Origin of the sequence: Pseudomonas sp. CFBP 8772, from assembly GCF_014841665.1 — a bacterium.
GTDB lineage: Bacteria > Pseudomonadota > Gammaproteobacteria > Pseudomonadales > Pseudomonadaceae > Aquipseudomonas > Aquipseudomonas graminis_B.
In genome coordinates this window covers 111786-169456 of the sequence record NZ_JACYUI010000005.1, presented here as the reverse complement: position 1 = coordinate 169456, position 57671 = coordinate 111786, and the positions used below count along the sequence as shown (strand labels likewise).

The following is a 57671-nucleotide window of genomic DNA, read 5'->3' as shown; positions in this document are numbered from 1 at the left end:
CAGCGCCTCGCGCCGCTGGCGGGCGTTGAAGGCAAGACCATCATGCTGCAACCGTGGCCGGTGGCGAATGAAGCGCGCATCGACGTCGCAGCAGAAGGCGACATCGAGTGGCTCAAGAGCCTGATGCTCGGCGTGCGCAATATCCGTGGCGAAATGAACATCGGCCCGGGCAAGCCGCTGCAGCTGTTCCTCAAGAACGTCAGCGCCGAAGACCAACGCCGCCTGAACGAGAACGAGCACCTGCTGAAGAAGCTGGCCAAGCTTGAATCGTTCACCGTGCTGGAAGCCGGCGCTGAGGCACCCCTGTCGGCGACCGCACTGGTCGGTGAGATGGAAGTGCTGGTGCCGATGGCCGGCCTGATCGACAAGGACGCCGAACTGGCGCGTCTGGACAAGGAAATCCAGCGTCTGCAGGGTGAAGTGCAGCGGGTGGGCGGCAAGCTGTCCAATGCCGCGTTCGTCGACAAGGCGCCGCCTGAGGTGATCGCCAAGGAACGCGCGAAGATGGCCGAAGCGGAACAGGCGCTGGGCAAACTGGCAGAGCAGCACGCGCGGATCGCGAGCCTGTAATCCGATCAGATCAGCCGGCCTGAATTGCAGGCCGGTTGACGACCATCACCCCTGTAGGCGTGAGCTTGCTCGCGATATCGGTCTATCAGCAACCCAACCGTTGACTGACACACGATGATCGCGAGCAAGCTCCCGCCTACAGGGGTTGTGCTTTCATGAGAATGCATCACCGATGACCAGCCCCGACGCCCCCAAACCGCCACGCAATCCCCCGCGCAAGAAAGCCAAACCTGCTCAGCAGGCCAAGCCTTCCACGCCACGCGAGAAAGCCACTCTGCACCCGCGCAACCGCCATCAAGGCCATTACGACTTTCCGCGCCTGATCAAAGGCAGCCCCGAACTGGGCACATTTGTGATCCTCAACCCCTATGGCAAAGAAAGCATCGATTTTGCCAACCCGGCAGCCGTGAGGGTGTTCAACCGCGCCTTGCTTAAAGCGTTCTACGGCATTGCCCATTGGGATATTCCGGCGGACTACCTTTGCCCGCCAATCCCGGGACGGGCGGACTACCTGCACTTTCTCGCGGATCTGCTGGCGGAACGCAACGACGGGGTCATCCCGCGCGGGGCGTCCGTCACTGCGCTGGACATTGGCACCGGCGCCAACTGCATCTACCCGCTGATCGGTCAAGGCGAGTATGGCTGGTCGTTCCTGGGCTCGGACATCGACAAGGTCGCCCTTGCCTCGGCAACGACCATCGTCAAAGCCAACGGCTTGAGCAAGAGCATCAGCTGTCGGCATCAGACTGACCAAAAGCACATCCTGACCCACTTGCTGCAGCCCGATGAGCGCTTCGACATCAGCGTGTGTAACCCGCCCTTCCACGCTTCCGCTGAGGAGGCGTTGAGCGGCAGCCAGCGCAAATGGCGAGCCCTTGGCAAGGCAGATCCCAAACGCAAATTGCCGGTGCTGAATTTCGGCGGTCAGGCGGCGGAGCTCTGGTGTGAAGGGGGCGAGGCGCGCTTTGTGACCCAGTTGATCAGCGAAAGTGCGCACGTCGCGAAACAGGTGCTGTGGTTCAGCACGCTGGTGTCCAAAGCGTCGAATCTGCCGCTGATTCAGAGCGCCCTGAAAAAAGCCGGTGCGGTTGAAAGCCAGACGGTCGAAATGGGGCAAGGGCAGAAACAGAGTCGCTTCGTTGCCTGGACCTTCCAGGACAAGCCGCAGCAAGCCGCCTGGCGGGCAACGCGTTGGGTTTCACCGCGCTAGGTCGCCGACGACCGAAGCGATAACCGAATCGCAGGCACAAAAAAACCGTGTCCGGATCGCTCCGTCACACGGTTTCCTCAACCAAGCAGCGTTTTCGCTTACTTGTTGACCGAGTCAGTCAGTACTTTGGCTGGTACGAACTTGACCACTTTCTTGGCGGCGATTTCGATGGCTGCGCCAGTCGAAGGGTTGCGGCCAGTGCGTGCTGGACGCTCGGTGACTTTCAGTTTGCCGATGCCTGGCAGAGTGATTTCACTACCGTTTTCCAGTTGGTCAGCGACGATTTGACCCAATTGGTCGAGAGCGTTGCGCGCGGTGGTTTTCGGCGCGTCGATTGCTTCTGCGATATCGGCGATCAATTGGTCTTTAGTCAGAGCCATGGTGGTGTTCCTTCCCTATCAAATTCGAATGGTTTGCAGAGTGTGGTACAGACGCGAAATGTAGATACTGTAAACGGCCTTTGGTTCGGCCGAACGCCCACAAACTGCACGCCTGGCGCGCTTGGGCGCTCAGGACCGGGCAAAACTAGCACAGCGCAACGCAAATATCCGCCCCTACCTACCCATTTGGTCAGCTTTATCGCCCGAGAGGCGTAAAAAAGTCATATTAATGGGCTCAGGTCAGCGTTTTCGGCCCTTCCAGAGCGTTCCGCACCCCGTCTGCGGTACACTTGCCGACTTTCGCACGGGCCTGGTCTGGTCCCGTTCAGTTCCACTTCAGCCGCCGAGAATTCCATGCCGATCCGTCACGCCATCGTCCACCTGATCGACAAAAAACCTGACGGCACGCCCGCCGTGCTCCATGCCCGGGACTCGGAACTCGCCGAATCGCAGGCCATCGAGAACATGCTGGCGGACCTTAACGAGAGCTATAACGCTAAACAGGGCAAGGCCTGGGGTTTATTCCATGCCGAATCCGGCGCGCACCCGTTCAGTGGCTGGCTGAAGGAATACCTGGATCAAGGCAAGGATTTCACCCAGTTCAGCCGCATCGCGGTCGAGCATCTGCAGAAGCTGATGGAAGAGTCGAACCTGTCGGTCGGCGGCCACGTACTGTTTGCGCACTATCAACAAGGCATGACCGAGTACCTGGCAATCGCGTTGCTGCACCACAGCGAAGGCGTGGCGGTAAACGAGGCGCTGGACGTGACGCCGTCCCGGCATCTGGAACTGGGTCAACTGCACCTTGCGGCCCGTATCAATATTTCCGAGTGGCAGAACAACAAAGCGTCCAAGCAGTACATCTCGTTTATCAAAGGCAAGAACGGCAAGAAGGTTTCCGAGTACTTCCGCGACTTCATCGGTTGTCAGGAAGGCGTCGACGGACCGGGCGAGACCCGCACACTGCTCAAGGCTTTCAGTGATTTTGTCGAGAGCGAAGACCTGCCGGAAGAATCGACCCGCGAGAAAACCAAGGCGCTGGTCGACTACGCGAGCAGCCAGAGCAAAATGGGCGAGCCCATCGCCCTGGAAGAGTTGTCTGGCCTGATCGACGAGGATCGCCCGCGGGCTTTCTACGATCACATCCGCAACAAGGATTACGGCCTGTCGCCCGAGATCCCGGCGGATAAGCGCACGCTGAACCAGTTCCGTCGCTTCACTGGCCGCGCCGAAGGTCTGTCGATCAGCTTTGAAGCGCACCTGCTGGGCGACAAGATCGAGTATGACGAAGAGAAAGGCACGCTGATCATCAAAGGGCTGCCCACTCAGTTGACCGATCAGCTCAAACGCCGCTGACCCCTGCCAAGGAGCCGAGACCCGCATGTTCGTTCGTACCCTGAAGAAGTGCTTGCTCGTCATGCTGGTGGTGGTCGTCTACCAGAACTGGGGCAAAATCGAAAACCTGGTTCACCCCTCCTCCGCGTTGTCGGAGCAGGCGCAGGCCAATGCGAAGGTGACGTTGTACGCCACGGACTGGTGTGGCTACTGCAAACAGACCCGGCGCTTTCTCGACAGCCAGGGCATTCGCTACACCGAGTACGATATCGAGAAAGACGCCGCAGGGCGCAAAGCCTATGAAGCACTGGGTGGCCGCGGCATTCCCCTGATCGACGTGAATGGCACGTTGATCAGGGGGTTTAGCGAAGAGCAGATTCTGGCGGCGTTGAAGTAGGCGCGCCAGGCTGAATCGGGCGTCTGCGCCAGTCTACTGATATCTCAGTCCTGAAAGACGTTGGGAAGCCGATACAGCGCCTCATTTTAATACGCTTCCCACATAGGCCCTCCAGCGACAGCGGCAATCGCCGTTCGCTATAACATTCAAGCTGAATACTCTCGCCAGCGCCGCAATCGTTAGTTTATTTCGCGATGTAAAGCCCACGCCTATAACCCTGCCGCTGCCACAAACACGCAACGTCGAAATCAACAACCTTACTTGTAATCGCCAATAGCGATTAAAAGGCAGCTCACGGAAACTCACCCTCCTGTCAGCGGGCATTCGGTCTTAAATGACAGATTTGACAAACATCCGGAAGATTACTTAATTCAAATAAATCTTACTCTGATGGATCAGACGTCATGAAGACTCTTCCCGGCGCACTCGCCTTGCTTTTATCTTTTTTAGTGGGTTGCAGTACCGCCGTGCGTCAAGCCGACCCCCCTGAAGCCAACGTCCCTCAAACCAACAGAAGTGTGGCGCCTCGTGTGGCTAGCACCTATATCTACAACCCCCCCCTTGCGCCATCGGTGGGCTTGCCTCTACTGAATAAAAACTACAATGACAACTCAACAGCGTGCAGCGGAAACCAGCCGTTATTTCGATGCTCAGGCGTGTTTTTAAGAACTGTCGATAACGGCAACTTCGACCCCTGGACTGCCAGCGCGAGTGCCAATGCGCTCGGTTCCTCATCCTTCACCTGGCTGAGGCACGACCTGAGTACCAAAACCCTTTATCACCGCGCCGGATACATCCGGATGAACCCCGACGACATCAATAAGTATTACTCCGACGGACAGGCCAACTGGTCCGGGGTCAATTGCCTTTATCCTTTTGACGCCTACACGGTCAGAAAACCCCGAAACTATAACGGGTGTGACTTTGAGCGCGCACCGGGTGCACCCGGCACCCCCAACCCAGCCCATTACATTGTATGGGGCTCATGCGACAACAAACTCGGCTATACCACCGCTGCCCAATGGAATGCTCACTATCAAAGCAACGGCCAAACTGAGTATTCGCAGTGTTCCTGGTCGTCCGGCAAAGCCAGCAACTGGATGGCGATGATTGCTTCCCATGAAAGCTTTCCGGCCAAAACATCGTGGAACGAGATTCTGGTGCCGACGGTTGGAGTCATCGAAGATGTTTTAGTGATGGCGTTTTTCTACGACGTCAATAAACCCGGTGCGCGCGATGACGCCCGGGCTTTCCAGTCCAAACTGGCAAGCAAAAAAGCCAGGCGTGTGCCCATCTACTCCATCAACTTTAATGCCGCACCCTCGAGTCGTTTCGGGTACTCGGCGAGTGACCAGATTGCTTATCCGTGAAGGCAATGACGTTATCGAACGCTGAGCAACTTCATGCACGGCGCTCATTCCACATACCAGGACTATCAACGCGCTAGAAGGATTCCGGCCATGATCCGTCAATTAACAAGTCGCTATGTGTTAATGCTCACGCTGATACTGAGCGCTTGCTCCAATCAGCCCCTTCCCCCGATGGAGCCACCACCGCCTGCGCCATCAACAACACAGGCGCCGGCCTATGCTCCCCGCGCACAGTTGCAGAAACCCGAGCAAGTTCTCGCCGACGTCAATAAAAACTACAAAGAAACCATCACGGATTGCCGTGAATACGGCACCAACAAACCACGTGGCCATTATTATTGCAGCGGCGTAACGTTGCGGACGGTGGACGACGGTAATTTCAATCCCTGGATGTACAGCTCAAACGCCCTGGCGATAGGCGCGACTTCTTATTCATGGCTACGCAGAGGCGTGATTCAGACCCGGTTGTACCATCCTGCAGGGTTTATCCTGCGCAACCGCATTGATGCCATTGCATACGGTCTGCCGGGGCTGGAATCCGGCTTTATCTGTCTGTATCCCTATGACGCGTCGACGTCGACCGCCAACGGCCATAAGGGCTGCGGCTACCGGGGCAAGCAGTACCCGCCCAGCGCACCAGCGAAGCCTGACGATGATAATTCTGCTTACGCGTGGGGTTCTTGCGAAGGCATGAACATCACCACCGCAACCCAATGGGATCAACACTTTCAAAGCGTTGGCCAACAGATGTACAGACAGTGTTCCTGGAACATCGACAGTCAGCACGGCTGGAACAACATGATTGCCTCCAGAGATGACTTCCCTCAACACCAGTCAGTCTGGAATGAAATTTTGCTCAACAACTTAGGTGGCGGCGAGCAGATGCCAAAGTACATCGCCGCCTATTTTTATGACGTGAGCAAGGCGGGAGGGCTGGCCGCCGCCCGAAACTTTCAGGTGAAGATGAATAACGCCGGCTATAACGTGCCAATCCTGCGGCTGAACTTCGCCAATGCCGGCGGGGATATCTTCAGCTACAGCGCTGCGGACCAGGCCGTTGCGCAGTAGCTGAAACACCCCGGCTCATGAATGACGAGCCGGGATCTGTTTTCAGGCGGCTTTGATTTGAAAACCAACGCGCGGGAAGTGCACATGCACGGTACCCGCGCGTTCATCTTCACGACGCAGGATGATCTCTTCGCGCCCGCTGAACACCAACTCTCCCGCCACCGCGTCAACGCCGTAATCCACGGCAGACACGGTGACCTGCTGGCCGACGGTAAAACCGTTGGGGTCGCTGAAATCTTCGTTGGGCACCGACGCCGGGGTCGCCGCGCGCGCGATTTCAACGGCATCGCCCGAACTCAACTCGCTCGGTGCACCATGGCCGAATCCAATAACGCGCTCGTACCAGCTCAACACCGCCGGGTAGGCGTCCACGAGCGGGGATGTGACAGGCGTTTGCTTCAGGAACCACAGGGTGTGGGCCACCGAGAAATCGGCAATCGAGGGCGCGCCCAAGAGGAAATCATCGTTGCGCTCCAGCTGGGTTTCCAGACGCGCCATCAGCGTCGGCCATTGATGCTGAGCCACTTCCAGCGGCACGCGATTGGCGCTGCCGCCATCGAACAGCGTGGCACGGTCGGCAACGAATGCCTTCACAGCCTCAGGCGGGACTTTGGCGAAACGCACAGCGAGGGAGGCCGGTTGAAACACCAGGCTGACAGCGTGCAGGAACAGCACCGAATCCGCCCACGCCGCCAGGCTCGCCGCAGTGAACTCCTGGCCTTCGGGATAAAAGGTCGGCGAAGACTTTTCCTGCTCCAGCCGGCGCGCGATCAACGCGGTGTCGCAGTAGATGTCGGCGCCCACTTGCAGGACCGGGGTTTTGCGATAGCCGCCGGTGAGGGGCATGAGGTCGGGCTTGGGCATGATCGACGGGATGATGACCGAGCGCCATGACAGGCCTTTGAAGCCCAGCATCAGTCGGGCTTTCTCGGCGAACAGGGACATTGGATAGTGATGAAGAATCAACTCAGACATGCTTCGGGCCATCCGCAGGGGGAAAGCCCCAGCTTAGCCTCCTGCACGCTTACGGCATACCCGCTCGGCCTGATGGCGCGGCATCACTCGGCTGGATATAGTTGGCAGCCAGGCATTCCTTGGCGCTTTTACGCAGCTTTTTGATCAGGCGCTCCTGCCGCAATGCGTCGCCTTTGTCGCGACAGGCCTCGACGTAAACCAGCGCCACCGCCGGGCTGGAGCTGAAGAAACGCGCGCCTTTGCCGCTCTGATGTTGAGCGAATCGGCGCTGCGGGTCGTTGCTGATACCGCAGTACAAAGAACCGTTGGCCGCGCGCACCAGGTACACGAACCAGGATTTGACCGGCACGGCTTCGGGCACAGGTGCGGTGGCGGTTTCGGCGTCAGACATGCAGGACCGTGGCGCATTAGCGAGGGGAGCGGATTTTAACAAAGCGTCAGCGACTGGCCTGAAAAGCCTTCAGCCCTTTCTGGCCCTGTGCACGGATGGCGTTTTGCACAAACGGCGCCCAGCCCAGTAATGCTCCTCGCGTACCGAGGGCCTGACGCGCCCAGCGCCACAGATCGAACTGATCGTGGTGTTCGCAGATCTTGCCGTCGCGAAAAACAAACCGCGCCTTAATGTCGTTGACCACCGTGCGGCCGGTCTGGCTGAACAGATAGGTCGCGACCCAGTGGGCAGCGCCCGTCGTGGCATCGGCACGGACGTGATCGAACACCACCGAGAAGTCACGGGCGCGGGAGGTCAGCATGCGCCACATGTCGCCGGCATCCCGCCCGTGCAACTCGCCAAACACCGGGTCGGAGAACACCACGTCCTCGCTGTAGCACGCGGCCATCGTCTCGGCGTCCAGACGACTGAACGCCTCGTAGAAGCGCGTGATCAGCGCGCTGTTGTGTTCGCTGTTAAAGGTCTCGCTCATGGGAACGCCGTCCGTGGAAAGTGGATGCCTGCACGATAAGCGGCCGCAGCGCGTTTTGCCACGGGCATTCGCAGGGGAAATGCCGGCCCTCAGACTTTCTCGCTGGTGACGCCTACGTACAGGGCGCGCCCGGCGCCAAGGCCAGCGATGATTGCGGCGATGCCGATGATGCCGAAGATCCAGCCCACCGAGTCCCAGTTGCCGGTCCAGTCATGCACGACGCCCACCGCGAAAGGCCCGAGCGACGCCAGGGTGTAGCCGAAACCCTGGGCCATGCTCGACAGGTTGGCGGCGACGTGGGAGTCCCGCGAGCGCAACACGATCAGGGTCAGCGCCAGGCTGAACGTCCCGCCCTGGCCCAGCCCAAGCACGATGGCCCAGGCCCACAATTGCTCAAGCGGTGCATACAGACAGCCGAACAGACCGGCCAGGGTCAGCAGCATCACCAGCACAATCGCGACCCGCTGATCCTTGCCTCGCGTTGCCAGCCATGGTGCGGTGAGGGAGCTGACCAGTTGCACCATGATCGAACCGGACAACAGCAGCCCGGCTTCAGTGGCAGTCAGTCCGCGCCCGATGAGGATCGACGGCAGCCAGCCAAACACGATGTAGGCCAGCGACGACTGCAGCCCCATATAAAGGGTGACTTGCCAAGCCAGAGGATCGCGGCGCAAACCGCGCACCCGGTAGGCCACCTGATGCTGACCATGACGCTGACGCGTCTGCGGCCACCAGAAGATCGCGGCGAGAATCGCCGGGACGATCCAGAAGCCCAGGCCTAAGGTCCAATCGCTGCCATTGCCGTTACCCAGCGCCTCGCTCAACGGAACCGTTGAACCCGCCGCAACGGCAGCGCCCAGGCACAGCGCCATGGTGTACACGCCCGTCATGGCGCCGGCCTGTCTGGCGAAGTCGCGTTTGACGATGCCGGGCAGCAATACCCCGATGATGCCAATGCTGGCCCCGGCCATGATGCTGCCCGCAAACAGACCGAACTCGCCGAGCGAGCTGCGCAGAACGATCCCGCACGCCAGGGTCAGCAGAATGCCGAGTACCACGCGCTCGCTGCCGAACCGTCGCGCAAGAATCGGCGCAAGCGGTGCAAACAGGCCCAGACACAACACCGGCAGCGTGGTCAGCAAACCGGCCGTGGCCGCAGAAAGCCCCAGGCTTCGTGACACTTCGCTCAATAATGGCGCCATGCTCGACAACGCCGGACGCAGGTTCAGCGCCACCAGCACCAGGCCCAACAACAGGAACCACGGGCGCTTCAGGACGGGGTGTCGCTGCTGAACTTGCTCGTCATCGGCTTCTGCATCAATCAGCATCTGGTCGATGTCGTGAGGGGTCGAAGCATTGGAACGGGAACTGCTCGCCGTCGGCGCCTTGGTCGTCATGGGATTCTCGTGGGGGCAGGAGGATGTAACAGCGCATTGCGCAAAGCAGTAATCCTGTTGGAGATCGGCAGAGAACACAAGTTTTACGGGGATTGGGTACAGTTTTGCGGTGTCGTAAGCCCACTCCCCTCAAACATGATGACGCCGCTGATCTATCTGCCAGCAATCTCCCACAAAGTAAAAACCCGGGCACTTGGGCCCGGGCTCTTTGTGAAGCGGCTACTGACTCAGTGCAGAATCTGACTCAGGAACAGGCGCGTACGATCACTCTGCGGATTATCGAAGAAGTCGTTTGGCGCGGCTTGCTCGACGATTTCGCCTTTGTCCATGAAGATCACGCGGTTGGCCACGGTGCGGGCGAAGCCCATTTCGTGGGTCACGCAGAGCATGGTCATGCCCTCTTCCGCCAGGCCGACCATGGTGTCGAGCACCTCTTTCACCATTTCCGGGTCGAGGGCCGAAGTCGGCTCGTCGAACAGCATGATCTTCGGCTTCATGCACAGCGCGCGGGCGATCGCCACACGCTGTTGCTGACCGCCAGACAGCTGGCCCGGGTACTTGTGTGCCTGCTCGGGAATACGCACGCGCTCCAGATAATGCATGGCGATTTCTTCGGCCTTGCGCTTGGGCATCTTGCGCACCCACATCGGCGCCAGCGTGCAGTTCTGCAGGATGGTCAGGTGCGGGAACAGGTTGAAGTGCTGGAACACCATGCCGACTTCGCGACGAATCGTCTCGATCTGCTTCAGGTCCGAGGTCAGCTCGGTGCCATCCACCACGATGCGACCCTGCTGGTGTTCTTCCAGACGATTGAGGCAGCGAATGGTCGTCGACTTGCCCGAACCCGACGGACCGCACAACACGATGCGCTCGCCCTGACGCACGTTCAGGTTGATGTCTTTCAACACGTGGAACTGGCCGTACCACTTGTGCACGCCTTCCATCCGGATCATGCCTTCGGCGCCCAGAGGCTTACTGATAGCTTCACTCATCACAAAACTCCTAACGCTTGTGGCCTGTGTCCAACTTACGCTCCAAATGCATGGAGTAGCGGGACATGCCGAAACAGAAGATCCAGAACACCAGGGCCGCGAACACGTAACCCTCGGTCGCCATGCCAAGCCACTTGGGGTCGGCGGCAGCTTGTTTGACGCTGTTGAGCAGGTCGAACAGGCCGATGATGATCACAAGGCTCGTGTCCTTGAACAACGCGATCACGGTGTTGACCAGACCGGGAATGACCAGCTTCAAGGCCTGCGGCAGAATCACCAGCCCCATGCGCCGCCAGTAACCGAGACCCATTGCCGCAGCCGCTTCGTACTGACCTTTCGGAATGGCCTGCATGCCGCCTCGAACCACCTCGGCTACGTACGCCGACTGGAACAGGATCACGCCGATCAGTGCGCGCAGCAGTTTGTCGAAGTTCATGCCTTCAGGCAGGAACAACGGCAGCATCACCGACGACATGAACAGCACAGTGATCAGTGGAACGCCTCGCCAGAACTCGATGAACGTCACGCACATCACGCGGATGGCCGGCATTTCGGAGCGACGCCCCAAGGCCAGCACCACACCCAGCGGCAACGCGCCGGCGATACCCACCGTGGCGATCACCAGGGTCAGCATCAAGCCGCCCCACTGGCTGGTGGCGACCTGATCCAGGCCGAACACGCCGCCATGCAGCAGAAAGTAGGCAATGATCGGGTAGATGAACAGAAACGACAGGCCATAGATCGCCTTGCGCGGCATCACTTTGATGAACAGCGGCGCCACGCCGATGATCGCCAGCCAGACGGTCAGATCAACCCTCCAGCGCAGTGCCTGCGGGTAGTAGCCGTACATGAACTGGCCGAAGCGCTGTTCAATGAACACCCAGCAGGCGCCGGCCTTGGTGCAGTCGGCGCGCGTGGTGCCGACCCAGTTGGCATCGAAGATGGCCCAGCTCAGCAGCGGTGGAACAACCAGCCAGATCAGGTAGATCGCGAACAGGGTCAACAGCGTGTTGATCCAGCTCGAGAACAGGTTCTGGCGCATCCATGCCACCGGGCCGAAGACTTTGCTCGGCGGTGGCATGTCGGGTTTGAAAGTATGGGATGTCATGCGCGTTTCCTCACCGCTCGATCAGCGCAATGCGCTTGTTGTACCAGTTCATCAGCAGGGAAATGCTGATACTGATCGCCAGGTACACGCTCATGGTGATGGCAATGACTTCGATGGCCTGACCGGTCTGGTTGAGCACGGTACCGGCGAACAGCGAAACCATTTCCGGGTAACCGATACCGGCGGCCAGCGACGAGTTCTTCGCCAGGTTCAGGTATTGGCTGGTCAATGGCGGGATGATCACCCGCAGCGCCTGCGGAATGATGACCTTGCGCAGCGTCGGGCCTGGACGCAGGCCCAGCGAGCGAGCTGCTTCAGTCTGGCCATGGCTCACGGACTTGATGCCCGAGCGCACGATTTCAGCGATGAATGCCGCCGTGTAAACCGTCAGCGCCAGCGTCAGCGCCAGCAGTTCAGGGATCAACACCCAGCCGCCCACGAAGTTGAAGCCTTTCAGCTCAGGCAGTTCCCAATGCACCGGTGCACCGAAGATCAGCGCGCAGAGCGCAGGAATCACGATGAACAGCCCAAGGCCCGCCCAGAACTTGTGAAACGGCACGCCCGTGGCCTCGAAGCGCTTGTTCGCCCAGCGCGTCATGAGCACGATGGCGACAATGGCCAGTACCACGCTGATCACGAACGGCCACGCCGCATCGGTGGCAATCGCGGCCGGCATGTTCAGGCCACGGCTGCTGACGAAGAACGAACCGAGAAACCCGTGGGCCGCCCGCGGACCCGGCAGGGTCAGGAACACCGCGAAGTACCAGAACAGGATCTGCAGCAGCGGCGGAATGTTACGGAAGACTTCAACGTAAACCGTTGCCAGTTTGTTGATGATCCAGTTGTTGGACAAACGCGCGACGCCGACGATGAAGCCCAGCAGGGTCGCGAGGATCACGCCGATGAACGTCACCAGCAGCGTGTTGAGCAAACCGATCAGGAAAACCCGCGCGTAGGTGTCCGACTCCGTAAACGGAATCAGGTGCTGCGCGATGCCGAAGCCGGCACTGTTTTCAAGGAAACCGAAACCTGAGGTGATACCCCGGTGTTGCAGGTTGGTCTGGGTGTTATCGAACAGATACCAACCCATCGCGACTACGGCGACAACCGTAATTATCTGAAATAGCCACGCACGCACTTTAGGGTCGCTGAGGCTGAGCCTCTGCTTGGGTGCGCTGATTTGATTTTGCATGGAGTGCCCCGGAAGAAATGCAACAAAGCGCCCGGCTGCGATTCACGCAGCCGGGCGCAGGTCAATCAACGCACTGGTGGTGCGTATTGAATGCCGCCAGCGTTCCACAGAGCGTTCTGACCGCGAGCAATCTCCAGAGGAGTGCCTGCGCCCAGGTTCTTCTCGAACATTTCGCCGTAGTTACCGACTTGCTTGACGACCTGCACGACCCAGTCTTTCTTCAGCTTCAGCTGAGTACCGTAGTCGCCGTCGGCACCCAGCAAGCGGGCCACGTCAGGGTTCTTGGTCGACTTGGCTTCGGCTTCAACGTTTTTCGAGGTGACGCCTGCTTCTTCCGCGTTCAGCAGCGCGTAGCCGACCCAGCGAACGATGGTGCTGAAGTCTTCATCGCCACGGGCGACAACCGGGCCCAGCGGTTCTTTGGAGATGGTTTCAGGCAGAACGACGTAGTCCTTCGGCGAGGCCAGCTTGGAGCGCTGTGCGTAGAGCTGGGATTTGTCGGAGGTCAGTACGTCGCAACGACCGGATTCCAGCGACTTGGCGCTTTCATCGGAGGTGTCGAACGTGATCGGGGTGTACTTGAGGTTGTTGGCGCGGAAGTAGTCCGACACGTTCAGCTCAGTGGTGGTACCGGCTTGAATACAGATCGTCGCGCCGTCCAGCTCCTTGGCACTTTTCACGCCCAGCTTGCTGTTGGCCAGGAAGCCAACGCCGTCGTAATAAGTGACGAAGCCCGGGAACACCAGACCCATGCTCGCGTCGCGGGAGCTGGTCCAGGTGGTGTTACGCGACAGAATGTCGATTTCGCCGGACTGCAGCGCAGTGAAACGCTCTTTGGCGTTCAGCTGGCTGAATTTGACCTTGGTCGCGTCGCCAAACACTGCGGCAGCAACAGCGCGGCAGAAGTCGGCGTCGATGCCCTGGATCTTGCCGCTTGCGTCCGGAACCGAGAAGCCTGGCAGACCGTCACTGACGCCGCACTGAATAAAGCCCTTCTTCTGAATGGCGTCCAGCTTGGCACCCGCTTGAGCGAACCCGGTCAGACCGAGCGCTGCAGCGGCGGCCACTACAGCCAGGGTGGATTTCAACATCTTCATTCGAACCTCCAGTTTGCTCTTTGTTGTGTAGGAGCCTCAGCCCCGTCGCACCCTTGTGAGGCATTCATAACCCGTGCTGGCTTGTTTTTGGGTCATGCGACGTCGAACCCGTTTACCGCCACCGACGCCAGGCATCTGGTCATCGCGTGTTCGGCATGTGGCGAGCCCAGCAGACTGAAGCCCCATGATGTCCTTGAACCCCGAGGTTCAAAGCGAATCGTGCCGGGAATCCTGTTCGATGATTCCTTGCTGCCTCTGACGCAACACTCGGCTGTCTGCTTGATAGCCTATTAGTGTTACCGCCCAAGGTGAGCGCCTTCACTCCGCGGGTTGTGTAGCAAAGCCCGTACCACCATGCTGGCAATGTCGAATTAGCGACAGGTCAAGATCAAAACTTGTAACCTTGCGACATCTTTCAAACGCCGCCAACAGCCCGACGCACCGCCTTAAAGCGCTGCGCCGACGGCATCGCACACTAATGGAGCACACATGTCTGAACCGTTGATCCTCGAACCGGAATTGGCAGTCGATGCCTGCGTGATCTGGCTGCACGGCCTGGGGGCTGATCGCTACGATTTCCTGCCGGTGGCAGAGATGCTGCAGAAGACGCTGAAGACCACGCGCTTCGTACTGCCGCAGGCACCGACCCGGGCCGTGACCATCAACGGTGGCTACGCAATGCCCAGCTGGTATGACATCAAGGCCATGAGCCCGGCCCGCGCCATCGACAGCGACGAGCTGGAAGGCTCGGCGCAAGACGTCATCAAGCTGATCGAACAGCAGCGCGACAGCGGCATCGACCCGGCCCGAACCTTCCTGGCCGGGTTTTCCCAAGGCGGCGCCGTGGTGTTGCACACCGCCTTCCTTCGCTGGGAAGGCCCCCTTGGCGGCGTGCTCGCGCTGTCCACGTACGCACCGACGTTCGGCGACGAGATGAGCCTGTCCGCCAGCCAGCAACGCATCCCGGCCTATTGCTTGCACGGCAGCAATGACCCGGTGGTGTTGCATGCCATGGGGCGAGCCGCCTACGAGCATTTGAAGGCTCAGGGCGTCACCGTGACATGGCAGGAATACCCAATGGAGCACGAAGTGTTACCGCAGGAAATTTCCGACATAGGTGTCTGGCTCGCGGATAAGCTTCGCTAGTCCACTCATTTGATCCTTCCAATTGCGCTGCGGATTTGCTAGGACACTACGCTGCGCCGGGTTCTTGCTTTACACTCCCCGGCGTACATTCCTAAATCAATCGATGAGATCACCGTGCTCAAAGCACTTAAAAAGATGTTCGGAAAAAGCGAGGCTGAGCCGCTCGCGCCGGCTGCTCCCCTCCCCGTCCCCCAGCGCCAGACCGAAACTGTCTCGCGGGAACCGTCAGCAGCAGAAGTGCACGCGCCAGTGCCAGAGCATTCGGCAGCCGCTGCGCCGGTCGTCACTTCGCCTACCAGGACAGAACGCCCGCGCCGTGAACGTGCGCCCAAGCCCGTCGTCATTCCCTGGAAACCCGAAGACTTCGTCGTCGAACCCCAGGAAGGCAAAACCCGCTTTCACGATTTCCCTCTCGCCCCCGAACTGATGCACGCCATCCAGGACCTGGGTTTCCCGTACTGCACGCCGATCCAGGCGGGCGTTCTGGGTTACACCCTCAAAGGCCGCGATGCCATCGGCCGCGCCCAGACCGGCACCGGCAAGACCGCCGCGTTCCTGATTTCCATCATCACGCAGCTGACCCAGACACCTCCGCCGAAAGAGCGCTACATGGGTGAACCCCGCGCGCTGATCATTGCGCCGACTCGCGAGCTGGTGGTGCAGATCGCCAAGGACGCCGAGGCGCTGACCAAATACACCGACCTCAACGTGATGACGTTTGTTGGTGGCATGGATTTCGACAAGCAGCTCAAACACCTCGAAGCGCGCCACTGCGACATTCTGGTCGCCACGCCTGGCCGTCTGCTGGACTTCGCCCAGCGCGGCGAAGTGCACCTGGACATGGTTGAAGTCATGGTGCTGGACGAAGCCGACCGCATGCTCGACATGGGCTTCATCCCTCAAGTGCGCTCGATCATTCGCCAGACCCCGCACAAGGGCGAGCGCCAGACGCTGCTGTTCTCTGCCACTTTCACCGACGACGTGATGAACCTGGCCAAGCAGTGGACGACAGAACCGGCGATCGTCGAGATCGAGTCGCTGAACGTCGCCAGCGATACCGTCGAGCAACACATTTATGCCGTCGCCGGCGCCGACAAATACAAGCTGCTGTTCAACCTGATCAACGACCACGGTTGGGAGCGGGTGATGGTCTTCGCCAACCGCAAGGATGAAGTGCGGCGTATCGAGGAGCGCCTCGTGCGTGACGGCATCAATGCCGCGCAGCTCTCAGGCGACGTGCCCCAGCACAAGCGCATCAAAACGCTGGAAGGTTTCCGGGAAGGTAAGATTCGCGTGCTGGTGGCCACCGACGTCGCGGGTCGAGGGATTCACATCGACGGCATCAGCCACGTGATCAACTTCACCCTGCCGGAAGTACCGGACGACTACGTACACCGCATCGGCCGGACCGGTCGTGCGGGTGCAGATGGCGTGTCGATCAGCTTCGCCGGTGAAGACGATTCGTATCAGCTGCCGTCGATCGAAGAAAAGCTGGGTCGCAAGATCAGCTGCGAAACGCCATCGACCGTGTTGCTGCGGCCAGTCGTGCGCGTGCAGCGGGCGGTTCCTGCGGCGGAGTAAGCCGCAAAAAAAAAGCGCAACCCTGGAAGGGGTTGCGCTTTTTTTGTGCCTGATCGGTGTCAGTCAGTGCCGTAACGAGGCGAACGCGGGCCATATAACAGACCTGCGGGTTTGCCGGCCGAGAGCAAACGCTGGCTGGCGATACCGGCGATAGGATGGCCTGCATCGGTTGAGCTGTTGATGATCTGCTTGACTGCCGCAGTGATCAGCATGCCAACCAAGCCGCCGCCGCTATTGTTGCCGCCTTCGTCACTGGACGCACTGGCAGTGCCGGTCCACAGCGTCGTTCCGCTGCGCAGGTCGACCAGCTTGGCGGTGGCCGCCACGATCGTTTGACTGCTGATGACCATGTAACTGGTGCCGTACTGCGTCACCTTGACGTACATCGCCGCATCCGCACCGAAGATTTCCCGCAGTTTGGCCGGGGATGTTTCCTGAATCTCGTTTGCGCTGGTCAGGCCGTTCTGCTTGAACGTCTCGTCGACCAGTGCCACTGGCAAGACGTAGTAACCGGCCTCCGCCAGCGGGAACGTGACTTGGGACAGCAGGCTGTATGTCGCCTTGACGTCGGGTGACTCGTTAACCGGTGGCAGCACCAGGATCGAGCGGGGTTTGCTTTCCTTGAAGGCCGAATAATCGACGGTCTTCGGCGCTACGCAGCCGCCCAGCAGGGTGGCTGCAAGCAGGCTGGCGGCCAGCGTCAGATAACGTGCGCTCATTTGGAGGCGACTCCTGTCTTGACGTTTCTAAGCAGAAAATCCATGTAGGTCGCCGACTCGGGGAACAGCCCCTTCTCGGTCCGAAACTCCTGCACCATCTGATCATCCTTGCCCAGACTGCCGTACAACATGCCCAACTGAGCGTGGTAGCCCGGTGGCGGATTGCCGTTGGTGGAACGTATCTTCTGCAGGTCTTCCTCCAGCTTGGCGACTTGCGCCTCTTTGGATTCACCCTTGAAGTATTCGTAGACCTCGGGCTGATAACTGCCCCACTGGTACAGGGTTTTGGGTTGTTGAGCGCAGCCGGCAAGCCACAGGCTTGCTGCCGCCATCGCGATCAACCGGAACTGACGGGTACTGTTTTGCATGTGAAACGAACTCCCTGTAGTGATCAGTTGGCAACCGGCTTCCAGCCACCGGCATCAATCGCCCGCACCATGTTGTTGACGGCTTCGCGCATGGCCAGATCCAGCACCTTGCCGTTGAGCGTCGAGTCATAGCTGGCAGTCCCGCCGAAACCGATGACCTCGCGGTTGGACAACTGATACTCGCCCGCGCCCTGAGTGGAATACACCACCTCGGACGTGCTGATGTTGACAATATTCAAGGCGACCTTGGCGTAGGCGATCTGGGACTTGCCACGACCCAGCAAACCAAACAGTTGCTGGTCTCCTACTTCTTTACGGCCAAACTCTGTGACGTCACCGGTCACCACATAATCAGCCCCACGGAGCCGCTGCGTTGTCTTTTTGATCGCCGCTTCCTGGCCGATCTCGGCCATGTTGTCGCGGTCCAGCACGTTGAAGCGATTGGTCTGCTGCATGTGGGTGATGAGAATGGTTTTGGCCTGTCCGCCAAGGCGGTCAACGCCGTCGGAAAAGATCCCGCGCATGTAGCTTGAACGGTTATCGAACTTGCCCACCGCGATCGGCGTACGTACGCCGGCGTAGGGAGTGTTGTAACTCTCGACCTTTTCCACCGGCATCGCCCGCGAGCTCTCCGTGGCGCAACCACTGACTACAACCAGCGTTGCCGCTGCCATCCCTGAAACGAACACCTGCTGCAATCGGTTCACACCCACACTCCGTATTTTCAGATTCATGTCCGTCCGTTGGCCTCAACTGCGCCTGCACAGGCACGGTTGATCGCCCGCAAGGTGCGGTGATTTGGGGCAAACGGAAGGGTTTTGACGAGATTGACGCGCAGGAACCGGAATGCGGTTCCTGATAGACGAGCTCATTCCCTGAGGGATATCACAGTGATATCAATCCGGCCGCAATGCTAAGACGCCAGCTTACTGGCGTCAACCACTCTAAACAGCGCCTGTTTAACGGGCCTCTCAAACCGGCTTACTTCCAGCGATCCGCGGCCTTGTGGTCACTGTCGCGGCCCTCGACCCAACGTGCCCCTTCTGACGTGTTTTCCTTCTTCCAGAACGGCGCTCGGGTCTTCAGGTAGTCCATGACGAAGTCGCAGGCTTCGAATGCCGCCTGGCGATGGGCGCTGGCGGCCGCGACGAACACGATAGGCTCGCCCGGTTTCAATTCGCCCACCCGGTGAATCACTTCCAGCTTGAGCAGCGGCCAGCGCTGCTGCGCTTCATCGACGATCTTGAGCAGCGCTTTCTCGGTCATGCCGGGGTAGTGTTCAAGGAACATCCCTGCCACTTCACGGCCGTCGTTGAAGTCGCGGACGTAGCCGACAAAGCTGACCACCGCACCCACGCCGACGTTGGCGTCGTGCATGGCATTCACTTCCGCGCCGGGATCGAACGCTGCGGCTTGCACTCGCACGCCCATATCAGCCTCCGGTGACGGTCGGGAAGAACGCCACCTCGTCGCCCGGCTCTACAGGCGTGTCCAGGGAGCACAGCTCCTGATTACGGGCGCACATGATGCCATTCTCGCTGAGCACCTCCCACACACCACCGCGCTCGAGCAAATGCTGGCGCACGGCGTCGACGGTGGCGAACGCACCTTCGAGCGTCTCACTCTCGGTGCCGAGGGTTTCGCGAAAACGCGCGAAGAACTGGACTTGCACGTGAATGATCATTGGGCGTTCACCTGCTCGTCGGCGATGAAATGTCCGCTTTTGCCACCGAGTTTTTCGAGCAGTCGCACGTGCTCGATGGTCATGCCCCGGTCCACGGCCTTGCACATGTCGTAGATGGTCAGGGCGGCGATGCTGGCGGCGGTCAGCGCTTCCATTTCCACGCCGGTCTGGCCGGAGAGTTTGCAGCGGGCAAGGATATGCACGGTGTCAGGGCTTTCGGCGGTGAGTTCGACCTTCACGCCCGTGAGCATCAACGGGTGGCAGAGGGGAATCAGATCGCTGGTTTTCTTCGCGGCCTGAATGCCGGCGATGCGTGCGACGGCAAATACATCACCTTTGGGGTGCGCGCCGTCAACGATCATTTGCAGGGTTTCGGGCAGCATGCGCACGCGCGCTTCGGCCACGGCTTCACGGAACGTCACGTCTTTTTCAGTGACGTCGACCATGTGGGCGCGACCTTGGGAATCGAGATGAGTGAGCACGGGATGACTCCTGAACAGGAGCGGGGATTGTAGGGAGTTAGGGCTAGAAGCCACAAGCTGCAAGCTGCAAGCTAACGACCTTAAGCGGACGTCGGCTTGCAGCTTGAGGCTAGAAGCTTGAAGCTTGAAGCTGATGTCACGTTACAAATGGCTCTCCGCGTATTCAGCCAGGATCGAGCGTGGAACACCTTGCAGACTGATGTGCACGCCGTTGGGGAAGTCCTTGAAACGCTCCGTCAGGTAGGTCAGCCCCGAACTGGTGGCCGACAGATAAGGGGTGTCGATCTGCGCCAGGTTGCCCAGGCAGACCACCTTTGAACCGGCGCCGGCACGGGTGATGATGGTTTTCATCTGGTGCGGCGTGAGGTTCTGGCATTCATCGATCAGGATCAGGCTCTGCTGGAAGCTTCGGCCACGAATGTAGTTGAGGGATTTGAACTGCAGCGGCACCTTGCTCAGGATGTAATCGACGCTGCCATGGGTGTTTTCATCGTCCATGTGCAACGCTTCCAGGTTGTCGGTGATCGCGCCAAGCCATGGCTCCATCTTTTCTGCTTCGGTGCCGGGCAGAAAACCGATCTCCTGGTCCAGCCCCTGCACGCTGCGGGTGGCGATGATGCGGCGATAACGCTTGCTGACCATGGTCTGCTCGATGGCAGCGGCCAGGGCGAGAATGGTCTTGCCCGAACCGGCCGCGCCGGACAGGTTGACCAGATGAATGTCCGGATCGAGCAGCGCGAACAGCGCCAGGCCTTGATAGATGTCGCGCGGCTTCAGCCCCCATGCTTCCTGATGCAGCAGCGGCTCTTGATGCATGTCCAGCAACAGCAACTCATCAGGCTTGACGCCTTTGACCCAACCGACGAAGCCTTGCTCATCGATGATGAATTCGTTGATGTGCACAGACGGAAGCTGCTCGATCATCTGCACTTTGTGCCAGGTACGGCCGTGATCCTGGCGGGTATCGACCTTGCTCACCCGGTCCCAGAAAGAGCCGGTCATGGTGTGGTAGCCGCGGGACAGCATCGACACGTCGTCGACCAGTTGGTCGGTGCTGTAATCCTCGGCCTCGATGCCGCAGGCACGTGCCTTGAGGCGCATGTTGATGTCTTTGGTGACCAATACGATGCGCGTGTCCTTTTTCCGCGCATGCAGGTCAATCAACTGATTGATGATGATGTTGTCGTTGAGGTTGTCGGGCAGCACCCGGTTGGGCTCTTGCCGCTTGTTCATGAGGATGGACAGATAGCCTTTGAAAACACCTGTACCGCGATCGATCGGTACGCCTTTTTCGACCTCCTCCGGGGTCGCTTCGCCGAGTGTCTTGTCAATCAAACGGATCGCCTGCCGACATTCGGCAGCCACCGAGTGCTTGCCCGCCTTGAGCTTGTCCAGTTCTTCGAGGACCGTCATGGGGAGTGCAACGTGGTGTTCTTCGAAATTCAGAAGCGCGTTTGGATCATGGATCAATACGTTGGTATCGAGCACGTAAAGGATTGGCTGGTTAGAGGAAGGGGTGCGTCCGTGGTCATCCATACTCGCTCACCTTTGTAGTAGCCGGGTGGCGCAACACACAGCGATGTTGCGTCACGAAAAGGCCGCCGAGGCTTTCCCCTTGAGGCAGGAGAAAATTGCGCAAAGTGGGGTCTGGAATGACGCCACCTGTGTTGCAGGGTTCGGCGGTCTGTTGTCGTAATACCGCAAAACCGATGACATAAAAACGCGTTTCAGCGCTTTTTGAACTTTATTTTTCAGGGGGCGAATTAGGCCTTGGCGGATGGGGCAACCGCGTTTAAAGTCGGAAGTCCGGTCTGGGATAAATCCTCAGAAATTTCCGACATCTCCCCCTCTCTATTCCTTTTCTTTCGCGGCCGGCGCCGTCTGATCTGTCGCTGCACCCGGCTGCTCGGCGGGCTCTTCTGCGGCGTCATCGTCTGGCGTGTCATCTTCCTCATCCGGCACATCTTCTTCGTCCGCCAACTGCTGCGGATAAATATGGCAATCCTCCCAGATCACACCGCTTTGCGCGGTATTGGCCATCAGCCATGGGACCGCCTGTTGCGGCTTGTCCGTGCTGTCATGAAACACCACATTGCCGCGCCGCCACAGCAGCATCAGCGTCAGCACCCGGTTGGCAGCCTGCTCGGCGCTGATGCGTCCGGTGCTGTCCTGGGAATCGATGTTCCACAGCGACACCCGCAGCTGCTGATCGCGGAAGAACGGCGCGCTGTCGGCACGACGATGCCCGTAAGGCGGACGGAACAGCGGCACGAAATTGTCCGGCAACACCTGCTGAATCAGCGCGGCCGTGCGCTGGATGGAGTCTTGCCAGTCGCGCCAATGGGCATGGGACCTGAACTCCCAGCCTTGCAGGCCGACGCATTGCTGCCGGTAGACGTTTTGCAGCGCTGGCGCTGAAGTGCTGTCGAGACGACTTTGCAGGCTTTTGCCCAGGACGAAGAACGTCGCGGTGATCTTCTGTTGGCGCATGAAGTCAGCCAGCCAGTCCGTGGCCCCATCAGCAACCGTCGGACCGCTCTCGAAATTGAGCAGGAAGGTCCGGTCCGGCATTTCTTCGCCGCTGAGTTCGTCGGAGTTATAGCGCTCGATCTCGCTGCTGGTCTGCGGGAACAGGGCGGCCATGCGCAACAGTTCGTTGAGATAACGCTGGCTGAAGGCATCGGCCGGCGCCGCCCACTGCGCATAGAAGGAATCATCGGCCACTTTGTATTCGGCGGCGCGCTGACGCAGCATCGGCACGTCGTCGACCAGCACGCAGAACGAGGCGTCGGCTTCACAGGTTTTTTCAGCGAATGTCCAGTTCTCGAACAGGCGCGTCCACAACCGTGTGCGGATCAGGTTCACCGTCGGCAGGTTGATCTGGCGCAGCCCCAGGCGCGCACTCAGCTGGGCATCGCTGAGCTTTTCGCTTTCCAGCAACTGATGGGCGAAGCTGAGAATCTGGGCGCGAGAAGCGACGTCGAACAGCTGCGGCGTTTCCAGAGCCTCCGGCCAGACTGCGCGATCCAGCATCGCGATATCCCCCGTGGCCGCCTGTGCGTTGAGCCCCAGCAAACAGGCTCCGATCAATAACAGCATGCGCAAAACGACGTGCTCCCAATCCTTGATAAAGAGGCCGAAAACCGGCGAGGCACTATAGCGGATTTGCCCAGGGCCAGATGGCCGGATTCGGGCACGGCTTCCGTAGGATTGCGCCTATCGACACCATAGCTGGAGTGAACCGCACGCAACCCCTAGAATCGCCCGACGATTAAAGGAGACCTGCCCATGCTGATGGTGATTTCCCCAGCCAAAACCCTCGATTTCGAAACGCCGCCTACCACCAAGCGCCATACCCTGCCGCAATTTCTGGATCATTCTCAGGAGCTCATCAGCCAGCTGCGCGACCTGACCCCTGCGCAGATCGGCGAGCTGATGCACCTGTCCGACAAGCTCTCGGGCCTCAATGCCGCCCGCTTCGGCAGCTGGGATCCGGCGTTCACCCCCAAAAACGCCAAACAGGCGCTGCTGGCATTCAAGGGCGATGTGTATACAGGGCTCGACGCCGACACCCTGAGCGGACCCGATCTGACTTACGCCCAGAAGCACCTGCGCATGTTGTCCGGGCTCTATGGGTTGCTGCGCCCCCTGGACCTGATGCAACCGTATCGGCTGGAAATGGGCACAAAACTGGCGAACGCCAGGGGCAAGGATCTTTATGCATTCTGGGGCGACCGCATCAGCGAGTGGCTGAACGATGCGCTGAAAGAACAAGGCGACGACGTGCTGCTTAACCTCGCGTCGAACGAGTACTTTTCGGCGGTCAAGCGGCCGGCACTTAATGCCCGCGTGATCGAAACCGAGTTCCGCGACCAGAAAAACGGCCAGTACAAGATCATCAGCTTCTATGCCAAGAAAGCACGGGGCATGATGACCCGCTTCGTCATTTCCGAGCGCATCAGCAAGCCCAAAGACCTGGCCCAGTTCGATGCCCACGGCTATCGATACAGCAAAGAACTGTCCTCCCCGGACAAGCTCATTTTCCTGCGCGATGAGCAAGATGCCTGACTGGCACCTGCCCTTTCCTGCGACCAAATGCCTGCCCGTCTTCAACCAATGACGGGCATCGCGACGCCATTTCATCCCTACTTCAGTGCACTGCTCAGCGCACATTTCTCGTGATTTTAGTGCGAGCAGGCAAACACCATCATTCGAATGCGTCTGTCCATCCAACCGAAAGCAAACAAAAACAGTGACTCTGTTCGCAAATTCCCAAACTTACTTAGTTCATAAGCTACAGTTTGCACGGACGAACGGTAGTGCTGACAGCTAATTGGCGCCAACGAACAGTCGAAAACTAACGGTTCTTTTTTTTCTCAAAAAATTAACAACTTTTTTTGCAGATTTCGGGTCGTGAATTTGAACTAGTGACACCCCACCCTGCAGGCCGGCCAAAGCCTTATAAACTAAGGCTCAAACCTTGATCGCCAGCACGCTGGATCCCGCCAGAAAGCACCGAGTGTTACGAAAAATCTCAAAAAGAGGACGAGCGGCCCGGAACTTATGGGGATTGCCCACGCTCCTACATCCCGTAACAATTCTCGTCCCCCATGTAGGACATCTCTTACATGGCACATGGACAGATCTGGAAGTTGCTTCTCAACGAAGTTAGACCCATGGGTCAAGTGGTACGTACAAGGAGTCACGCACCAAACTAGTTGAAGTGAATTGAGCTAGCACCATTCGGGTGCCCGCAGTCGTGAATCGGGGCAGATTCATCGGGAGACGGCCAAAAGCCTTGTACCTGATCGCCTGAGCACGACGCGCAAATCATCCGTCGGAGTGCCTGCCACATCCCAGATCGGGAACCTATATAAATATGTATGGGCTACTCGACACTTTTGATCTGTAACATTCGGGTTTACCTTTCATCCAGGTAACTCACCCTTAATTCTGCCTGTGCTTGTCACGCGACATTCATTTGCCGTGCGTACGAGTGCGCGAAAAATTGTAAGACAGTTTTTATATTCGGCCAACTAATGGCGTAAACATTGAGGAGATTACTATGCGTATCAGCATCTTTGGTTTGGGCTATGTCGGTGCAGTCTGCGCAGGCTGCCTCTCGGCGCGTGGTCATGATGTTGTTGGCGTGGACATCTCCGCTGCCAAGATCGATCTGATCAACAAAGGCAAGTCGCCAATCGTTGAGCCAGGTCTGGGCGAGTTGCTGGAAACCGGCATCAAGACCGGCAAACTGCGTGGCACCACCGACTTCTCCGAAGCGATCCGCGACACTGACCTGTCGATGATCTGCGTTGGCACGCCAAGCAAGAAGAACGGCGATCTGGAGCTGGACTTCATTGAATCGGTCTGCCGCGAAATCGGCTTCGTACTGCGTGACAAGAGCACCCGTCACACCATCGTCGTGCGCAGCACCGTTCTGCCAGGTACGGTCGCAAACGTTGTCATCCCGATCCTCGAAGACTGCTCGGGCAAGAAAGCCGGCGTTGACTTCGGTGTCGCGGTCAACCCGGAATTCCTGCGTGAAAGCACCGCGATCGCTGACTACGACCATCCTCCGATGACCGTTATCGGCGAATTCGACAAGGCGTCCGGTGACGTTCTGCAATCCCTGTACGAAGAACTCGACGCACCGATCATCCGCAAGGACATCGCCGTTGCCGAAATGATCAAATACACCTGCAACGTATGGCACGCGACCAAGGTCACTTTCGCCAACGAAATCGGCAACATCGCCAAGGCAGTCGGCGTCGACGGCCGCGAAGTGATGGACGTGGTCTGCCAGGACAAGGCTCTGAACCTGTCGCAGTACTACATGCGCCCAGGCTTCGCTTTCGGCGGTTCCTGCCTGCCGAAGGACGTGCGCGCCCTGACCTACCGCGCCAGCACTCTGGACGTTGAAGCACCTCTGCTCAACTCCCTGATGCGCAGCAACGTTTCCCAGGTTCAGAACGCTTTCGACATCGTTGCTGCCAGCGACACTCGCAAAGTTGCCCTGCTGGGTCTGAGCTTCAAGGCCGGTACCGATGACCTGCGCGAAAGCCCACTGGTCGAGCTGGCAGAAATGCTGATCGGTAAAGGCTACGACCTGAGCATCTTCGACAGCAACGTCGAATACGCTCGCGTTCACGGCGCCAACAAAGACTACATCGAGTCCAAGATCCCGCACGTTTCGTCCCTGCTGAACTCGGACTTCGACGCGGTCATCAACAACTCCGACGTGATCATCCTGGGTAACCGCGACGAGCGCTTCCGTGCACTCGCCAACAACGCGCCAGCCGGCAAGCGTGTGATTGACCTGGTGGGCTTCATGAAAGGCACCACCACCGAAAACGGTCAAATCGAAGGTATCTGCTGGTAACACACAGCGAGCTGCAAGCCACGAGCTGCAAGTTTCAGGCTTCATCCCTCCCGTCCCGGGCGTCAGCGCCTGCGACGGGAGGTTTGAAGCTTGCGGCTTGAGGTTGCAACTGACTTAGGGATACACACTATGCAAAGGCTGAAGCACGGCTTCCTCCAGGCCGCAGGTTGGCTGTTTTATCTAACTTTGCTGGCTGCCATTGCCATGGCGCTGCCTGCATCGCTGTTTGACTCGCACTCCAAAGATTTCATTTTCCTGATCGGTATCGTCGGCATCTGGCGCTACTCGATGGGCGCAACGCACTTCGTGCGCGGCATGATCTTCCTGTACATCGTCTACCCGCACCTGCGCCGCAAAGTGCGCAAGCTGGGCAAGGCCGCCGATCCGTCCCACGTGTTCCTGATGGTCACCAGCTTTCGTATCGATGCGCTGACCACCGCTCAGGTGTACAGCTCGGTGATTCGCGAAGCCATCAACTGCGGTTTCCCGACCACCATCGTGTGCTCCCTGGTGGAAATGTCCGACGAGCTGCTGGTCAAGGCACTGTGGGCCAAGTACAACCCGCCGGAGCACGTCAAGCTCGACTTCGTGCGCATCGCCGGTACCGGCAAGCGTGATGGTCTGGCGTTCGGTTTCCGCGCCATCTCCCGCCACATGCCGGACGACCGCTCCGTGGTTGCGGTGATCGACGGCGACACCGTTCTCGCTGAAGGCGTGGTGCAGAAAACAGTTCCGTGGTTCCAGCTGTTCGGCAACGTCGGCGGCCTGACCACCAACGAATTCTGTGAAGTACGCGGCGGCTACATCATGAGCGAGTGGCACAAGCTGCGTTTCGCTCAGCGTCACATCAACATGTGCTCGATGGCGCTGTCCAAGCGCGTGCTGACCATGACCGGCCGTATGTCGGTGTTCCGCGCCACCGTGGTGACGGACCCGATGTTCATCGCTGACGTGGAAAGCGATTCGCTGCAGCACTGGCGTCTGGGCCGCTTCAAGTTCCTGACCGGCGACGACAAGTCCAGCTGGTTCAGCCTGATGCGCCTGGGCTACGACACGTTCTACGTGCCGGATGCCGCCATCAACACCGTTGAACACCCGCCGGAAAAGAGCTTCCTGAAAGCCAGCCGCAAGCTGATGTATCGCTGGTACGGCAACAACCTTCGGCAGAACTCCCGTGCGCTGGGTCTGGGCTTCGGTCGTCTTGGGGTCTTCACCAGCATCGTGCTGTTCGACCAGCGCGTATCGATGTGGACATCGATCCTCGGCCTGACCGTTGCCATGCTGGCAAGCCTCAAGTTCGGCATCGAATACCTGCTGGCGTACCTGCTGTGGATCGGTATCACCCGTCTTATCCTGACCCTGCTGCTGTCGTGCAGCGGGCACAAGATCGGGCCGGCGTATCCGATGATTCTCTATTACAACCAGATCGTCGGCGCACTGATGAAGATTTACGTCTTCTTCCGTCTCGACCGACAGTCCTGGACCCGACAGGACACAAAACTGAGCCGCGACATGGCCAGCTTCCAGGGTTGGTTCAACACCTGGTCGTCGCGGACCATGACTTTCTCGGCTGGCAGCATCTTCGTTGCCGTGCTGCTGACAATGGTCTGACCGGGCCTTTGACCGAAACAATGGATCAACTCGATTAATCAGGAATTACCACCATGAATACAGCCGTGAATGCCAATGTCGTACATGAATCCGAAGCCCAGCGTCAGCACGCACGGGTCAAGATCCCGGCCAAACTGCGACTGCTCAATGGTCAGCCGAACGCCCCGCTGGTGCGTGTCGAAGACCTTTCCGCAGGCGGTCTGAGCTTTGTCGCTCCTGCCAACCTGCGTCCAGGCGTCGGTGAAGTCATCAAGGGTCGTCTGCAGTTCCTGATCGACAACCTCGGTCTGGCAATGGACGTTGACCTGCAAGTGCGCACCATCGATTCGAGCACCGGCCGTGTCGGCTGCCAGTTCCAGAATCTGGAATCCCAAGACATCTCGACGCTGCGTCACCTGATCACTTCGCACCTGTCGGGCGACCTCATCAGCATGGGCGAAGTGCTGGCTACCCTGCAGCGCGACAACTTCACCAAGGCCCGCAAATCCAAAGACGGCGGCAGCGGCCTGAGCGCCTTCGGTCGCCTGCGCGCCGTGACCTTCAGCGTCGGTATCTTCGCTGTCGGTTTGATTGCGTTCGGCTTCGTCGCGAAATCGGTCTACGGCATGTACTTCGTCAGCCACTCCACCTCGGGCCTGGTCAGCGTCCCTAGCCTGGATGTCACCATGCCTCGTGAAGGCACCGTGACCAGCCTGGTAACGCCAAACGGCAACGTCGCCAAAGGCGCTCCGCTGGCGACTTTCAACACCAGCATGCTGGACATGTTGAAAGGCAACCTGGACCCGGACGAAATGCAGCCGGCCAAAATCGAAGAGCTGTTTGGTCGTCAACTGGCCGGCACCATGACCAGCCCGTGCGATTGCGTCGTGGCCAAGCAACTGGTCGCCGACGGTCAGTACGCAAGCAAAGGTCAGGTCATCTTCCAGATGGTCCCGCGCAACGTTGCCGCCAATGTCGATGCTCGCTTCACCTACCGTCAGTTCGCCGATGTACAGCCGGGCGCTCGCGTGACCTTCCAGGTTGCCGGCGAAGACGGCGACCACAGCGGCAAGATCGTCAGCGCCACGGCTCTGAGCCCTGCTGACCTGTCTTCCGACATCCGCGTTCAGATCCAGCCTGACGAAGCCATCAACAGCAGCCTGGCAGGTCGTCCGGTTGAAGTGGTAAGCACCCGCGGCCCGTCGCTGAACTGGTTGATCGATAAAGCCACGGCGGCAGGTTTCTAAACATGGCTAGCCCACTACGAAGCTTGTCAGCCCCTACAGTGTTGAGCCTGGCGATCGCTATCGGTTTGGGCGGCTGTGCCGGCCTGCCCGATCAGCGCCTGGCCAACGAAGCCCTGAAACGCGGCGACACCGCGATGGCGGAGCAAAACTATCGGCAACTGGCGGACCTGGGCTATAGCGATGCGCAGGTCGGCCTTGCGGACATCCAGGTGGGTACTCGCGACCCCGAGCTGATCAAGCAGGCCGAGGCGACGTATCGCGCTGCTGCCGCCACTTCGCCTCGGGCGCAATCGCGTCTGGGCAAGTTGCTGGCGGTCAAGCCGAACTCCACCGAAGCCGAGCAACGTGAAGCCGAAGGTCTGTTGAAGAAGGCCTTCGCCAATGGCGAAGCCGGCACGCTGATCCCGCTGGCGATGCTCTATCTGCAGTACCCGCACACGTTCCCGAACGTGAATGCGCAGCAGAAGATCAACGAATGGCGCGCGACCGGTTACCCGGAAGCGGGTCTGGCGCAGGTGCTGCTGTATCGCACCCAGGGCACCTACGACCAGCATCTGGCTGAAGTCGAAAGCATCTGCAAGCAAGCGCTGCGCACCACTGACGTTTGCTACACCGAGCTGGCGACGGTCTATCAGAAGCGCGGCGAAGCCGACAAACAGGCGGCGCTGATCGAGCAGATGCAAAGCGGCTACGCGATGGGCAGCGTGCCTGCCATGCGGGTCGACAGCGTCGCTCGCGTGCTGGCGGATTCGACCCTCGGCAAGCCGGACGAAAAGACCGCGCAGTCGCTGCTGGAGAAAGTTGCCCCTGGTTACCCCGCTTCCTGGGTCAGTCTGGCGCAATTGCTGTACGACTTCCCCGAGCTGGGTGACGTCAACAAGATGATGGAATACCTGGACAACGGCCGTGCTGCGGATCAACCCCGCGCCGAGCTGCTGCTGGGCAAGCTGTATTACGAAGGCAAGCTGGTCTTGCCGGATGCGAAGAAAGCCGAAGAGCACCTGACCAAGGCGGCTGCGACGCAAATCTCCGCGCATTACTACCTGGGTCAGCTGTATCGCCGGGGCTATCTGGGCCATCCAGACCCGCAGAAAGCGGTCGACCAGTTGCTGACCTCCGCACGCGGTGGCCAGAACAGCGCCGACTTCGCCCTCGCGCAGTTGTTCTCGCAAGGCAAAGGTATCAAGCCTGATCCGGTCAACGCATGGGTCTTCGGCCAGCTCGCACTGGCCCAGGGCACACCGCAAGCGACGGATCTTGCGCAACAACTGAACGAACAATTGCCGCCTGAGAAGCGCGCCCAGGCGCAGAGCCTTCTCCAGCGAGAACAGCAGGTCCGCGGCACAACCGCGCAAAACGCGTTGGCCTTGCAGACACTGCAAGAAGAAAAAGACGGCGGGGACGCACCTCTATGAAGCTTAAGTTGAACCCTCTGATGGCGGCCGGATTCGGCCTGGGCTTCTCCCTGATCTGGGCCACGCCGACACTGGCCGCCCTGACCGACACTCAGAATTTCGGCATCGAAGTCAAAGCGACCGGCCAGATGGAAGACGACCGTGACCTCGGCACCCGCAGCGGTGGCGACGTCAACGGTGTCGGTCTGGATCTGCGTCCGTGGGCGTATGGCGAGTGGGGCAACTGGAGCGGTTACGCGATGGGCCAGGTCGTCACCGCGACCGACACCATCCAGACCGACCCGCTGGACCAGCAGGTCACCGACGCAAACGGCCAAAGCGCCCAGCGCTCGCGCAGCACGTCGAACAGCCGCAAAGTCGATGACAGCTACGCGGCCCTGCGTGAGTTCTGGATCGGCTACAGCGGTTTCACGCCCTACCCCGGCGAGATCCTGAAAGTCGGCCGTCAGCGTCTGCGCAATGACGATGGTCAGTGGCACGACACCAACATCGAAGCGGTGAACTGGACCTTCGACACCACCCTGCTCAAGGCAGAAGTGGGCGCCGCCCAGCGCTTCAGCGAATACCGCACCGACCTGACCGAACTGTCGGCACAGGACAAGGATCGCTCGCACCTTTATGGCGACGTGGAATACCAGTGGACGCCGGGCCAGTGGGCAGGCGTTCGTGCGCACCACAGTCATGACGGCGGCAGCCTGAAACAACAGGGCTCGGCCATCGACGACCTGGACAAGACTTCGCGTGGCGACCTGACCTGGCTGGGTCTGCAGGCCAACAGCGATGCGTACAACTACCGCAACCTGAACACCGTCAACTATTGGGGCAGCCTGACCTGGCTGACCGGCGATCGTGACCGCATCGGCACCACCTATGACGCCATTGGCGATCAGTACGTGGCCGGTGAGAAGAACAGCGAAAACGTCAACGGCTGGGCGACCGACCTGGGCCTGCGTTTCCGTCTGGATCCGATGTGGCAAGTGGGCGGCGCCTACTCCCGTGCCAGCAAGAACTACGAGCAGAACGGTCTGGAAAGCAACCGCTCGAACTGGACCGGTACCCGCTCGCGCGTGCATCGCTTCGGTGAAGCGTTCCAGGGCGAAATGGCCAACGTAGAGTCCGGCTCGCTGTTCGCTTCGTGGCAGATGCAGGACGAGTACGACGCCTCGCTGATCTACCACAAGTTCCGTCGTGTCGACGGCCATTCGGGCATCGGCGGCGCGGGTATCAACCCGGCTCAGGAAAATGTCGACTCCGATGGCGTCAGCACATTCGCCTCGCTGCCGCTCGAAGACGGCCGCAAGGACCTGGGCCAGGAAATGGACCTCGTCGTCACCAAGTACTTCAAGCAAGGCCTGCTGCCTGCTGCGGTGAGCCAGTCGTTCGACGAACCGTCGGCGCTGATTCGTCTGCGTGCAGGCGTGTTCAAACCGGGCGATGCGTATCACAGCGGTGTAGATGATTACATGCACCGCGCCATCGTCGACGTCATCTGGCGCTTCTGATGCAAGCCGCGATAGGAGTGCAATGAGATGAACAGTCAAGCAAGCAGATTGCGTCACCGGGCATGGCCGCATGCCCTGCTGGAAAGCTCTGTGCTGAAATGCGCAGTGTTGAGCAGCGTCATGCTGCTCTCCAGCACTGCGGCCATGGCCAACAACCCGTTGCCGGTTCCTGCCCCTGCGGCGCATCCGGCGGATGACAAGGAAGTGGTGGTCAAGGGCCTGCATCAGGCCAAGACCTACACGATCAGCAGCCCGCCCATCGAACCGCTGTTGATGGACAAGCCCAAGCTGCCTGACCTCTCGGGTTACACCCAGCAGGCCATGCAGAAGAAGATCGTGCGCAGCAAGCCGGGCAAGGTCGCGATCAAACGCATGATGCAGGAAGACTCGCTGAAGGAATTCATCGGCGGTGACAACAAGATGGCCGAATGGGTAGCCCGTCAGCACGGCATTCCCCAGGCCATCTTCATCGAAGACGGCTACATGACGTTGCAGGACCTCGCGAAAAAGGTGCCTAAACAGTACCTGAGCGAGACCTCGCCGGGCGTGTTCCTGGCTCGTCTGCCGATCGTCGTGGGCAAGAACGGCATCCTCGAGGTCGACAAGAAAACCACCGAACTGCGCCTGTCTCAGGACGCCGGTGCGTTTCTGGTCAACGACAACCTGCTGTTCATGTCGGACACCAAACTGACCGGCTGGAGCGAGAAATCCAACGGCCCGTCGACGTTCAAGGCGCCGAAGGAATTCCGTCCGTTCCTGCTGTCCTGGGGCGGTACGCAGACCTACATGTTCAACACCAAAGTGGCGAGCCTGGGTTACAACAACAGCAAGTCGTACGGGATCAGTATTTCCCAGTACACGCCGAACATGAAGGCTCAGATGAACCGCGCCGAGCCAACCGGCTGGATCGTCAACTCTGAATTCTCGGACATGTGGTACGGCTTCTACTGCTATGAAACCCGTGACTTCGTGGTCAAGGGCAGCACCTACCACGACAACATCATCTACGGCATCGACCCCCATGACCGTTCCCACGGTCTGATCATTGCCGAAAACACGGTGTACGGGACCAAGAAAAAGCACGGGATCATCGTCTCCCGTGAGGTGAACGACAGCTTCATCATCAACAACAAAAGCTACGACAACCACCTGTCCGGCATCGTCCTTGACCGTAACAGCGTGAACAACCTGGTGGCGTACAACGAGATCTACCGCAACCACACCGACGGCATCACCTTGTATGAGAGTGCCGACAACCTGCTGTGGGGTAACCGTGTGTTCGCCAACAAGCGTCACGGCATCCGGGTTCGCAACAGCACCAACATCAAGCTGTACGAAAACCTGGCCATCGGTAACGGTTTGATGGGCGTTTACGGCCACATCAAGGACCTGTCTGACACTGACCGCGACATCAAGCTCGATCCATTCGATGCCGAAGTCTCGCTGATCATGGTCGGCGGCGAACTGACCTCCAACGGTTCAGGCCCCCTGTCCATCGACTCGCCTCTGAGCGTCGAGCTGTACAAGGTGTCGATGCTTGCACCGACCAAAGCCAGCGGGATCAGCTTCAACGGTGTACTGGGCGATCGTCAGGACGAAATCCTCGATCTGCTGGTGCGCCAACAGAAAGCCGTGTTGATCGACCCGGTCGAAAGCCAGAAACAACTCCGGGACTGAGGAAGATATTTCTATGCACGCACATTTGATCAAACTGCTCAGCCTCTCGGGTCTGACCGCTGCACTGTTCGCCGCCAGCAATGGCGCGTATGCAGCGGACACCACAGCCCCGACCTTCACTGCCGAGCCTTGCTGCAGTCTGTGCCCAGAAGCGCATGACGAAAAAAACTACGTCAGCCGCTATCAGCAGAACTTCACCACGCTGGTTCAGGCCCAGGGCGACTGGCTGTTCCGGACCCGTGAAGACCTGCGCACCGAATTCGACACCACGCCTGAAGGCTATCGCCGCATGCAAATGCTGCACGACGCCTTCAAGAGCAAGGGTGTAGAGCTGGTGGTCGTGTACCAACCCACCCGCGGGCTGGTTGATCGCAACAAGCTGTTCCCGGCCGAACGCGACAAGTTCGACTACAACACCGCACTGCGCAACTACCAGGCCATGCTCGGTCGTTTCGCAAAAATGGGCTACACCGTGCCGGACCTGTCGCCGTTGACCAACGAGCAACAGGCCCACGATTTCTACTTCCGCGGTGACCAGCACTGGACACCGTACGGTGCCCAGCGCACGGCGAAAATCGTCGCTGATTCCGTGAAAAAGATGCAGGCCTTTGCCGGCGTTCCGCGCCGTGAATTCGAGACCCATTTGTCAGGTCGCATGGGCAAGAAGGGCACTCTTCACAATATGGCCGGTCAATTGTGCGGCACGAGCTATGCCATCCAGTACATGGACCAGTTTGAGACGGAACCCAAAGGCGAAGCAGCCGACGGCGACCTGTTTGGTGACTCCGGCAACCCGGAAATCACCCTGGTCGGTACCAGTCACAGCGGCAAGAACTACAACTTTGCCGGCTTTTTGCAGGAATACATTGGTGCTGATGTGCTGAACGTCGCCTTCCCGGGCGGCGGCCTTGAAGGTTCGATGCTGCAGTACCTGGGCAGCGAAGACTTCCAGAAACACCCACCGAAGATTCTCATCTGGGAATTCTCGCCGCTTTATCGCCTCGATCAGGAGACCATCTATCGCCAGATGATGTCGCTGCTGGACAACGGCTGTGAAGGCAAGCCGGCAATCATGAGCACTAGCACCACCCTCAAACCAGGGATCAACGAGTTGCTGGTCAACGGCAAAAACGGCATCAAGGATGTGCGCAACGGCAGTAATCAGATCGACATCAAGTTCGCCGACAACTCGGTGAAAACCCTTCAGGCGCGCCTCTGGTACATGAACGGTCGCCACGAAGACTTGAAGATCGAAAAACCTGAAACATCTGAAACCGACGGGCGCTTCTCCTTCGAACTGCGCGATGACAAAGACTGGGCTGACCAGCAATTGCTCGCACTGGAAGTGCAGGGTCCGGAAGCGGGCACTGCGCCACAGCAGGTCGAAGCGAAAGTATGCAAACGCAACGTGTTCCCGAATGTCGCGCATCAAACCGCGCAAGCCGGGTTATGAGGCTCCTATGCACACTCCAAAACTGATGCTCCCTACCCTTCTGTCGCTGGCGATGATGTCCTCGGCACTGTTCGCCACCGGCGCCAGCGCTGCGTCGACACTCGTGCCGCCGCAGGGTTACTACGAAGGTGTTGAGAAATTCAAGACAGGCCAGGGCAAGTTCAGCTGTGACTCGATCCCGCAGCCTTACACCGGTCCGCTGCAGTTTCGCAGCAAATACGAAGGCTCGGACAAGGCCCGCGCAACGTTGAACATGGTTTCGGACCAGGCGTTCCGTGATGCGACCAAAGACATCACCACCATGGAGCGTGCCACCAGCAAGGTGGTGATGCAGTACATGCGTGACGGTCGCCCGGAACAGCTCGATTGCGCGCTGAACATGCTGACCACCTGGGCCAAGGCCGATGCGCTGGAGTCCACCGACTTCAACCACACCGGCAAGTCGATGCGCAAATGGGCACTGGGCAGCATGTCGTCCGCTTATCTGCGCCTGAAGTTCTCCGAGTCGCACCCTCTGGCTACCCGCCAGCAGGAGACGCAGGTCATCGAAGCCTGGTTCAGCAAACTGGCGGATCACGTGGTCAGCGACTGGAACAATCTGCCGCTTGAGAAGACCAATAACCACTCGTACTGGGCCGCCTGGGCCGTGATGTCCACGGCAGTGGCGACCAATCGCCAGGACCTGTTCGATTGGGCCGTGAAGGAATTCAAGATCGGCGCCAACCAGATCGACCCGCAAGGTTTCCTGCCGAACGAGCTCAAGCGCAAGCAACGCGCGCTGGCCTACCACAACTATGCGCTTCCGCCGTTGGCGATGATCGCGAGTTTCGCCCAGGCCAACGGTGTCGATCTGCGTCAGGAAAACAACGGTGCGCTCAAGCGTCTGGGTGATCGCGTCCTGGCTGGCGTGAAGAATTCGGGAAGCGAATTCGCAGCACGTGACGGCGAAAAGCAGGACATGACGGACCTGAAAACCGACATGAAATTCGCCTGGCTGGAACCGTATTGCTCGCTGTATGACTGCGGCCCGGATGTGCTTGAACAGAAACACAAGATGCAACCGTTCAAGAACTTCCGCCTCGGCGGCGACCTGACCCGCACTTATGACCCGACGCACGACAAGGGTGACAAGGGCGGTTCCTGAGAGCAGAGATTCCGGCCGGGTTTGCCATGGTGTGATCCACAGCAAACCCACTGTAGGAGTGAGCTTGCTCGCGATAGCGGTTGATCAGTCAGAGCGGCACCGACCGGGCTGACGTATCGCGAGCAAGCTCACTCCTGCAAAGAGTCGGCAGATGCATGTTTCACCCCTCCATTTTTCGTGGGGGGTTTGGGGGGGCTTCGGCCCTTGATGTTGGACAAATGGAGAGGTAAAGGATGGTTTTCTCATCCAACGTGTTCCTGTTCCTGTTCTTGCCGGTGTTTCTCGGCTTGTACTACCTGAGCGGGCAACGCTATCGCAACCTGCTGCTGCTGGTCGCCAGCTACGTGTTCTACGCGTGGTGGCGAGTGGACTTCCTGGCACTGTTCGCAGGTGTGACGCTGTGGAACTACTGGATCGGCCTGCGCGTAGGCGCTGCCGGGGTCAGAACCAAACCGGCACAGCGCTGGCTGCTGCTCGGCGTGGTGGTCGACCTGGGCATCCTTGGCTACTTCAAGTACGCCAACTTCGGCGTGGACAGCATCAACGCGATGATGACGTCGATCGGTCTTGAGCCGTTCATCCTCACCCATGTGTTGCTGCCGATCGGTATCTCGTTCTACATCTTCGAGTCCATCAGCTACATCATCGACGTCTACCGTGGGGACACCCCGGCGACGCGCAACCTCATCGACTTCGCAGCATTCGTGGCGATTTTCCCGCACCTGATCGCAGGACCAGTGCTGCGTTTCCGCGACCTGGTGGACCAGTTCAACAACCGCACGCACACCCTCGACAAGTTCTCCGAAGGCTGCACGCGGTTCATGCAGGGTTTCATCAAGAAGGTCTTTATCGCCGACACGCTGGCGGTGGTCGCCGACCATTGCTTTGCCCTGCAGGACCCGACCACGGGTGACGCCTGGCTCGGCGCGCTGGCGTACACCGCTCAGCTGTACTTCGACTTCTCCGGCTACAGCGACATGGCCATCGGCCTGGGCCTGATGATGGGTTTCCGCTTCATGGAAAACTTCAAACAGCCCTACATCAGTCAGTCGATCACCGAGTTCTGGCGTCGCTGGCACATCAGCCTGTCCACCTGGCTGCGTGACTATCTGTACATCACGCTGGGCGGCAACCGTGGCGGCAAAGTCGCGACCTACCGCAACCTGTTCCTGACCATGCTGCTGGGTGGTCTGTGGCACGGCGCCAACATCACTTACATCGTCTGGGGTGCCTGGCACGGTGTGTGGCTGGCGATTGAAAAAGCCATCGGCCTTAACACTGCGCCACGCACATTCAACGTCGTTCGCTGGGCCTTCACCTTCCTGCTGGTGGTCATGGGCTGGGTCATCTTCCGCTCGGAAAACCTGCACGTTGCCGCCCGCATGTACGGCGCCATGTTCAGCTTCAGCGATCTCGGTCTGTCGGAGCTCAACCGCGCCAGCCTCACCGGCCTGCAAGTAGCAACGCTGGTCGTGGCATACATCACCCTCGCCTTCTTTGGCCTGCGTGATTTCTACCGCAACCGTGCGCCGGCCAAGCCGACCGACAAAGCCGTGCAGGCCGATGGCCCTGCCGCTGCCGAGCCTGGCCTGATCAAGGCCGTGCCGGGCGACAAGCCGGGCAGCATTCATCAACCGGGTTACATCGTCGGCACCGAAGCGCAGGTTCAGCCTGCCTACTGGACCGCCGACTGGTCGCGCTATGCCATGCGCGCCCTGATCCTGCTGATGTTCGTTGCATCGATCCTGAAACTCTCGGCGGCCAGTTTCTCGCCGTTCCTTTACTTCCAGTTCTGAGGAGCCTGACATGACCCGTTCATTACGTTTCCTCTACATCTTCCTGTTCCTGGCGATTCTGCTGGTGCTGGGTCTGTGGTCGCTGCGCAGCTTCGTCGGCTTCTCGACGTCGAAGGAGACCACCGTGCTGAATGGTCACTGGACCAAGGCGGTGGAAACCCACTACGACGAAGCATTTCCGATCAAGCGTCTGGGCACCAACCTTTGGGCGGCGCTGGACTACAAGCTGTTCAACGAAGGTCGTCCGGGCGTGATCCTGGGCAAAGACCAGTGGCTGTACACCGACGAAGAGTTCGACGCCGTTGCCAACAGCGAGCAGAACGAAGCAGACAACCTGGCAATCATTCAGGGCGTGCGTGACACCCTGAAAAAGCAAGGCACGCAACTGGTGCTGGCGATCATTCCGGCCAAGACCCGTCTATACCCGGAGCACGTCGGTGACAACAAACCGGCCACGCTGCACACCGATCTGTATCAGCAGTTCCACGCTCAAGTGAATCAGGCCGGCATCCTTGCCCCGGATCTGCTGACGCCGCTGCAAAGCGCCAAGGAGAAGGGCCAGGTGTTCCTGCGCACCGACACCCACTGGACGCCGATGGGCGCGGAAATCGTCGCCCAGCAGTTGGGTGACGTGATCAGCAAGCAAGTGCCGCTGAACGTTGAACCGCAGAACTTCGTCACCGAAGCCAAGACGACCGAACCCTACAAGGGCGATCTGACCAACTTCCTGCCGCTGGATCCGCTGTTCACCAACCTGCTGCCCAAGCCGGATGACCTGCAGCAGCGCAGCACCAACCCGGCTCAGGCTGGCGCCGAAAGCGATGACGCCCTGTTCGCGGACAATTCCGTTGCAGTGGGTCTGGTCGGCACCAGCTACAGCGCCAACCCCAACTGGAACTTTGCCGGTGCGCTTAAACAGGCCCTGCACGCAGACGTCGTGAATTACGCCGAAGACGGCCATGGCCCGATCCTGCCGATGCTCAAGTATCTGCAGACCGACGCCTTCAAGAGCAGCCCACCGCAGGTGCTGATCTGGGAATTTCCGGAACGCTACCTGCCCGCTCACAACGACCTGACCGAGTTCGACCCACAGTGGATCGCTGAACTCAAAAAGGCCCGTGACCCCCAACAGAATCTGGCGGACAACGCCAACAACTCCAAGTCGCCCACCCGGGCGCAAAACTGAGAGGACTCTTTGACTATGACTTCGCAGAACCCGATGCCAGTTCGTTCGAGCAAAACCAACCTGCTGAAAACCTGCGTGCTGGCCGCGAGCCTGGGCTTCGTCTCCCTTTCCGCCTTCGCCGGTGGCGATGCCGCCCTGTATGGCCCGACCGCTCCGAAAGGCTCGACCTTCGTGCGTGTTTACAACGCCAGCAGCAGCGAAATCTCGGCCAGCGTCGGCAACACCAGCCTCAACGAAATCGGCCCATTGGCCAGCAGTGACTTCGGCTTCATGCCACAGGGCGACTACACCGCCAAAGTCGGCAGCCAGTCCCTGCCGGTGAAATTGGCCAGCGATCACTACTACACCATCGTCAACAACACCTCGGGCGCACCTCAGCTGGTTGAAGAGCCTCCGTTCAAGAACAAGCAGAAGTCCCTGGTTCGCGTACAGAACCTGAGCGACAAGGCGCTGACCCTGAAAACCGCTGATGGCAAGACCGACGTGGTCAAGGCTGTGTCTGCCAAGGGCACCGGCGAGCGTGAAATCAACCCGGTCAAAGTCAGCTTCGCGCTGTTTGACGGCGACAAGAAAGTGGCTGACCTGAAGCCGGTTGCACTGGAGCGCGGTGAAGCCGCCGTTCTGTACGTGACCGGTAGCGGCAGCAGCCTGTCGCCAGTCTGGGTCAAGCGCCCGACCGGCACTCAGTAACAGATTTGAACCTGGCCGAGAGGCCGCAGGCAGCGCGCGGGGTTACTCGCGCGCTGCCACGGATTTACGGGATTAAGCGTTCGGCGTCAGGCACTGCGGAGCAAGCAGACCGCCAGGAGGACGCCGGCGATGCAAGACAAAAACCAGAAAGACCGAAAAGACCTACAGCCCATTCGAACGATTTTTGCTTAACGGAGAAACAAAATGATTCCAGTGATCTTGTCAGGTGGTAGCGGTTCCCGACTCTGGCCTCTTTCGCGTAAACAGTTTCCTAAACAGTTCCTGGCGCTGACCGGCGAACACACCCTGTTCCAGCAGACCGTCGAGCGCCTGCAATTCGACGGCATGCAGCACCCTGTCGTGGTCTGCAACAAGGACCACCGCTTTATCGTCACCGAGCAGCTCGGTGCGCTGGGTCTGGAAACTCAGGCCGTGATCATGGAACCGTTTGGCCGCAACACTGCGCCAGCCGTTGCCATCACCGCGATGATGCTCGCCAACGAAGGTCGCGACGAGTTGATGCTGGTCCTGCCAGCCGACCACGTGATCGATGATCAGAAAGCCCTGCAACGCGCACTGGCTTTGGCCACCGTCGCTGCAGAGCGCGGCGAAATGGTGCTGTTCGGAATCCCGGCGACCAAGCCTGAAACCGGCTACGGCTACATCAAGTCCACCGCCGATGCCTTGCTGCCGGAAGGCGTCAGCCGCGTTCAGCAGTTCGTCGAGAAGCCTGATGAGCAACGCGCTCAGGAATTCGTCCAGGCCGGCGGTTACTACTGGAACAGCGGCATGTTCCTGTTCCGTGCCAGCCGTTATCTGGAAGAGCTGAAAAAGCACGATCCGGACATCTACGACAACTGCCTGCTGACCCTCGAGCGCAGCAAGCAGGAAGGCGACAGCATCTCCCTGGACGAGGCGAGCTTCGCCTGCTGCCCGGACAACTCCATCGACTACGCCGTCATGGAAAAAACCCAGCGCGCGTGCGTCGTTCCGCTTGATGCAGGCTGGAGCGATGTCGGCTGCTGGTCGTCCCTGTGGGACGTGCACGCCAAAGACGAGAACGGCAACGTTGCCAAGGGCGACGTCGTTATCCAGGACAGCCGCAACTGCATGATTCAGGGCAACGGCAAACTGGTCACCGTGATCGGCCTGGACAATATCGTTGTCGTCGAAACCAAAGACGCCATGATGATCGTTCACAAAGACAAGGTTCAGGGCGTCAAGCAACTGGTCAACACGCTGAACGAGCAAGGCCGCAGCGAAACCCAGAACCACCTCGAAGTCTATCGCCCATGGGGCTCGTACGACTCCGTGGACATGGGCGGCCGTTTCCAGGTCAAGCGCATTTCCGTCAAGCCGGGCGCCAGCCTGTCGCTGCAGATGCATCACCACCGCGCTGAGCACTGGATCGTCGTATCGGGTACCGCTCAGGTCACCTGCGACGACAACGTGTTCCTGCTGACCGAGAACCAGTCGACCTACATCCCGATCGCCTCGGTTCACCGTCTGCGCAACCCGGGCAAAATCCCGTTGGAAATCATCGAAGTTCAATCGGGTAGCTACCTGGGCGAAGACGACATCGAGCGTTTCGAAGACGTCTACGGCCGCTCCACCCCAGGCATCGAAGCCGGCGTGAAGACCCAGACCATCGCCCGTTAATACCGCTTCACCCAGTAGTACTAGCCCCCGTCAATCCTCTGCGTATTCCCCATCCGCAGAGGGTTTTCGGGGGCTTTTTTTATGATCTTTGCTGCACCCGTCGGAGTATTCGCCCCCATCGTTATCGCCAATTCATCTTGGTACTGTCATTTGTAACAGTATTCAGAAGGTCGGATGGGTCGTACTTTAAGGACGATGTCAATTCACACTCAAATGCAATTACAAGGATGATGAATCATGAGTGCTAACAGCAAAGCATACCCAACGCCCGTCTTCGACCGGCCAAATTACACGCTTGTTCGCGGTGAGGATGTGGAGGCCGTTTTCCCGCCTTACCCGACCAAGGCTCAAAATGAAATTACCCACATCAACTTCAAAGCGCTTGGTAAGGGCGATTCTGGTGAGTACGATGTCGGCCCTACGATTCTCCAGCCTTTTAATTCCAACGGGGAGACAAGGGCAAGATTTCCCGCAAGCTCCTTCGATATTATTAAAGGTAAAGAAGTGTTTTTGACCGCAGAGCCGACTAACGCCACTGGCCACGGCACCGTCACGAACGAAAAACCTTATTTGTTCGACAAGTAACTTGTGGTTGCGGAGACTGCGCACGCTGAGGTGCCAGTCTCCATCACCATGTTGACCCTGCCAACACGCATGCTTTCAGATACTCCGTTGTGAGGGTCAAACCGGGTTCGCCATCGAGCCGGCTCCTACGGATCAAGGTTGAAACATACAAACCATCATTAGCTCAAGCCCCTCCCCTTTCGGTACGATACCCTCATCTGCAATCGCAAGATCGACACGATGATTTCCGGCGCCGTATTCCTTCCTGTTCACCTGGCTGGTCCTGCTTCTGCGTTATCCCTCCAAAGCGTTGCCCCGTTTCCCTGCCAACTGCACACGAACATGCCTGAGCTGACCGGCCTCAGTCACGCCAAATGACTGAATGTTGGCCTATTTGTCAGACCTGCCTGCGCGACCATCTTTCAGGAAATCGGGTGGCGTTGACCAACGCGGGAAAAGTGTCTGCATTCATCCGTAACAGCGAGGATCTCACGCTCCCATTGCCCACAAAGGTGGCCTTGCGTTGATGCCGGTTAGCCGCGTCATCTGTTAAACCTTGCATGCTGGTCTCGTATACAGGAGCACTGCCATGCTTCTCGTAAGGACCTGATCTGACAACTCGCGACAAGGACCTTCTTATTTGTTTGCTCCAGCCTCCGACAGCCTCAGGGGTAGCATCGGCCTCGAGTCTCGGCTGCTCGTAATAATGGCTATCAACGGTGAAATTGACTGCATGAGAAGTTTCATGGATCAACGTCCAGGCAACATTGAGCACATGATCCTGCTCAAGATGGGTGCGTGAAACTCCGAAGCTCTTGACCACATCTTCGAACTCTCCCGCCAGTAAAGTACGTCCCTTAAGCCTGGATGGACCGTCAAAAAGCTCGATATCAAGGTCCGCGTGCGGCTTACCGAATGCCGTCAACATGTTCCTATAACTGTCGAGGCTTTCTACGACGGCCTCTATCGTGTCAGCGCGAATGGGTGCCGGCAGTTCACCAAACGTCGCGTCGAAGGCCTTGACTACATCCTGGCGGGGTGACGCTTCGCGAAGTTGATCACGCGTTCCAGCCACCAGATAACTTGCAGCGTCCAGCGCCTGCCTCATCTTCGCCTGCTGTGGCGGGCTGAAATCCCCCATTCCTGCGGCTACCACCACGACCTGAGGAACATCGTATGGGGCTGCGCCTTGGGAGTCGCGATAGCGGATCGGTGAGTTACTGCAAAAGCAAAACAGATTCACCCCGCCTTGTTCACCCGTCGGATCCGGATTGATCCAGCGCATCAGCCACGGTGCGTAATACCGCAGGCCATAGTAGTAAAGCCCGGTCGCGTCCCGCTCTTTTCCTGAATAACGCACGGTTTTGTAGTGCGCTTCAATTTGGCATCGGCCTGCCCACCAGGCTGTGCCTCCAAAGGGGTAATAACTTTCCTGACTGATCAATCGGCATTGCTGATCCAGCTCCATCAGGCTTGACCCCAAATGATCACTCAGCGTGTAGCGCGTCTGATCGTTATCTACCGTCTCCGGTTTGCCCTCTACCCAATGCAGAACCCGCACCGCGTTGCGTCCGCCGGGAGCGGTGATGACGTGCAGCGTTTCGCCAGTCGCGCTATTGGCGCGGATTTCCAGGCCCGGCAGATAACGTACGTCGTTCACATGGACGACATTTTTAGCCTGAACCGTCCGAATCTTGCGCACACGCAGGCCGGTTGCGTCATAGACGTAAACCTCACTGTCATCCCCTCCCGAAGGCCTGGCCACCAGGGTTACCCTGCGCAACTGGTTACGCGGGTTCCACTCAATGTTTTGCCCGGGCGCCAGCCGCTGCAAATTACCGTTGGCATCGAATGCGGCAGCAATCTCGGCGTCAGTTGGCGGCGTGTCAGTCAGTTGAGCCAGACACCGGTTGCTACCGTTGGCCGCCGCCAGCCATTGCGAATGATCTTGCACGCCGACGTGACTGCGCTTGAGCAAATTGCCGCCCGCATCGTATTCGTAGTTCTGTCGGTAATTCGTCAGTCGGGAGGGGTCGATCGGCGATTGGAACACCGCGAGAACCGGGCCTCGATTGACCGACGCCAGCTCCCGACCGGTGGCCTCGATGAGCCGATACAGCGTGTCGTACGTGAATGTGCTGATGGACTTGGTGAGCTGATTGACGAAATGGCTTTGAGGGAGCGAAGCATCTGCAATGCTGATCACGTTGCCGACCGGATCGTAGGCGTAACGCAGATCCTGCCGTCTTTCTCCATCGGGAAGCGTCGACTGGACGTTCACCAGACGAGCGTCTTGTGTTGAATAAGCCGCAGAGGTGACGACGCCATTTCCGGCGGTTTCTGAAACCGCGCGATTGAAGGCGTCGTATTGAATATCGCCCACCAGCGTTTCCGCTGGCAGGCCGGCCAGCTGCAAGCGGGTTTGCTTGAGCAGCCCGGCGACGGTCTGGGCAAAAAACTGTGTGTTTCCCATGGCATCGCGCTGTTCGGACATTTCGCCTGTGGGAGCGAATCGCCAGGCCATCCGGGCGCCGTCTCCGGGTTCCAGAAGCTGGTCGCAAGCTTCGGCGGCGTCCGGCCAACTGGACATGTTCGGATCATTGAGAAAACGCCGCGCCTGCGAGAGCGCATTCCGGTTTATATCGAACGACGTATTGCACAGCGAGCCGGCCGGATCGTAATGCCTGACGATTTGATTGCATTGGTTGGCGTGATGCTCATCAGGCCCTCCATAGCTCAAGCGCTCGACGCAGGTTCGCGCCGTACCGTCCCGTGCGCCCTGCTCTTCAAACAAGGCAGTCGGCCGCAGCTGCTTGTCGTATTCGACCCGCTGAACCACTCCGCGTCCGTCCCAGCCCCCGTCACGCTGCCCGCCTTCCCCCACTGATTGAAGGCGCCACCCCGCATCGACGCTCTCATAAAGCAGCCGCTCCCCGCTGAGCGAGAAGACCACACTCACATTGCTCGCCGCGTCCGATGCCAGATCGGCGGCAGCCCATAGTCGTGGGTCCCAACGCGCCGTTTGCCTTCCTGCGGGGTCATAGGCAAGGCGGTCAACCCGCGCGGTCATGGGCGCATCCGTTTGAGCCACATGGAAGGACACCGTACGAACAGGTAGCCTGCGCGGCTCTATTACCGTGAGTGTCGGAGTATGGGTATGTAGCGAGCAGGAATGAGCCATGACCTGTGCAATCCGTTGCAGGAAATACCCTAAGACTAGTTTGGCTCCGGATTTCTGACTGACCGCCGGTCCGGCTGGACGGTTGCGCTGAGCGGTTCGGTTGAGCCCAATCCATTAGCCCAACCCTCTCCCCTTTCGGTACGATGCCCTCATCTGCAATCGCGAGATCGACACGATGATTTTCGGCGCCGTACTCCTGTTCACCTGGTTGGTCCTGCTTCTGCGCTATCCCTCCAAAGCGTTGCCTGTTTCCCTGGCTGCTGCAGTCGGGCTGGGCGTCGTGGCGGCGTTTGTGGTCTGGGAAGACAGCCGCGACGAGCAGCGCCTTGAGCGCCTGCAATTGCGCGTGGACTATGCGCCGCAACAGTGTCCTACGGGGCGTCCGCTGCTGGTACTGATCGATAACGGCAACACCGTTTCGCTCAGCGAACTGCGCTGGAAAATCGCGGCCTACGCGCCGGGCGATACCGTCAATCTGGCCGAAGACACGTACACCGCGCCGCGTTATCGCGGGCCGGGCGATTTGTTGCCCGGCAGTCAGTGGCAGGATTGCTTGCCGATGCCGCCGCTGCGTCCGGGTTACCGGCCGCAGACTCTGGAGTTTCGTGCCGAACGCCTGCAAGGCACGTTCTCCGGCTGAGCGCCGCCCTTCTCTTTTTCCAAGGACTGAACCATGTCTGTGGTGTTGATCACCGGTTGTTCCAGCGGCATCGGCCGCGCCATGGCGAATACGTTCAAAGCGGCAGGCCATGATGTCTGGACAACCGCACGCAAGCCGGCCGACGTGCAGGCGCTGACCCTGGCAGGTTTTCGTGCCGTGGCCCTGGACGTCAATGACAGCGCTGCGATTGATCGACTGGTCTCTGAGCTTGATCAACACGGCAAAGGGCTCGACGTGCTGATCAACAACGCAGGCTACGGTGGCATTGGCCCGCTGCTGGATGGCTGCGTTGATGCCATGCGCAGGCAATTCGAGACCAATGTGTTTTCCGTGGTCGGCGTGACGCGCGCGCTGTTTCCAATGCTGCGCCGCAACAAGGGGTTGGTGGTGAATATCGGCAGCGTTTCGGGCGTGCTGGTCACCCCATTCGCGGGCGCGTACTGCGCGTCAAAAGCCGCCGTTCATGCCATGACTGAAGCACTGCGCATGGAACTGGCCCCCTTCGGGATTCGGGTGATGGAAGTCCAGCCCGGCGCTATCGATACCCACTTCGCACAAAACGCCAGCCACGAGGCCGAGCAGGTGATTCACCAGGATTCGCCGTGGTGGCCGTGGCGTGAAGGCATCCGCGCCCGGGCCAATGCGTCACAGGGCAACCCGACACCCGCTGCCGACTTCGCCCGCGACGTGCTCGACGCCGTGCAACGCAGCCATCCACCGCGTCTATTGCGCTCCGGCAACGGCAGCCGCGCGCTGCCCCTGATGGAACGGCTGCTGCCCAAGGCATTACTGGAGTGGATTCTGAGCAAGCGCTTCAAGCTGGATAAAAAAGGCTGACCACCACCGCGGGCTTCTGTAGGAGCGTGGCTTGTCCCGCGAACTGGCGCGAAGCGGCAGCAAGACCAAGCGCCCCGGTTATAACTGATGCACCGCAATCACTGTTATTACTGTCGCTGCGCAACAGATCGCGGGACAAGCCACGCTCCTGCATCCTCCGGCGCGACACATCTGGCGTACCGCGCAGCTCAACGTGCTATCGCGTTGAATCTTGCGTTTCGGGATTCACAATCACCGTACATGTAATCCCCGCCGCCAGCACCGCCCCTTCCGGCACCTGATCCAGGTGGATGCGCACGGGCACGCGCTGCGCCAGTCGTACCCAGTTGAAGGTCGGGTTGACGTCGGCGATGAGCTCGCGGCTCTCCGGGTTGTCGCGGTCGTAGATGGCGCGGGCGATGCTTTCGACGTGGCCCTTCATCACCTCGCCGCTCATCAACTGCATGTCCGCCGGATCGCCAATCCTGACGTGGGGCAGCTTGGTCTCTTCGAAGAAGCCGTACACCCAGAACGAGTTCCTGTCGACGACGGCCATCTTCGCTTCGCCGATGCGCGCGTAGTCGCCGCGATGCACGTTGAGGTTGGTGACGTAGCCGTCCACCGCGGCCAGCACCTTGGTGCGTTGCAGGTTCAATTGCGCAGCTTCAAGCTGCGCGACCGCCAGTTGATAATCCGCTTGGGCGGAGGTGGCGACATTGCCGGCGTCTTCTCGACTTTCGGCGGAGATCACCAGGGCGTCCATGTCCTTGCGCCGATTGGCGTTGACCTTGCGCATCTCCCACGTGGCCTTGCGCGACGCCACCATAGCCTCGGCCTGCTTCACTGCCAGCTGATAATGCTCAGGGTCGATCTGCATCAACAGGTCGCCTTTTTTCACCGGCTGGTTGTCCTTCACCGGCACATCGATCACCACGCCGCTGACATCGGCGGCGACGTTGATCACGTCGGCGCGCACCCGGCCGTCGCGGGTCCACGGCGTGTCCATGTAGTGAATCCACAGCAGCCGGCCGATCCAGATGGCCAGGGCCAGAATCAACAATGTCGCGATCAGACTGAAGAGCTTTTTCATCTCAACCAACATGCCTCAACGGTAAACAGTGAGCGCCATGGCGCCGAAAATGCAGCTGAACAGGCTCAGACGCAGCAGCGCCGGATGCCAGAAGAAACGGTAGAGGTCGAGCCCGGACATGAACCGGTCCAGCGCCCAGGAAAGCACCATGGCGACCAGAAACATGACGGTCACCGTCGGCATGTAAACGCCGTGGAAGGCGAGTTCACGAGGCATTGAGTTGTCCTTGCGGCGAGGCCACAGACGCCGGCTCTGACGGAGCACCTGCCACCGGCGATTGCGAGTCCAGCAGGCAGGTGCGGATGAAGTGGAGGTAGCTTTTCACCCGGCGCAACGCCGAGGTGTCGAAGTGCGGAGCAAAGGGCTCGTCGGTGTTCTGCACGCAGATGATGGCGTGATCGACAGCCGACAGGCTGCGCGCCAGATTGTGGGGATCGGGCTGGATGAACAGACGAATCAACGAGCGGCCCATGGCGCGAATCGCCTGCCGCCAGGGTTGCCATTCGGCGTAACTCGGGTGCACCGGCAGAATGTCCTGCTCGCGGCGCAGCTCGATGATCGCGTGGCCGATCTCCAGCACCACGAACATCCAGCGCAGCAGGTTGCGTTGCACCTCGGGCTTACCGGCGGCCAGGCCGTAGGCCTGATGCATCAGATCGCGGGTGCGGCTTTCGAAACTGGAACGAATCCCGCGCAGTGGCGCGCTGATGGCGAAACTCACTTGTCGGCGCAGGTTGCCTTCCAGCCGCTGCCACAGCCAGCGACTGTTCGGCGGCAGAATGATCGCCCCCGCCGCCGCACACAACAGCATGCCAAGGACCATGGCGATGTAGTCATTGATGAACGCATAGGGGTTGTAGACCGTGAGGTTGTCCGGCGCCGAACCGATGCTGAAGAAAATCAGCAGCCCCAGACCATATCCCACCCACTGCGGCCTCGTGGTCAGGAACGTGCCGAACACGAACACCGGCGCCAGCACCATGCACAACAGCGGAAAACCATCGATGCGCGGCAGCACGAAAAAGGTGATGAAAAACCCCACCAGCGCACCCAGAAAGGTCCCACACGCCATCTGAAACGACATGCGCCTCGGGTTCGATGTCGTCGCGGAAAGCGCCACCGTGGCGGCGGACACCAGGGTCATCGACGCGCCGCTCGGCCACGCCGTGGCCACCCAGTACACCGACATGACCGCGAGAATAAAGGTCGCGCGCACGCCGGAGGCCAGCGAAGACAGCCAACTGGTGGTGGACACGAAGGGCTCGACCCATTTCTCCCGCGCATGGCGGTGATCGGCCAAAGACGCATGGGTCTGGGCGTAGTCGTGCATGTCGTCGACGAAGCGATACAGCAACTCGTAAGCGGTATGGAAATCCAGCAGGTCGGCGTCGCTGGGCTCGGTCTTGACGAACTCGGCCCGCAGGCTGCGCACGTGGTCGGGCAGGTCGGCCTTGTACACGCTCAATCGATTGGCGAGCAGTGCGGCGTCGGCGTTGGTCAGCGCGCGCCCGGCAAAGGGCTCCAGCAATCCAGTCAGCGCATTCAGGCCAGGCTCGATGGCCTGAACAGCTGGCGTCACGCCCCGCCGACGGAGGCGTTCGAGCAACTGATGCAGGGCGTTGAAGCGCGTGGTGATGGTCATGAATTCGCTGTTCAGGCGATTCAATCGACCGTTGCGGCGGCGCATGTGCGGGTCTTCGAACACGGTGACCGCGCGCAGGCCTTCGAGCCCTACGGCATCGGCGATGAAGCGCACGTTACTGGCCTCGAACGACGCCGGATCGCTCTCGCCGCGCAGGCCGGTGATGACGAACTGAGCGAAGGTGCCAAAGCGCTGATACAAGGTGTTGCGCATCGCCGCGCCGGCGCTTTGCGGCAGGATCGCGGCGCTGACCAGTGTCGAGCAGACGATGCCGAGGGAGATTTCCAGCACCCGCCACATGGCGGCCATAAACGAGGTGTCCGGGTGAGCGAGCGCTGGCAGCCCGGTCATCGCGGCGGTGTAGCCGGCCAGCACAAAACCGTAGGCGCGGAAGTTGCGATAGCGCGCCGCCCCGGCGCAGCAGAAGCCGACCCAGATCGCCAGACTGCCGAGAAACAGCTCGCTGTTTTGCGCGAACAGCGCCATCAGCGTGACCATGACCACGGAGCCGGCGAGCGTGCCGAGCAAGCGGTAGAAACTCTTGGCGAACACCTGACCGCTCTGGGGCTGCATGACGATGAACACAGTGATCATGGCCGTGCGCGGCTGCGGCAGCTCCAGGCGCATGGCGATCCAGTAGGTCAGGAATGCCGCAGTCAGCACCTTGCTGATGTAGATCCACGTCACGCCATCGCTGCGCGCCCAATCGTTGAGGCCCCGACGCCACTCCAGTGATTTGAGCCAGTTAAAAGCGGCGTTCATCGCCAGGCCCTGCCGGAGCGTTTCATTGATCAAACACCGCCAGCGACGCCGGCGTTTTCGGCACGGCGGTTTTCTCCGGTGTGGGGGAATCATTGCCGGCCATCAACCCGCCGCCCAGCGCCACCACCAGCTCAGCATGCACCGTCAGGCGTTCGGCCTGGACGTGTTGCTGCACCTGTTGCTGATGGAACAACAACGTCTGCGCGTTGAGCACATTGAGGTAATCGGTCAGGCCGCGTTTATAGGCAACCATCGCGATGTCGTAGGTTTTCTGCGCGGCGGCCACTGATTGATCGGCGAACTGCTGTTGCTTGTCCATCGACTCACGACGAATCAGTTGATCGGAGATGCTCTTCAGCGCCATCACCAGGGTCTGGTTGTACTGCGCGACAGCTTCGTCATAGCCCGCTGACGCCACGCCCAGCGCCGAACGCAAACGTCCGCCGTCGAAGATCGGCAAGGTGATCGCCGGGCCCACGCTGTAGTTGAATTTCTTGCCGGCGAGGAATTCCAGCATGCCGCCGCCGGTGGCCATGTAACCAAGGCTGCCCATCAGATCAACGTTCGGATAGAAGCCGGCATGGGCCACATCGATGCCTCGCGCCTGCGCCGCCACTCGCCAGCGGCTGGCGACCACATCCGGACGCTGCCCCAGCAATTCGGCGGGCAGCGCGGAGGACAACGTCAACGCCGCGTTCAGTGACAGCGTCGGCCGCTGCAGACGTGCGCCCTCGCCCGGTCCTTTGCCCGCCAGCGCCGCGATCTGATTGCGGCTCAGGGCAATCGCCTCGTCCAGGGCGTCAATCTGACGATGGGTTTCGGGCAGCGGGGTTTGCGCCTGGCTGACTTCGAAATGGGTGCCGATGCCGCCGTTCAGACGACGCTGGGCCAGATCAACGATCTGCTGCTGTTGCGCGAGGGTCGCTTCGGCGATGTCGCGCTGGGCGTAGTTGAGCGACAGCTGGATGTAGGCGCGGACGATGTTGTCCTGCAATTCCAGCTGCGCCTGACGCTCCTGGGCCGCGCTCAGGTGCGCCATGTCCAGCGCCTGTTCGGAGTGATTGCTTTCCTGGCCCCACAGGTCAAGGGAATAACTCAGGCCCAGCGAAGCGTTGTTGTCCCACGTGCTGGTGTTCGACAGCTCACCCGGGCCGTAGAACTGATCCGTCGGCCAGTTGTGTCGTTTCAGGCTGCTGTCGCCGGAAACGTGCAGGGATTCCGCCGACTCCGCGATGCCCGCCATGGCCTTGGCCTGACGCACTCGCGCGGCAGCGATCGCCAGGCTGGGGCTGCCCATCGCGGCCAGTTCGATCCAGCGATTGAGTTGTTCGTCGCCATAGGCACGCCACCACTGACCGGCCGGCCAGTGGGCGTCTTTATCGGCCGCCTTGATGGCGTCGTCGGTGGCCAGCGCGTCGGGCGACAACGCTGTGCCTTGTGGGGCGATTCCGCCAGTTCCGATGCAGCCGCTGATGAGTAACGTTAAAGCGCACACACTGAGGGATTTGAGCCCTCTGACGAGACGACGCGGCACTGCTGCAATTACCTGAATGGAGGGGGAATCGATGATGCGGCGATTCTAGGGGGCGTCTAGCCCGGCGATAAGCCGGGACTTCTGCGAATCTTTGTTACGGAACCGGAGATAATCCTTTGGTATGGCTGACATGGATCAGTTACTTCATGTCACAATTTGCTATCTCATCTGAGAACGGCCAATGGACACTCTGCAAAACATGCGCGCCTTTACTTGCGTGGCGCAAGCGGGCAGCTTCACCGCTGCCGCCGCTCAACTGGACACTACCACCGCAAACGTTTCGCGCGCTGTCTCCAACCTCGAAGCCCACCTGCAGACCCGGCTCCTCAACCGCACCACGCGACGCATCGCCCTGACTGAAGCGGGCAAGCGTTACCTGCTGCGCTGCGAGCAGATTCTCGGTTACGTCGAAGAGGCGGAAGCCGAAGCCAGCGACGCCCATGCGCGTCCGGCCGGGCAGCTGAAAGTCCATTCGATGACCGGCGTGGGCCAGCATTACGTCATCGACGCGATTGCCCGCTACCGGCGCAATCACCCGGACGTCTCGTTCGACCTGACCATGACCAACCGCGTCCCGGACCTGCTCGAAGAGGGTTACGACGTGTCCATCGTGCTCGCCAGCGAGCTGCCGGATTCGGGCTTCGTCTCCCAGCGACTGGGCATCACCTACAGCATCGTTTGCGCCTCGCCCGCCTACATCAAGGCGTTCGGCATGGCCCACCGGCCGGCTGATTTGCTCAATCATGCCTGCCTGCGCCTGGTCAGCCCGGTGTTCCCGCTGGAAAAGTGGGCCTTCGACGGCCCCGAAGGCCAGGAAACCGTGACCATCGGCAACTCGCCGTTTCTGGTGAATTCGGCCGACGCCATGCAGGCGGCGATCAGCAGCGGCATGGGCATCGGCATTCTGCCGATCTACTCGGCCATCGAAGGCTTGCGTAACGGCTCGCTGGTGCGGGTGTTGCCGCAGTACCGGTCCCACGAGCTGAACCTGTACGCGATCTACCCGTCGCGGCAGTACCTGGATGCGAAGATCAAAACCTGGGTCGAATACCTGCGCGGCTCGCTGCCGGAAATCATGGCCGCCCATGAAGCGGACCTGCAGACCCATGTATTGCCGGAGACGGTTTAACCCTCCGCCCCACCTGGCAACGTATCCATCCACCTCGCCAATCCCTCGGCAAGAATGTTAGCGTGCTACGCAATGCCCTTCTGAACTGCCGAGAGAAGCTATCCGATGAAAAAGACCGTCCTTGCCTTCAGCCGCGTGTCTCCGGAAATGGCCGAGCGCCTGCAGCAAGACTTCAACGTGATCATCCCCGACCCGAAAAAGGGTGATCTGAACGCGCAGTTCAACGAAGCCCTGCCCCACAGCCACGGCATGATCGGCGCTGGCCGCAAGCTGGGGCGCGAACAACTGGAGAATGCAAAGCAGCTGGAAGTGGTGTCGAGCATTTCGGTCGGTTACGACAACTACGACGTCGACTACCTCACCGAACGCGGCGTCATGCTGACCAACACCCCCGACGTGCTGACGGAAAGCACGGCAGATCTGGGCTTCTCGTTGATCATGGGCAGCGCCCGCCGCGTCGCCGAACTGGACGCCTACACCAAAGCCGGTCACTGGAAACGCAGCATCGAGGCGCCGCATTTTGGCACCGACGTCTACGGAAAGACCCTGGGCATCGTGGGCATGGGCAATATTGGCGCGGCAGTCGCACGGCGGGGTCGTCTGGGCTTCAACATGCCGGTCCTGTACAGCGGCAACAGCCGCAAGATCGCCATCGAGCAGGAACTGGGCGCGCAATTCCGTACGCTGGATCAGTTGCTGGCCGAGTCGGATTTCGTCTGCCTGGTGGTGCCGCTCAGCGAAAAGACCCAGCACATGATCAGCACCCGCGAGCTATCGCTGATGAAGAAGAGCGCGATTCTGGTCAACATCGCCCGCGGCCCGATCGTCGACGAACCGGCGCTGATCAAGGCGCTGCAGGACGGCACGATTCGCGGCGCCGGCCTGGATGTCTACGAGAAAGAGCCGTTGGCTGAATCGCCGCTGTTTGCGCTGAGCAATGCGGTAACGCTGCCTCACATCGGCTCGGCGACAGACGAAACCCGTCAGGCCATGGCCGACCGCGCCTACGCCAACCTGCGCGCCGCGCTGTTGGGCGAGAAGCCGCAGGACCTGGTGAATGCGCAGGTGTGGAAGGGCTGAGCTCACTGTGACGATCGTTCCCACGGTCCCAGTGGGAACAATCAAAGGTTTCAGCCCGCCTTAAGCCAGCTTCGCCCCCACAGGCACGATCACCCTGGGCTTCCTGAACACCAGCACGTTCCCCGCCATCACCAACACCAGCCCCATCAGCGCGGGGGCGGTCCATTGGTAGCCTTCGGCAAACGCCGACACATTCAACGCCACCACCGGGAACAGCACCGTGCAATACGCCGCGCGCTCCGGCCCCATGCGGCCGACCAGTGTGAGGTAGGCGGTAAAGCCAATCACCGAACCCGGGATTACCAGGTACAGCAACGAGCCGATGTACCGCGCGTTCCATTCAAACGCGAACGGCGTGCCGCTCAGCACGCAATACACGCACAGCATCGTGGCGCCATACAGCATGCCGTAGGCATTGGTGGTCAGCGGGCGAAGTCCGGCCTTCTGTTGCAGGCTGGAGAGCATGTTTCCCGCCGAGAAACACAGCGTGCCCAGCAGGGTCAGCGCCAGACCGATCAAGGTCTCGCGGCTGGCGCTGTGCCCGGCCAATTCCGGCCAGAATAGACACGCCAGCCCCATCAGCCCCAGCGTGCCGCCCAACACGACGTTGCGCGCGATTTGCTGCTTGAAGAAGATTCGGGCGTTGAGCGCGTTCCACAATGTCGCAGTGGAAAACACCACCGCCACCAGACCGGTCGGAATCCACTGGCTGGCGGTGTAGAAGCACATGAAGTTGACGCAGAACAGGCACAGCCCTTGCGCCAGACAAATGAGCTGCCCGCGCCGATTGACCTTCTGCAGTTTCCCGGTCGCCAACAACAGGGCGAATATGATCAGCGCCGCGAGGCCGAAGCGGTAGACGATCGACACCGGAATGGCGACTTCGCCCAGTTGCAGTTTCAAGGCAATCCAGGTCGTGCCCCAGATCAAAACGGTCAGCAGATACAACGTGATGTTCATGTCGAGCTCCCCAGTGAGGCCTCAGTCTGGCGGCGCGGGTCTGCCCTCACTTGCAGAAACTTGCGCATTTGATCGTCACCCCGCTGGCAGGGGGCAGCGCTCGGAGTAGGATGCGAGGCGCAGAGGAGTCCTTATGTCGTCACTTGAAACCATCCAGGTCTTTCAATCCCTGAACAGCTCGCCCCACGCGCAGCTGGAGAAGAGCGCGCCTCTGGGCGACGGGGTGATGGCGGCGCTGTGGAACAACCGTCATGACGCGCAGAATTACCACGCGCCGACGCACCACACGCTGTCGTGCTACATCGACGGCGGCACGGGAACATTCCGCCGCGATCAGCCTGGCAAGAAAGGCGCTCCGGACAAGATCTGCACGCTGCCCGCCGGCCATCAGTCCTCCTGGGTGGTGAACGGTGAAATCCGTCTGGCGCATTTGTATATCAGCCCCGAACAGTTCGCCCTCAACTGCGTCACGCTGCTGGATCGCGAGCCACGCCAGTTGGCGTTGCAGGAGCATACGTTTCTGGATGATCCGCTGCAGGCCGAGCGTTTTCATCGCCTGATCCGCATGGATTGGCGAGAGCCCGGCGAGCGCATGCTCACCAGCAGCCTGGCCCATGAGCTGCTCGACCACATGGTTCTGCGCCAGGTCGGGCTGCGTGAAGGGTTGCGCTTGAAAGGCGGACTGGCGCCGCACCTGCGACGGCATTTGGTGGAGTTCATTGAGCTGAACATGGCCGAGCCCTTAAGCCTCGGGCAATTGGCGGGCATGTGCGCGTTGTCGGAATACCACTTCGCGCGGATGTTCCGCGAAAGCTTCGGCCTGCCGCCCCATCAATACCTGCTCGCCCGACGCCTCAACCGAGCCCGCGAACTGCTGCGCTCGACTCGCAAGCCGTTGGGCGAGATTGCCCTGGAATGCGGCTTCGCCAGTGCCAGCCATTTCAGCAACCGGTTCAAACAGTCAGTCGGCGCGACGGCGGGCGAATACCGGGCTGCGTTTGAGTCGCGTTAAAACTCCAGCGTCGTCGCCATCACCACCTGCCGCGAATCCCCCAGGGACACGAAATAACGGCTCACCGCCGAGCTGTAGTAGGTGCGATCAAAGAGGTTTTTCACGTTCAGCTGAAACTTCAATTTCTGCCCGTCCAGACGGGTTTCGTAGGTCGCGAAGGCATCGGCGACGGTGTAGCCCGGCAGATCAAAATCATTGTCCGGATTGCCCGGGCGTTCGCCGACGTAGTGGGCGCCCGCTCCCGTCCGCAGCCGATCCGCGCCCAGCACCGCGCCAAAGTCATACACCGCCGAAACCGAGCCGCTGTGCCGGGGTACGTTCTGTAAGCGGTTGCCCTTCAGGGTCGGGTCATCAACCACCCAGGCATCGGTGAAGGCATAGCCGCCAATCAGACTCCAGCGATCTGACAGCTGCCCGCTCACGTCCAGCTCCACACCCCGCGAGCGCACCTGACCCGCCGTGGTGTACACCGTGTTCGCCGTCAGCGAGTCGAAATTCGCCACCAGCACGTTGCGCTTTCTGATGTCGAACAGCGCCAGCGTCGCACTGACGCCATCGGAGGAATCCCACTTGGCACCCAGCTCCCACGCTTTCGATTCTTCGGGCAGCGTCGCCGAATCCAGCACGGTGCCCCCCGCCAGCGTAGCGATGCTGGAGTTGGGCTTGAACGCCTCGGTGTAACTGCCATACAACGAAAGCTCATTGCTGTAGCGGTAAACGAGGCCCGCTCGGGGAATCCACTTTTGCCCGTTCAAATCGGTATTGCGCGTGAACGGCGAGCCTTTGCCAGCCTGCTGATCGAACACTTGATAACGCGCGCCCGCGACGAAAATCCAGCGATCGGTGAGGTGCACGGAGTCCTGAGCAAACACCGAGTCGCTGCGCAGGATATCGAGCTGATGGCTGTCCGCCGCACTGACCTGAGTGCCCTCCGCTTCCTGGCCATACACCGGATTCACGTAGCTGAACGTGCTCTGGCTTTTCTGGCGGATCAGCTCACCGCGCGCGACTTTGCGGTATTCGTCGTCGACGCCCATCAGCACCTCGTGCCGCAAGCCCGCCAGCGAGGTGTCGCCGCTCAACGTGAGCGTGGTGAAGCGATCGGTGCTCAGGGCGTTGCCGGTCCCGTCGATGGAGCGGGTCAGCGTGCCGGTGGCCGGATCGACGGCGGTCACGCGCACCTGACTGGCGTCGTAGGTCTCGCGGTTGTAGCTGTAACCGAGGTGGCCTCTCCAGGTGTCGTCGAAGGTGTGATCGACCTCGAATCGATACAGGTCCGAGCGCCCTTCCATTGTGTTGAAGGGCTCGTCCAGACGCCGGGTCGCGGGGATGTTCAACGGACGGTTTGTGCGAGGATCGATTGCCGTGCCGCGATCAAACGGCGAGAGAAATTCCCGGTGTTCGTAGGACGCCAGCACCTCGGTGTCATCGCCATACCAGGCGAGCGATGGCGCGATCAGCGATTCACGGTGTACGCCGTAATTGCGCCAGTAATCTTCGTCTTC

50 protein-coding genes and 1 pseudogene (2 of these 51 cut by a window edge) are annotated in these 57671 nt (G+C 59.8%); 27 read left to right on the top strand and 24 right to left on the bottom strand.

Going from position 1 to position 57671, the window contains the following annotated elements:
- Positions 1-570 carry the final stretch of a valine--tRNA ligase gene (locus tag IFT99_RS12745; protein WP_192132675.1) on the top strand. Its footprint begins 2277 nt before the window's first position, so only the last 570 of its 2847 coding nucleotides appear in the window; the start codon falls outside the window, past its left edge; its stop codon occupies positions 568-570.
- Positions 571-742: 172 nt separating this feature from the next.
- Positions 743-1780, top strand: a complete 1038-nt coding sequence (gene rlmF / locus IFT99_RS12740; RefSeq protein WP_065991999.1) for a 23S rRNA (adenine(1618)-N(6))-methyltransferase RlmF — start codon at positions 743-745, stop codon at positions 1778-1780.
- 98 nt (positions 1781-1878) lie between these two features.
- Here rlmF and IFT99_RS12735 read toward each other — a convergent pair whose 3' ends face one another.
- Positions 1879-2160 carry an HU family DNA-binding protein gene (locus IFT99_RS12735; protein ID WP_037014905.1) on the bottom strand — a complete coding sequence of 94 codons (282 nt, stop codon included), beginning with the start codon at positions 2158-2160 and terminating at the stop codon, positions 1879-1881.
- 354 nt (positions 2161-2514) lie between these two features.
- Between IFT99_RS12735 and yejK the strand changes: the two genes are divergently transcribed.
- The 4 genes from yejK to IFT99_RS12715 all read left to right on the top strand — a co-directional run bounded on the left by yejK (position 2515) and on the right by IFT99_RS12715 (position 6330).
- Positions 2515-3516 (top strand): nucleoid-associated protein YejK, encoded by a 1002-nt coding sequence (yejK, locus tag IFT99_RS12730; RefSeq protein WP_192132673.1) that lies wholly within the window; start codon positions 2515-2517, stop codon positions 3514-3516.
- 25 nt (positions 3517-3541) lie between these two features.
- Positions 3542-3892, top strand: coding sequence for a glutaredoxin family protein (locus IFT99_RS12725; protein ID WP_065991995.1), 351 nt, complete (start codon positions 3542-3544; stop codon positions 3890-3892).
- Positions 3893-4296: 404 nt separating this feature from the next.
- Positions 4297-5262: a hypothetical protein gene (locus IFT99_RS12720; RefSeq protein WP_192132671.1), complete on the top strand. Its 966-nt coding sequence runs from the start codon at positions 4297-4299 to the stop codon at positions 5260-5262.
- Positions 5263-5352: 90 nt separating this feature from the next.
- Complete coding sequence (locus tag IFT99_RS12715) at positions 5353-6330, top strand: hypothetical protein (protein WP_192132669.1); 978 nt, start codon at positions 5353-5355, stop codon at positions 6328-6330.
- 42 nt (positions 6331-6372) lie between these two features.
- Here the strand turns inward: IFT99_RS12715 and IFT99_RS12710 are convergent, their stop codons facing one another.
- The 8 genes from IFT99_RS12710 to IFT99_RS12675 form a co-directional block, all read right to left on the bottom strand.
- The gene (locus tag IFT99_RS12710; RefSeq protein ID WP_192132667.1) at positions 6373-7305 is read right to left on the bottom strand and encodes a glutathione S-transferase family protein; all 933 of its coding nucleotides are present in this window, start codon (positions 7303-7305) and stop codon (positions 6373-6375) included.
- A 49-nt stretch (positions 7306-7354) separates the two neighbouring features.
- Entirely contained in the window at positions 7355-7696 is a 342-nt protein-coding gene (locus IFT99_RS12705) for a GIY-YIG nuclease family protein (RefSeq protein WP_192132665.1), read from the bottom strand.
- A 46-nt stretch (positions 7697-7742) separates the two neighbouring features.
- Positions 7743-8228, bottom strand: coding sequence for a nuclear transport factor 2 family protein (locus tag IFT99_RS12700; RefSeq protein ID WP_192132663.1), 486 nt, complete (start codon positions 8226-8228; stop codon positions 7743-7745).
- Positions 8229-8317: 89 nt separating this feature from the next.
- Complete coding sequence (locus tag IFT99_RS12695) at positions 8318-9556, bottom strand: CynX/NimT family MFS transporter (protein ID WP_446731130.1); 1239 nt, start codon at positions 9554-9556, stop codon at positions 8318-8320.
- A 296-nt stretch (positions 9557-9852) separates the two neighbouring features.
- On the bottom strand, positions 9853-10617 hold the full coding sequence (locus IFT99_RS12690) for an amino acid ABC transporter ATP-binding protein (RefSeq protein ID WP_037014923.1): 765 nt from the start codon (positions 10615-10617) through the stop codon (positions 9853-9855).
- Positions 10618-10627: 10 nt separating this feature from the next.
- Entirely contained in the window at positions 10628-11725 is a 1098-nt protein-coding gene (locus IFT99_RS12685) for an amino acid ABC transporter permease (protein ID WP_192132659.1), read from the bottom strand.
- 10 nt (positions 11726-11735) lie between these two features.
- Complete coding sequence (locus IFT99_RS12680) at positions 11736-12917, bottom strand: amino acid ABC transporter permease (protein ID WP_192132657.1); 1182 nt, start codon at positions 12915-12917, stop codon at positions 11736-11738.
- 65 nt (positions 12918-12982) lie between these two features.
- Positions 12983-14014 carry an amino acid ABC transporter substrate-binding protein gene (locus IFT99_RS12675; protein ID WP_065991973.1) on the bottom strand — a complete coding sequence of 344 codons (1032 nt, stop codon included), beginning with the start codon at positions 14012-14014 and terminating at the stop codon, positions 12983-12985.
- Positions 14015-14503: 489 nt separating this feature from the next.
- Between IFT99_RS12675 and IFT99_RS12670 the strand changes: the two genes are divergently transcribed.
- Both IFT99_RS12670 and rhlB read left to right on the top strand, forming a co-directional pair.
- Entirely contained in the window at positions 14504-15160 is a 657-nt protein-coding gene (locus IFT99_RS12670; RefSeq protein WP_192132655.1) for an alpha/beta hydrolase, read from the top strand.
- 297 nt (positions 15161-15457) lie between these two features.
- Positions 15458-16741 (top strand): annotated as a pseudogene (gene rhlB / locus IFT99_RS12665) (ATP-dependent RNA helicase RhlB); the annotation flags it as partial.
- A gap of 59 nt (positions 16742-16800) precedes the next feature.
- Here the strand turns inward: rhlB and IFT99_RS12660 are convergent.
- The 8 genes from IFT99_RS12660 to IFT99_RS12625 form a co-directional block, all read right to left on the bottom strand.
- A complete protein-coding gene (locus IFT99_RS12660; protein WP_065991957.1) occupies positions 16801-17460 on the bottom strand; it encodes a DUF799 domain-containing protein in 660 nt (219 codons plus the stop codon).
- Entirely contained in the window at positions 17457-17828 is a 372-nt protein-coding gene (locus IFT99_RS12655) for a DUF4810 domain-containing protein (RefSeq protein WP_410928428.1), read from the bottom strand. Before IFT99_RS12655 ends, IFT99_RS12660 begins: the two co-directional genes overlap by 4 nt.
- A 23-nt stretch (positions 17829-17851) precedes the next feature.
- Positions 17852-18502 (bottom strand): CsgG/HfaB family protein, encoded by a 651-nt coding sequence (locus IFT99_RS12650; protein WP_083233272.1) that lies wholly within the window; start codon positions 18500-18502, stop codon positions 17852-17854.
- Between the two features lie 307 nt (positions 18503-18809).
- Entirely contained in the window at positions 18810-19259 is a 450-nt protein-coding gene (moaE, locus tag IFT99_RS12645) for a molybdopterin synthase catalytic subunit MoaE (RefSeq protein ID WP_192132651.1), read from the bottom strand.
- Position 19260: 1 nt separating this feature from the next.
- Positions 19261-19512, bottom strand: coding sequence for a MoaD/ThiS family protein (locus tag IFT99_RS12640; RefSeq protein WP_197985966.1), 252 nt, complete (start codon positions 19510-19512; stop codon positions 19261-19263).
- Positions 19509-19994 carry a cyclic pyranopterin monophosphate synthase MoaC gene (gene moaC / locus IFT99_RS12635; protein WP_192132650.1) on the bottom strand — a complete coding sequence of 162 codons (486 nt, stop codon included), beginning with the start codon at positions 19992-19994 and terminating at the stop codon, positions 19509-19511. Before moaC ends, IFT99_RS12640 begins: the two co-directional genes overlap by 4 nt.
- Before the next feature lie 141 nt (positions 19995-20135).
- Positions 20136-21530: a PhoH family protein gene (locus IFT99_RS12630; protein WP_192132648.1), complete on the bottom strand. Its 1395-nt coding sequence runs from the start codon at positions 21528-21530 to the stop codon at positions 20136-20138.
- A 315-nt stretch (positions 21531-21845) separates the two neighbouring features.
- Complete coding sequence (locus tag IFT99_RS12625) at positions 21846-23099, bottom strand: polysaccharide deacetylase family protein (protein ID WP_083233238.1); 1254 nt, start codon at positions 23097-23099, stop codon at positions 21846-21848.
- 183 nt (positions 23100-23282) lie between these two features.
- On the opposite strand from IFT99_RS12625, the gene yaaA reads away from it, so the two are divergent.
- The 14 genes from yaaA to IFT99_RS12555 all read left to right on the top strand — a co-directional run bounded on the left by yaaA (position 23283) and on the right by IFT99_RS12555 (position 42320).
- Positions 23283-24062 carry a peroxide stress protein YaaA gene (gene yaaA, locus IFT99_RS12620; protein ID WP_065991940.1) on the top strand — a complete coding sequence of 260 codons (780 nt, stop codon included), beginning with the start codon at positions 23283-23285 and terminating at the stop codon, positions 24060-24062.
- 997 nt (positions 24063-25059) lie between these two features.
- Positions 25060-26376, top strand: coding sequence for a nucleotide sugar dehydrogenase (locus IFT99_RS12615; RefSeq protein WP_065991938.1), 1317 nt, complete (start codon positions 25060-25062; stop codon positions 26374-26376).
- 129 nt (positions 26377-26505) lie between these two features.
- Positions 26506-27987 (top strand): mannuronan synthase, encoded by a 1482-nt coding sequence (gene alg8 / locus IFT99_RS12610; RefSeq protein ID WP_065991936.1) that lies wholly within the window; start codon positions 26506-26508, stop codon positions 27985-27987.
- 53 nt (positions 27988-28040) lie between these two features.
- Complete coding sequence (locus tag IFT99_RS12605; RefSeq protein ID WP_065991934.1) at positions 28041-29213, top strand: alginate biosynthesis protein Alg44; 1173 nt, start codon at positions 28041-28043, stop codon at positions 29211-29213.
- A 2-nt stretch (positions 29214-29215) separates the two neighbouring features.
- On the top strand, positions 29216-30628 hold the full coding sequence (algK, locus tag IFT99_RS12600; protein WP_065991932.1) for an alginate biosynthesis TPR repeat lipoprotein AlgK: 1413 nt from the start codon (positions 29216-29218) through the stop codon (positions 30626-30628).
- Positions 30625-32130, top strand: coding sequence for an alginate export family protein (locus IFT99_RS12595; RefSeq protein WP_065991930.1), 1506 nt, complete (start codon positions 30625-30627; stop codon positions 32128-32130). The genes algK and IFT99_RS12595 overlap by 4 nt, the downstream gene beginning before the upstream one ends.
- Positions 32131-32157: 27 nt before the next feature.
- Positions 32158-33807, top strand: coding sequence for a mannuronan 5-epimerase AlgG (algG, locus tag IFT99_RS12590; RefSeq protein WP_192132646.1), 1650 nt, complete (start codon positions 32158-32160; stop codon positions 33805-33807).
- Between the two features lie 13 nt (positions 33808-33820).
- Positions 33821-35260, top strand: a complete 1440-nt coding sequence (locus IFT99_RS12585; RefSeq protein ID WP_065991928.1) for an alginate O-acetyltransferase — start codon at positions 33821-33823, stop codon at positions 35258-35260.
- Positions 35261-35267: 7 nt separating this feature from the next.
- Positions 35268-36404: a mannuronate-specific alginate lyase gene (locus IFT99_RS12580; RefSeq protein WP_065991927.1), complete on the top strand. Its 1137-nt coding sequence runs from the start codon at positions 35268-35270 to the stop codon at positions 36402-36404.
- 233 nt (positions 36405-36637) lie between these two features.
- A complete protein-coding gene (locus IFT99_RS12575; protein WP_192132644.1) occupies positions 36638-38200 on the top strand; it encodes an MBOAT family O-acyltransferase in 1563 nt (520 codons plus the stop codon).
- Positions 38201-38210: 10 nt separating this feature from the next.
- On the top strand, positions 38211-39386 hold the full coding sequence (locus tag IFT99_RS12570; RefSeq protein ID WP_065991925.1) for an alginate O-acetyltransferase: 1176 nt from the start codon (positions 38211-38213) through the stop codon (positions 39384-39386).
- A 33-nt stretch (positions 39387-39419) separates the two neighbouring features.
- The gene (locus tag IFT99_RS12565) at positions 39420-40076 is read left to right on the top strand and encodes an alginate O-acetyltransferase AlgF (RefSeq protein ID WP_065993158.1); all 657 of its coding nucleotides are present in this window, start codon (positions 39420-39422) and stop codon (positions 40074-40076) included.
- A 204-nt stretch (positions 40077-40280) separates the two neighbouring features.
- The gene (locus IFT99_RS12560) at positions 40281-41735 is read left to right on the top strand and encodes a mannose-1-phosphate guanylyltransferase/mannose-6-phosphate isomerase (RefSeq protein ID WP_065991920.1); all 1455 of its coding nucleotides are present in this window, start codon (positions 40281-40283) and stop codon (positions 41733-41735) included.
- A 237-nt stretch (positions 41736-41972) separates the two neighbouring features.
- Positions 41973-42320 carry a hypothetical protein gene (locus tag IFT99_RS12555; protein WP_192132642.1) on the top strand — a complete coding sequence of 116 codons (348 nt, stop codon included), beginning with the start codon at positions 41973-41975 and terminating at the stop codon, positions 42318-42320.
- A 376-nt stretch (positions 42321-42696) separates the two neighbouring features.
- On the opposite strand, the gene IFT99_RS12550 is transcribed toward IFT99_RS12555, so the two are convergent.
- Positions 42697-45369: an RHS repeat domain-containing protein gene (locus IFT99_RS12550; RefSeq protein ID WP_244656973.1), complete on the bottom strand. Its 2673-nt coding sequence runs from the start codon at positions 45367-45369 to the stop codon at positions 42697-42699.
- A 286-nt stretch (positions 45370-45655) separates the two neighbouring features.
- On the opposite strand from IFT99_RS12550, the gene IFT99_RS12545 reads away from it, so the two are divergent.
- Complete coding sequence (locus IFT99_RS12545; RefSeq protein WP_065991909.1) at positions 45656-46120, top strand: multidrug transporter; 465 nt, start codon at positions 45656-45658, stop codon at positions 46118-46120.
- 33 nt (positions 46121-46153) lie between these two features.
- A complete protein-coding gene (locus tag IFT99_RS12540; protein ID WP_192132638.1) occupies positions 46154-46978 on the top strand; it encodes an SDR family oxidoreductase in 825 nt (274 codons plus the stop codon).
- 196 nt (positions 46979-47174) lie between these two features.
- Here the strand turns inward: IFT99_RS12540 and IFT99_RS12535 are convergent, their stop codons facing one another.
- The 4 genes from IFT99_RS12535 to IFT99_RS12520 are packed head-to-tail and all read right to left on the bottom strand — an operon-like array spanning position 47175 to position 51985.
- Positions 47175-48047 carry an HlyD family secretion protein gene (locus tag IFT99_RS12535; protein ID WP_192132636.1) on the bottom strand — a complete coding sequence of 291 codons (873 nt, stop codon included), beginning with the start codon at positions 48045-48047 and terminating at the stop codon, positions 47175-47177.
- Positions 48048-48062: 15 nt separating this feature from the next.
- On the bottom strand, positions 48063-48263 hold the full coding sequence (locus tag IFT99_RS12530; protein ID WP_065991906.1) for a DUF1656 domain-containing protein: 201 nt from the start codon (positions 48261-48263) through the stop codon (positions 48063-48065).
- Positions 48253-50451, bottom strand: a complete 2199-nt coding sequence (locus IFT99_RS12525; RefSeq protein WP_192132634.1) for an FUSC family protein — start codon at positions 50449-50451, stop codon at positions 48253-48255. The genes IFT99_RS12530 and IFT99_RS12525 overlap by 11 nt, the downstream gene beginning before the upstream one ends.
- Positions 50452-50473: 22 nt before the next feature.
- Positions 50474-51985, bottom strand: coding sequence for an efflux transporter outer membrane subunit (locus IFT99_RS12520; RefSeq protein ID WP_192132632.1), 1512 nt, complete (start codon positions 51983-51985; stop codon positions 50474-50476).
- A 181-nt stretch (positions 51986-52166) separates the two neighbouring features.
- Between IFT99_RS12520 and IFT99_RS12515 the strand changes: the two genes are divergently transcribed.
- Positions 52167-53114: a LysR family transcriptional regulator gene (locus tag IFT99_RS12515; protein WP_133772022.1), complete on the top strand. Its 948-nt coding sequence runs from the start codon at positions 52167-52169 to the stop codon at positions 53112-53114.
- A gap of 105 nt (positions 53115-53219) precedes the next feature.
- Positions 53220-54194, top strand: coding sequence for a 2-hydroxyacid dehydrogenase (locus IFT99_RS12510; protein WP_192132630.1), 975 nt, complete (start codon positions 53220-53222; stop codon positions 54192-54194).
- 60 nt (positions 54195-54254) lie between these two features.
- Here the strand turns inward: IFT99_RS12510 and IFT99_RS12505 are convergent, their stop codons facing one another.
- Positions 54255-55154, bottom strand: coding sequence for a DMT family transporter (locus tag IFT99_RS12505; RefSeq protein WP_192132629.1), 900 nt, complete (start codon positions 55152-55154; stop codon positions 54255-54257).
- 133 nt (positions 55155-55287) lie between these two features.
- Between IFT99_RS12505 and IFT99_RS12500 the strand changes: the two genes are divergently transcribed.
- Complete coding sequence (locus IFT99_RS12500) at positions 55288-56166, top strand: helix-turn-helix domain-containing protein (RefSeq protein WP_192132627.1); 879 nt, start codon at positions 55288-55290, stop codon at positions 56164-56166.
- Here IFT99_RS12500 and IFT99_RS12495 read toward each other — a convergent pair.
- Positions 56163-57671, bottom strand: the 3' portion of a protein-coding gene (locus IFT99_RS12495) for a TonB-dependent siderophore receptor (protein ID WP_446731129.1). 873 nt of this gene lie beyond the right edge of the window; only the last 1509 of its 2382 coding nucleotides appear in the window; the start codon falls outside the window, past its right edge — the gene reads right to left on this strand; it ends in the stop codon at positions 56163-56165. The genes IFT99_RS12500 and IFT99_RS12495 overlap by 4 nt on opposite strands.

Excerpts from the sequence above, each read along its gene's own strand:
- rlmF (WP_065991999.1), top strand. The coding sequence starts at position 743 with ATGACCAGCCCCGACGCCCCCAAACCGCCACGCAATCCCCCGCGCAAG.
- IFT99_RS12735 (WP_037014905.1), bottom strand. The coding sequence starts at position 2,160 with ATGGCTCTGACTAAAGACCAATTGATCGCCGATATCGCAGAAGCAATC.
- yejK (WP_192132673.1), top strand. The coding sequence starts at position 2,515 with ATGCCGATCCGTCACGCCATCGTCCACCTGATCGACAAAAAACCTGAC.
- IFT99_RS12725 (WP_065991995.1), top strand. The coding sequence starts at position 3,542 with ATGTTCGTTCGTACCCTGAAGAAGTGCTTGCTCGTCATGCTGGTGGTG.
- IFT99_RS12720 (WP_192132671.1), top strand. The coding sequence starts at position 4,297 with ATGAAGACTCTTCCCGGCGCACTCGCCTTGCTTTTATCTTTTTTAGTG.
- IFT99_RS12715 (WP_192132669.1), top strand. The coding sequence starts at position 5,353 with ATGATCCGTCAATTAACAAGTCGCTATGTGTTAATGCTCACGCTGATA.
- IFT99_RS12710 (WP_192132667.1), bottom strand. The coding sequence starts at position 7,305 with ATGTCTGAGTTGATTCTTCATCACTATCCAATGTCCCTGTTCGCCGAG.
- IFT99_RS12705 (WP_192132665.1), bottom strand. The coding sequence starts at position 7,696 with ATGTCTGACGCCGAAACCGCCACCGCACCTGTGCCCGAAGCCGTGCCG.
- IFT99_RS12700 (WP_192132663.1), bottom strand. The coding sequence starts at position 8,228 with ATGAGCGAGACCTTTAACAGCGAACACAACAGCGCGCTGATCACGCGC.
- IFT99_RS12695 (WP_446731130.1), bottom strand. The coding sequence starts at position 9,556 with ATGCTGATTGATGCAGAAGCCGATGACGAGCAAGTTCAGCAGCGACAC.
- IFT99_RS12690 (WP_037014923.1), bottom strand. The coding sequence starts at position 10,617 with ATGAGTGAAGCTATCAGTAAGCCTCTGGGCGCCGAAGGCATGATCCGG.
- IFT99_RS12685 (WP_192132659.1), bottom strand. The coding sequence starts at position 11,725 with ATGACATCCCATACTTTCAAACCCGACATGCCACCGCCGAGCAAAGTC.
- IFT99_RS12680 (WP_192132657.1), bottom strand. The coding sequence starts at position 12,917 with ATGCAAAATCAAATCAGCGCACCCAAGCAGAGGCTCAGCCTCAGCGAC.
- IFT99_RS12675 (WP_065991973.1), bottom strand. The coding sequence starts at position 14,014 with ATGAAGATGTTGAAATCCACCCTGGCTGTAGTGGCCGCCGCTGCAGCG.
- IFT99_RS12670 (WP_192132655.1), top strand. The coding sequence starts at position 14,504 with ATGTCTGAACCGTTGATCCTCGAACCGGAATTGGCAGTCGATGCCTGC.
- IFT99_RS12660 (WP_065991957.1), bottom strand. The coding sequence starts at position 17,460 with ATGAGCGCACGTTATCTGACGCTGGCCGCCAGCCTGCTTGCAGCCACC.
- IFT99_RS12655 (WP_410928428.1), bottom strand. The coding sequence starts at position 17,828 with ATGCAAAACAGTACCCGTCAGTTCCGGTTGATCGCGATGGCGGCAGCA.
- IFT99_RS12650 (WP_083233272.1), bottom strand. The coding sequence starts at position 18,502 with ATGGCAGCGGCAACGCTGGTTGTAGTCAGTGGTTGCGCCACGGAGAGC.
- moaE (WP_192132651.1), bottom strand. The coding sequence starts at position 19,259 with ATGGGCGTGCGAGTGCAAGCCGCAGCGTTCGATCCCGGCGCGGAAGTG.
- IFT99_RS12640 (WP_197985966.1), bottom strand. The coding sequence starts at position 19,512 with ATGATCATTCACGTGCAAGTCCAGTTCTTCGCGCGTTTTCGCGAAACC.
- IFT99_RS12630 (WP_192132648.1), bottom strand. The coding sequence starts at position 21,530 with ATGGATGACCACGGACGCACCCCTTCCTCTAACCAGCCAATCCTTTAC.
- yaaA (WP_065991940.1), top strand. The coding sequence starts at position 23,283 with ATGCTGATGGTGATTTCCCCAGCCAAAACCCTCGATTTCGAAACGCCG.
- IFT99_RS12615 (WP_065991938.1), top strand. The coding sequence starts at position 25,060 with ATGCGTATCAGCATCTTTGGTTTGGGCTATGTCGGTGCAGTCTGCGCA.
- alg8 (WP_065991936.1), top strand. The coding sequence starts at position 26,506 with ATGCAAAGGCTGAAGCACGGCTTCCTCCAGGCCGCAGGTTGGCTGTTT.
- IFT99_RS12605 (WP_065991934.1), top strand. The coding sequence starts at position 28,041 with ATGAATACAGCCGTGAATGCCAATGTCGTACATGAATCCGAAGCCCAG.
- algK (WP_065991932.1), top strand. The coding sequence starts at position 29,216 with ATGGCTAGCCCACTACGAAGCTTGTCAGCCCCTACAGTGTTGAGCCTG.
- IFT99_RS12595 (WP_065991930.1), top strand. The coding sequence starts at position 30,625 with ATGAAGCTTAAGTTGAACCCTCTGATGGCGGCCGGATTCGGCCTGGGC.
- algG (WP_192132646.1), top strand. The coding sequence starts at position 32,158 with ATGAACAGTCAAGCAAGCAGATTGCGTCACCGGGCATGGCCGCATGCC.
- IFT99_RS12585 (WP_065991928.1), top strand. The coding sequence starts at position 33,821 with ATGCACGCACATTTGATCAAACTGCTCAGCCTCTCGGGTCTGACCGCT.
- IFT99_RS12580 (WP_065991927.1), top strand. The coding sequence starts at position 35,268 with ATGCACACTCCAAAACTGATGCTCCCTACCCTTCTGTCGCTGGCGATG.
- IFT99_RS12575 (WP_192132644.1), top strand. The coding sequence starts at position 36,638 with ATGGTTTTCTCATCCAACGTGTTCCTGTTCCTGTTCTTGCCGGTGTTT.
- IFT99_RS12570 (WP_065991925.1), top strand. The coding sequence starts at position 38,211 with ATGACCCGTTCATTACGTTTCCTCTACATCTTCCTGTTCCTGGCGATT.
- IFT99_RS12565 (WP_065993158.1), top strand. The coding sequence starts at position 39,420 with ATGCCAGTTCGTTCGAGCAAAACCAACCTGCTGAAAACCTGCGTGCTG.
- IFT99_RS12560 (WP_065991920.1), top strand. The coding sequence starts at position 40,281 with ATGATTCCAGTGATCTTGTCAGGTGGTAGCGGTTCCCGACTCTGGCCT.
- IFT99_RS12555 (WP_192132642.1), top strand. The coding sequence starts at position 41,973 with ATGAGTGCTAACAGCAAAGCATACCCAACGCCCGTCTTCGACCGGCCA.
- IFT99_RS12550 (WP_244656973.1), bottom strand. The coding sequence starts at position 45,369 with ATGACCGCGCGGGTTGACCGCCTTGCCTATGACCCCGCAGGAAGGCAA.
- IFT99_RS12545 (WP_065991909.1), top strand. The coding sequence starts at position 45,656 with ATGATTTTCGGCGCCGTACTCCTGTTCACCTGGTTGGTCCTGCTTCTG.
- IFT99_RS12540 (WP_192132638.1), top strand. The coding sequence starts at position 46,154 with ATGTCTGTGGTGTTGATCACCGGTTGTTCCAGCGGCATCGGCCGCGCC.
- IFT99_RS12535 (WP_192132636.1), bottom strand. The coding sequence starts at position 48,047 with ATGAAAAAGCTCTTCAGTCTGATCGCGACATTGTTGATTCTGGCCCTG.
- IFT99_RS12530 (WP_065991906.1), bottom strand. The coding sequence starts at position 48,263 with ATGCCTCGTGAACTCGCCTTCCACGGCGTTTACATGCCGACGGTGACC.
- IFT99_RS12525 (WP_192132634.1), bottom strand. The coding sequence starts at position 50,451 with ATGAACGCCGCTTTTAACTGGCTCAAATCACTGGAGTGGCGTCGGGGC.
- IFT99_RS12515 (WP_133772022.1), top strand. The coding sequence starts at position 52,167 with ATGGACACTCTGCAAAACATGCGCGCCTTTACTTGCGTGGCGCAAGCG.
- IFT99_RS12510 (WP_192132630.1), top strand. The coding sequence starts at position 53,220 with ATGAAAAAGACCGTCCTTGCCTTCAGCCGCGTGTCTCCGGAAATGGCC.
- IFT99_RS12505 (WP_192132629.1), bottom strand. The coding sequence starts at position 55,154 with ATGAACATCACGTTGTATCTGCTGACCGTTTTGATCTGGGGCACGACC.
- IFT99_RS12500 (WP_192132627.1), top strand. The coding sequence starts at position 55,288 with ATGTCGTCACTTGAAACCATCCAGGTCTTTCAATCCCTGAACAGCTCG.